Source organism: Acidovorax radicis N35, assembly GCF_000204195.1.
Lineage (GTDB): Bacteria > Pseudomonadota > Gammaproteobacteria > Burkholderiales > Burkholderiaceae_C > Acidovorax > Acidovorax radicis.
Genome location: NZ_AFBG01000015.1, coordinates 112,630 through 165,409, shown reverse-complemented (window position 1 = coordinate 165,409; position 52,780 = coordinate 112,630). Strand labels below are relative to the sequence as shown.

The following is a 52,780-nucleotide window of genomic DNA, read 5'->3' as shown; positions in this document are numbered from 1 at the left end:
TCTTGGCGGGAGCGGCCTTCTTTGCCGGTGCTGCTGCCTTCTTGGCAGGTGCGGCCTTCTTCGCTGCTACTGCCTTCTTGGCGGGAGCGGCCTTCTTTGCCGGTGCTGCTGCCTTCTTGGCAGGCGCGGCCTTCTTCGCTGCTACTGCCTTCTTGGCGGGAGCGGCCTTCTTTGCCGGTGCTGCTGCCTTCTTGGCAGGTGCAGCCTTCTTCGCTGCTACTGGTTTTGCAGGTGCAGCTTTTTTCGCTGGTGCAGCCTTCTTAGCGGCTGGTTTTTTCGCAGTTGCCATCATGTTCTCCTTGGGTCAATTTGCAAAGAGCACTTCCTGTCTGCAGTGGACAGAAAGCGATCCATGGAGATGGAGAAAAACTCCATCCCCATGAACACGGAAACGCCCCACACGGCGGCGCTCTGAGGCGCTGTCTGTGGTGGGCGTGGTGTAGATATCCATGGTGGTGTGATGCCTGCAAATAAAAGAGGCGCTAGTCCCAGGACAGCGCACCACCGGACTGGTATTCAATCACTCGGGTTTCGAAGAAATTGCGTTCTTTCTTCAAGTCGATCATTTCGCTCATCCACGGGAACGGGTTCTCCTCGTTGGGGAACAGCGTCTCGAGTCCAATCTGCGTGGCGCGGCGGTTGGCGATGTAGCGCAGGTAGCCCTTGAACATCGATGCGTTCATGCCCAGCACGCCACGCGGCATGGTGTCCTCGGCGTAGCGGTACTCGAGCTCCACGGCTTTCATGAATAACGCGTTGATCTCGGCCTTGAACTCGGCCGTCCAAAGGTGTGGATTCTCCAGCTTGAGCTGGTTGATCAGGTCGATGCCAAAGTTGCAATGCATCGACTCGTCACGCAGGATGTATTGGTACTGCTCTGCAGCGCCGGTCATCTTGTTCTGTCGACCCAGCGCAAGGATCTGTGTGAAGCCCACGTAGAAGAACAGGCCTTCCATCAGGCAGGCAAACACGATCAGCGACTTGAGCAGCGTCTGGTCGGTCTCGAAGGTGCCGGTGTGGAAGTTGGGGTCCATGATCGCTTCGATGAAGGGGATCAGGAACTGGTCCTTGTCGCGGATCGAGGGCACTTCCAGGTAGGCGTTGAAGATCTCGCCTTCGTCCAGACCGAGTGACTCCACGATGTACTGGTAGGCGTGTGTGTGGATTGCTTCCTCGAACGCCTGGCGCAGCAGGAACTGGCGGCACTCGGGTGCCGTGATGTGGCGGTAGGTGCCCAGCACGATGTTGTTGGCGGCCAGCGAGTCGGCGGTCACGAAGAAGCCGAGGTTGCGCTTGATGATGCGGCGCTCGTCTTCGGTCAGGCCGTTCGGGTCCTTCCACAACGCGATGTCGCGCGTCATGTTCACCTCTTGTGGCATCCAGTGGTTGGCGCAGGTGGCGAGGTACTTTTCCCACGCCCACTTGTACTTGAACGGGACCAGTTGATTGACGTCGGTCTGGCCGTTGATGATGCGCTTGTCGGCAGCGTTCACACGGCGTTGCGTGGCTGCGGCGGGCGCTGCTTGCGGTGCTGCGGAGGCCGTCATCGATGCGTGCACGGCCTGCGAGGAAGGGGTCTGGAAAGACAGGGGCGGCTGTCCCACCGAGTGGCTCTTGTTCAGTCCACCGTCCAGTTGATTTTGCGATGAGGGCTTGACTTCTTCGTCCCAGGACAACATAGATTTTCCAGTGTTCGGATTATGAAAGCAGTGCTGCAAAAAGAAAAGCACTGAAGCGTTGTGCAGCAACGATTTGTTGCTTCACAGCACACGCGCGACACCTCAAGAGAGTCCGAGGCGTCGCGCACGAAGTCCTTATTGGCAGGCTTCGCAACCGGGATCGTCGATGGCGCAGAACTTAACGTCGGTAGCAGGCACAGCTGCTGCTTGATGGGCGGCTGTAGCGGCCGCCGCCTCCAGCGCGCCGGGCTGGGCTTGAGCGGGCGCCGAAGCGGACGATGCGCCGCTGTCGTTGCCTGACGAAACCGCGTTGAGTTGGCGCGTGTTCACGGTGCTCATTTCGACGTGCGTGGCGCTCTGTGTGCGCAGGTAATACGTGGTCTTGAGGCCACGGATCCACGCCAGTTTGTAGGTGTCGTCGAGCTTCTTGCCCGATGCGCCTGCCATATAGATATTCAGGCTCTGTGCCTGATCGATCCACTTCTGGCGACGCGATGCCGCTTCGACCAGCCACTGGGCTTCGACTTCAAAGGCCGTCGAGTACAGGGCCTTGATATCCTGGGGCACGCGGTCGATGGGGTGCAAAGATCCCTTGAAGTGCTTGAGGTCCATGATCATCACGTCGTCCCACAGGCCCAGGCGCTTGAGGTCGCGTACCAGGCCGCCGTTGATCACGGTGAACTCACCCGACAGGTTGGACTTGACCGACAGGTTGCCGAACGAAGGCTCGATCGAGGCGTCCACGCCGATGATGTTGGAGATGGTGGCCGTGGGGGCGATGGCGACGCAGTTGGAGTTGCGCATGCCGTCCTGGGCGATCTTCTTGCGCAGGGCATCCCAGTCGAGCGTGGCAGAGCGGTCCACTTCCACGTAGCCGCCGCGTGCCGTGGCCAGCATGTCCAGCGTATCGAGGGGCAGGATGCCCTGGTCCCACAGTGAGCCCTTGTAGCTGGAATACTGGCCGCGTTCCTTGGCCAGCTCGGTCGAGGCCCAGTAGGCGTAGTAGCAGATGGCTTCCATCGACTTGTCGGCGAACTCCACGGCCGCCTGCGAGGCGTAGGGAATGCGCAACTCGTACAGACTGTCCTGGAATGCCATCACACCCAGACCTACCGGGCGGTGACGCAGGTTGGAGTCACGGGCTTTCGTGACTGCGTAGTAGTTGATGTCGATCACGTTGTCCAGCATGCGCATGGCAACGGTGATGGTCTTCTTGAGCTTGTCGTGGTCGAGTTGGCCGTCTTTAATATGCTGCAGCAGATTCACCGAGCCCAGGTTGCACACGGCGGTTTCAGTGTCGCTGGTGTTCAGCGTGATCTCGGTGCACAGATTCGACGAATGCACCACGCCGGCATGCTGCTGGGGCGAGCGCACGTTGCAGGCATCCTTGAAAGTGATCCAGGGATGGCCGGTCTCGAACAGCATGGTCAGCATCTTGCGCCACATGTCGGTGGCTTGCACCGTCTTGGAGGGCTTGATCTCGCCGCGCGCAGCCTTCTGTTCGTAGGCCACGTAGGCCTTCTCGAACGCGGTGCCGAACAGGTCGTGTAGGTCGGGCACGTCGGAGGGCGAGAACAGGGTCCATGTGCCCTTTTCCATCACCCGGCGCATGAACAGGTCGGGGATCCAGTTGGCGGTGTTCATGTCGTGCGTGCGGCGGCGGTCATCGCCGGTGTTCTTGCGCAGCTCCAGGAACTCCTCGATATCCAGGTGCCAGGTTTCCAGGTAGGTGCAGACGGCGCCTTTGCGCTTGCCGCCCTGGTTCACGGCCACGGCCGTGTCATTCACCACTTTGAGGAAGGGAACCACGCCCTGCGATTCGCCGTTCGTGCCCTTGATGTGCGAGCCCAGGGCCCGCACGCGGGTCCAGTCGTTGCCCAGGCCGCCGGCAAACTTGGACAGCAGCGCGTTCTCCTTGATGGAGTCGTAGATGCCTTCGAGGTGGTCGGGCACGGTGGTCAGGTAGCACGAGGACAGCTGCGAGCGCAGCGTGCCGCTGTTGAACAGCGTGGGCGTGCTGGACATGAAGTCGAAGCTCGAGAGGATCTCGTAGAACTCGATGGCACGGGCTTCACGGTCGGCTTCGTTGAGCGACAGGCCCATGGCCACGCGCATGAAGAAGCACTGGGGCAGCTCGATGCGGGTCTTGCGCACGTGCAGGAAGTAGCGGTCGTACAGGGTCTGCAGGCCCAGGTAGTCGAACTGCAGGTCGCGGTCGGCCTTGAGGGCGGCGCCCAGGCGGGCCAGGTCGAACGTCAGCAGGCGCGGGTCCAGCAGTTCGTTGTCCACCCCCTTCTTGATGAACTGAGGGAAGTACTCGATGTACGCTTGGCCCATTGCATCCTGAGTGACTTCGCGGCCCAGTACTTCACGCACGATGGTGTGCAGCAGCAGGCGGGCGGTGGCGTAGGTGTAGTCGGGGTCTTTTTCGATGAGCGTACGTGCCGCCAGGATGGACGCCTTGTAGACCTCGTCCATGGGGACGCCGTCGTACAGGTTGCGCATGGTCTCGGCCACGATAGGGTCGGCCTTCACGTCGGCGCCCAGGTTCACGCAGGCAGACTCAATCAATGCTTGCAACCGCCTGGGGTCGAGCGCGATGCGCTCGCCACCGTCGATGACCTGCAGCAGCGGGGTAGACACCACCGGAGCTTGCTGCTCGGTCTGGCGAGCGCGCTCCTGGGTGCGGCGCTCGCGGTACAGCACATAGGCGCGGGCGATTTCATGGTGGCCGCCACGCATCAGGCCCAGTTCCACCTGGTCCTGTACGTCTTCAATATGGAAGGTGCCGCCGCCGGGGCGCGAGCGCACCAGGGCCCGGGTGACGTTGTGGGTCAGGGTGTCCACGACCTCGCGCACGCTGGCGGACGCTGCGCCTTGTGTGCCATGCACTGCCAGGAAGGCCTTCATCATTGCCACTGCAATTTTCTGTGGCTCGAACGGCACGACCGCTCCATTGCGGCGAATGATCTGATAGTGCGCCAGCGAGTTGCCAGCCGCAGTTTGTGCGGGCTGGGAGGCCGAGGTCTCGGCAGAGATCGCTTGGGGCGTGGAAGGCGTGTTCAAAGCAGCTTGCATGGGGGTCCTCTTCTGTGGGCTGTCTGGGGTGTGGTGCGCGGCCTGGATGCCGTCGCAGCGTGCGATTGATGCGGCGGACTACTGTCTGGCGCACACTATATATGGTGTGTCATATGCATTCAAGACACTACCGGTAGTGTACTGCCCTAAACCATCGGGAAAAGCGAAACAGCATGTCAGCGCTGCCAGAAGCCCTTGGGATGACCCCGCTGGAATCCCTTGCCACTGCGAAAAAGTAGAAAGAAACCCGCGCAAAAACAAGCGTTTCGAGCGGGTTTTCTCCCCGAAGCCGCACGGTGTCTGGGTATGCACTTATGTGCAGTTGCACAAAGAAAAAAGTCGCTTGACGTGGCGCTGCCACCATGCATTCAGCTGGCGGCTTGTATGGCGGGCCGGGTGGGCAGTGGAAAGCGCAGCAGTGGCCAGTGCAGTGCTTTTTGCACCCGCACCCAGTCGAACCCCGGCCCCGGGTCCTGCTTGCGTCCGGGTGCGATGTGTTCATGCCCGGCGATGTGTTCGATGGGGTAGCGCTGCTCGATGTCCCGGCAGAGCATGGCCAGTGTCTGGTACTGCGCGGACTCGAACGCCAGCCCCTCAAGGCCCTCCAGTTCAATGCCGATCGAATCGTCATTGCACTGGCCGCGCCCGCGATAGGCCGACTGGCCAGCGTGCCAAGCCCGGCGGTCGCAGTCCACAAACTGCCAAAGGGCGCCAGCGCGGTCAATGAAGAAATGCGACGACACCGCCAAGCCTCGGATGCTTTGGTAGTACGGATGCGCGTCCCAGTCCAGCGTGTTGGTGAACAGCTGTTGTACTGCGTTCCCTCCGTATTCGCCTGGCGGCAAGCTGATGGAGTGCACCACGATCAGGTCGATGAAGGACGCTGCTGCGGTGGGACGCAAGCCGTGGTTGGGGGATTCCAGTCTTGTGGCTGCGCGGTGCCACCCCCCATCCCAAGGCGGGAGTCCGTCTGGCTCCGCTTCAGCCGATTTCGTCATGCGGGTCCTGGTCATTGGGAACGGCGATGTTCAGCCGGGCGATGCGGTAGCGTATTTGGCGCAGGCTGATGCCCAGCCGGGCTGCAGTTGCTGTCCGGTTGAAGCCCGCCTCGCGCAGGGCGCGGATCAGTATGTCCCGCTCCTGCTGGTCCAGCCAGGCCTGAAGGTCATTGGGCAGAGCTACCGAGCCGCCCACATTGGTGGCGGGCGCTGGCGGTGAGTAGGGGACCTGCGCCTCGGCGTGGTTGTGAAGGGCGGGCGCTGTAATCGGGCGCGCCTTCAGCGGGTCTGGGGTGCCAGAGGGCCAATCCACATTCAGTTCGTCCCCGTCACTGAGCGCCACGGCCCGGTGCAGCAGGTTTTCCAGTTCCCGGACGTTGCCGGTCAGGGGGTGCGCCGCAATGGCCTGGAGCGCGTGCTCCGTGAGGGAGGGCACCGGCATGCCGGACTCCTGGGCAATGCGCGCCAGCAGCGCGGAGCACAGCACAGGCAGATCTTCGCGCCGTTCGCGCAACGGGGGGATCACTATCTCGATCACATTGAGCCGGTAGTAGAGATCCTGCCGGAAGCGGCCCGATTGCACGTCTGCGGCCAGGTCGCGGTGCGTGGCACTGACGATGCGCACATCCACCGTCTCTTCCTGGGTGGAGCCCAGCGGTCGCACGCTGCGTTCCTGGATGGCGCGCAGCAATTTGGACTGCATGGCCAGGGGTAGGTCACCGATTTCGTCCAGAAAAAGTGTGCCGCCACGGGCGGCCTGAAAGTAGCCATCCCGGTCCTGGTTGGCGCCGGTGTAGGAGCCTTTTCGGGCCCCAAAAAATTCCGCCTCCAGCAGGTTCTCGGGGATGGCGCCACAGTTCACGGCCACCAGCGGCCCGTCTGCACGCTGGCTGCTGGCATGCAGCGCCTGCGCCACCAATTCCTTGCCCGTGCCAGATTCACCATGAATCAGCACGGGCGCCATGCCGCGCGCCACCTTGGCCACCCGCTGCTTGACGTTGCGGATGGCCTCAGAGGCCCCCACCATCCGGTCCAGCGCGGAGCCCGCTGCTAAGGGATCTGCGCTGAAAGTGCCCTGCCGACCTTGTACGCCCCCCGTACGTGTTGCCCGGGGCGCAGGGACGCCCCCCGTACCCTGCACGGCCGATGCGACCACCGAACGGAACTGCTTCAGGTCCACGGGCTTGGTCAGGTAGTCAAACGCACCGGAGCGCAGGGCTTCCACGGCGTTCTCGGCCGACCCATATGCCGTCATGACCACGCAGCGCTCACGGCGCTGCTGGTCGCGCAGGTCCTGCAGCAGTTCCATGCCGAAGCCGTCGGGCAGGCGCATGTCGGTGATGACGGCATCGAAACGTTGGGCTTTGAGCTGATCGCGAGCCTCCTGGACGCTGGATGCGGTTTCCACACGGTAGCCTTCGCGCAGCAAGGTCAGCTCGTACAAGGTGCGCAGGTCGGGTTCGTCGTCCACGACGAGGATGGAAGCAGTAGGGGCGTTCATGGCAAGGCGTTTCAGACCACGATGGTGTCAAACAGCGTGGCGGCTTCGGCAGGGCGTGTGGTGCGGCGAAAGCCGATGGTGAAGGCGTTGCCTCCCACCTCGCCCCGCAGGGTGGTGCGGGTAAGCCGCTGATAGCTGATGGACGCCCCATGGCGCTGGCACAGCTCGCGGCAAATATAAAGGCCGAGACCGCTGGAGCGGCTTTCGGACGAAAAAAATGGTTCGAACAGATGGCGCTCTACGGATTTGTCCATGGGAGCACCGTCGCTCCAGACTTGCAGGCTGGTCTGGCCAGAGGGCAAGGTGCGGGTGGTCACCGTGAGGGAGTCCGGCTCCTGGCCCACGTAGCGCAGTGCATTGTCCAGCAGGTTCACGAGCACGCGGCGCAGGTGTTCGGTGTCGAATTCCACCTGCGTATTGCCAGCTTCCAGCATCACCACCGCCCGGCGCTGCACGGGGTCCTGTGCCTGCCAGTCATTCCATACCTGCGATACCGTTTCGTCCAGCGGCAACGTGGACGCTGGCGCGTGGCTGATCTGGTGCTGCACACGGGCAATGTCCAGCACTTCCTCGGCAATGCGCGCAAGGCGGTCGGCATTCTGCTGCACCATGTGGGCCAGGCGCTTTTGTGCCGGGTCGTGCAGATCTTCTTCGAGCAAGGCGTTGGCCTGCACGATCGCGGCCAGCGGGTTGCGGATTTCATGCGCCACAGCGGCCGACATGCGACCCATGGCGGCGAGTTTTTCCGTGCGCAGGCGGGCTTCCATCTCGCGCAGGTCGTGCAGGAACATCACGCACAGCCGCTCGGTCTGTGTCTGGCGCGCGGCCTCGCGCGTCGAAGTCAACCAGGTGCGTACATGCAGTCCGGTGGGACTTTGCCCCGGATGCAGCAGATCCACGTCCGCGGTCTGGGACTGCTCCTGGCGGAAGGTGCGCCGCGCCAGGATAACGAGCGGATTCCAGGGGGCTTCGGATGCCAGGATGAATGGCAGTTCGGGCAGGGACGCCCCACCAAGCAACTGGAGTCCTGCGGGGTTTGCGATGCGCACGACATCACTTTCGTCCACCACCAGTACCCCGTCGGTCAGGTTCTGGATGACGAGTGCACTGACCTGTGTCTGCACCCGGGCGGTGACCTGGCTCTGCTGCGCCACCTCCTGCTCGCGCGCCAGGCGTGTCGCGAGCTGGTGAACCAGGTAGCTCACGATGAAATAACCTGTTCCGGTCAGCGCGCTTTGCAAGTAGCGTGGTGCGTCGTCGCCTGCGGTGCCCGAACCCAGCCACCAGGCCCAGCCCAGCAGCAGCAGCGTGACGCCCGCCGTGGTGCCAAGTGCCAGGGTCAGCGTCCCGAGCACGGCCGCCATCAGAATGGGCAGGCCGAACAGGGGGGTGTAGTTCATGGTGCCTGCATTCAGCAGTTGCAGCGCGGTAATTGCGGCAAGGTCCAACCCGATGGATGGCAGCCATTGGGGGCCGACCCCGGGCGAGGGTGGACTGTGCCTGGCCAGCACACGCAGCATGATGGCGGCCACCAGATAGGCCGCGCACACCGCCAGCACGGCCGGCTCGGTGGCTTGGTTGATAACCTGCCCAGCCCCTTGCAGCACCAACAGGGCCAGCGCCACCATGACACGGCCCGTCAGAAAGCCGCGCCACAGGCGCACAAACGGCGCATCGATGACGGATGTCAAGGAGCCAGGGGGCAGCGTGCGCATGGTCGGATTCAGGCGGGGCCCAGGTGCCGGTGTTCTGCGCAGCAGTAGGCGTTGCTGCCGACCATCAAGGCTTCGGCCTGCGGAATGTGGATGCCGCAGTGGGCGCAGGCCAGCATGTTCTGGGGGAGCGCCAGTGGTGGCGCAGGCGGTTTGGAAGGGGTTGCATCCGGCACGCGGCGGCTGCGCCAGATACCGATGGCGACGGCCAGGACCACCAGCAAGACCAGGTATTTCATACGCTGCGGCCCAGAACGACTTCCATGACAAAGCGGGAGCCCACATAGGCCAGCAAAAGCAGTGCCGCGCCTGCATAAAGCACGCGCACCGCGTTGCGGCCCCGCCATCCGAAGCGGGCTCGTCCCACAAGCAGGGTTGCAAACGTGAGCCAGGACAGCAGCGAGAACACAGCCTTGTGGTCCCATCGCCAAGCCCTGCCGTACAGCGTGTCGCCAAACAGCCAGCCCGCCAGCAGGGTGGCGGTCAGCAGGATGAAGCCTGCCGTCACAAAGCGGAAGGTCAGGCGCTCCAGTGTGAGCAAGGGGATGCCGCTGTGGGGGTCTTCGGCCTGGCGGATGCGCTGCTCTGCGCGTGTCATGAGCCAGGCATGCACCACGGCGGCGGCAAACAAACCGTAACAGGCAATGCCCAATGCCAGGTGCAGCGGCAGCCAGGCGGAAGCCGCCACGTGCAGCGGCTGGCCGGGAAAGAGCACTGCCAGCACGATGGCCACGGCGCCCAGTGCCGCCAGAACCCAGCGCGACTGCATCTGCGGAAAGAGCTGTCGCTCCACCGCATACACCGTCAACACCAGCCAGGCGGTCATCGACAAGGCGGGCGCAAAACCAAATCGGGGGGCGTCGCCCCACAAGCCCCATACCAGTACCGCGCCGTGCAGTACCCAGGCCACCAGCAGCGCATTGCGTGCCGCTGTGGCCCCCAGCCGTGAGGGCGCGGCGGCGGGCACGGCGTATGCCACGGCAGCGGCCAGGGCCAGCAGCCAGCTGGCGGGGGAAGCACTGGGTAAAATCATGGATCGCAGTTTAGCCTTTCGCCCCACCGCCAGCACCCTGACGCGCAGGCAATACCGGACATCTTCCCTATGGCCTCCGCCCTTACCGACAAACTCACACGCCTCGTCAAGGAGATGCGTGGCCAGGCCCGCATCACCGAATCCAACGTGCAGGACATGCTGCGCGAAGTGCGCATGGCGCTGCTGGAGGCCGACGTAGCCTTGCCGGTGGTGCGCGACTTCATTGCCCGGGTCAAGGACAAGGCCCTGGGTCAGGAAGTGTTGGGTTCACTCAAGCCTGGGCAGACACTGGTCAGTATCGTCAACCGGGAACTCGCCGCCACCATGGGTGAAGGGGTGGCCGATATCAATCTGGCCGCCCAGCCACCGGCCGTGATCCTGATGGCCGGCCTGCAGGGCGCGGGCAAGACCACCACCACGGCCAAGCTGGCCAAGCATTTGATCGAAAAGCGCAAGAAGAAGGTGCTCACCGTCTCGGGCGACGTGTACCGCCCTGCGGCCATCGAGCAGCTCAAGACGGTCACCAAACAGGCCGGTGCGGAGTGGTTCCCGAGCACGCCTGACCAGAAGCCGCTCGATATCGGCCTGGCCGCGCTCGACTATGCCAAGAAGCATTACTTCGACGTGCTGCTGGTCGACACCGCTGGTCGCTTGGCTATCGACGAAGTCCTGATGAAGGAAATCAAAGACCTGCACGCAGCGCTGAACCCGGTGGAAACGCTGTTCGTGGTCGATGCCATGCAGGGGCAGGATGCGATCAACACCGCGAAGGCCTTCAAGGAGGCGTTGCCGCTCACCGGGATCGTGTTGACCAAGCTCGATGGCGATTCGCGTGGTGGTGCCGCGCTTTCGGTGCGACAGATCACGGGGGCCCCCATCAAGTTCGCCGGGGTGTCCGAAAAGCTCGATGGCCTGGAAGTGTTCGATGCCGAGCGCCACGCGGGCCGCATTCTGGGCATGGGCGACATCGTGGCGCTGGTGGAGCAGGTCACCGCCGGTGTGGACATGGAGGCGGCGCAAAAGCTGGCGGCCAAGGTCAAGAGCGGTGACGGATTCGATCTGAACGACTTCCTCTCCCAGATTCAGCAGATGAAACAGATGGGTGGGCTTTCCAGTCTGATGGACAAGCTGCCGTCGCACCTCACCGCCAAGGCCGGTGCCGTGGACATGGACAAGGCCGAGAAGGACATCAAGCGCAAGGAAGGCATCATCCAGAGCATGACGCCGCTGGAGCGCCGCAAGCCCGACCTCATCAAGGCCACACGCAAGAAGCGCATCGCGGGTGGCGCGGGCGTGCATGTGCAGGAAGTCAACCGCCTGCTCAAGGAGTTTGAGCAGATGCAGGGCATGATGAAAAAGATGAAGGGCGGCGGCCTGATGAAGATGATGAAGAAGATGGGCGGCATGAAGGGCATGGGCGGGGGCGGCATGCCCAAGATGCCTTTCTGAGCACCGCGGGCACTGGCATGAAAAAACCCTGAAGAGGCGCTGCTTCTTCAGGGTTTTTGCATGCTTGGAAGCGGCCGTGCCTACGGCTCTTGCAGCCAGTTCTTGAGGGGCTGGTCTGCCCAGGCCTTGGCCTTGTCTCCGACAAAGAGGCGTGGCTGGGACGGTGAGACCTTGCGGCGCTTTTCCTGTGCTGCGATTGCCTTTTGCGCTTCTCCCATCCAATCGGCCATCGAACGGTTTTCTGCACCTGACTGGCTAAACAGCGCTTCGGCAAATGGCGTGTTGTTGCCGTTGTATTGGCAATTGAAGGTGGTGCGGCCCACGTCCGTGGCCGCGAGCACCACCCGGTTCGGAGCCTTCAGGGGCTCGACGAACGCACCGCTGTAGCAGGCGGAAAGCACCACCAGCGTGGGCACCTTGTTCAGCGGCGCCAGCGCATCGCTGAGGGCTTTGGTGGTGATGGGCGGTACGTGTTTGCCGCCCACGCTGATATTTAGCAGGCCGGGGTTGCTGTGGGTCGATATGAGCAGCAAAACGCGGTCTTGCGGGCGCGCCACTTCAGCCATTTTTGACATCACCAGCGAAAAATTCTCTGGGGTGGCCTGTGGCCAATCGGTGGGCTGGTCGCGTGCTGGATTGGCCAGCTTGAGCATCAGCGCGTTTGGATCGATGGCTTTGACCAGCTTTTCGGCAAGCAGCACGTCGTTGCGGAAGGCTTTGGACTGCGAATGCATCGCAAATCCCGCAAAAATGACGCGCCCTGGGGGCTCGGGGGGAGGAGGAGGTGCTGGTGCGGCGACCGGGGCAGATGCTGTGACAGGCGCTTGCGCGGGGGGCATGGCGCAGCCTGTGAGTGCTACAGCCAGGGTGAGTGTGCTTGCGCGGAACAGCCGCCAGTGGGCGACAGGTGAAAACAGAGACGAGGGCATTGATAGCGGGGCCGCGCACTGCCTAAAACCGCAATAAGCGGTTTTAGGTATAGGGGCTGGGTGGAAAGGATACGCATCGTAACGGGCGCAAGACCGAGGTTCAGAGCGTATTGATGCTCCATGTTTATGCTATTTTTAGGTCCTAGCGCTTGATGGTAAACATTTTATTGCTATTGATATGGTAGCGATATCAAAAAAGCCGGTGCATGCACCGGCTTGTGGTTTGTGTGAAATTTCTCACACTTTCACAGCGTTGCCAGCGGCGCTGGTCGTGCCAGTCGGCTTGCGTGCAACCATGCACGGCGCAGCACGGGGGGCGACCAGGATTCCTCGGGGATGAGCAGAAGGCGTTGCGCGCGCATGGCCTTGCCCAGAGCGATCTGGCTCGTCAATACAGCCAGCGGAATCGCCAAGGCCAGCGGCAGTCCGACGGGCATGAGCCACAACAAGGCGCTGCTGTCGATCAATGCCACGCCCACGGCCAGAAGACCAATCACCAGGCTCATCGGAGCCAGCTGGCGTGCGGCATGGCGCCACGGCACGGCGTGGGCTTCGCGCGGGGGCGACTTCCATTCCAGCTTCAGGCCTGTGAGTGCAATCAGTACAAACAGCGAATGCGCCAACATGCGGATAGGGGCCTGCAGGATGGCCAACACGCTCTCCAGCGCAGCGCTCTTGAGCAGGCTGACGGTGCCGCCGTACTCCTTTTGCTCGCGGCGCATGAACACGGCGGCCACGCCCAGGATGCGGGGCAGGAACAGCATACACAGCGTCCATGCCCACAGCGAGAGCAGTTCGGCCGGCAGAATGTGCCAGTCGGCCACGAGCTTGGCGCCCGAAAGCCACAGGGCCGTGCCCAGCGTGAGGAAGGCCAGCCACAACGGTGCCGACAGGTAGGCCATGGCCCCTGTGATGAACATCGAGCGGTGCACGGCGTGGATGCCAGGTTCGGCCATCAGGCGTGCGTTCTGCAGATTGCCCTGGCACCAGCGGCGGTCGCGCTGCAGTTCGGCCAGCAGGTCGGGGGGCTGCTGTTCATAGCTGCCGATCAGGTCCGATACCAGCCACACGTGGTAGCCGGCGCGGCGCATCAGCGCAGCTTCGACAAAGTCGTGCGACATGATGCCGCCCGCCAGGCCGCCTTTACCCTTGATGGGGGCCAGTGCACAGTGCTCCATGAAGGGAGCCACGCGGATGATGGCGTTGTGGCCCCAATAGTGGGATTCGCCCAGCTGCCAGTACTGCATGCCCAACGTGAACAGGCGGCCCGTGACACGCGATGCGAATTGCTGCGCGCGGGCGTGCAGCGTGACGTGGCCAATGGCCTGCGTCGCGGTCTGGATGATGCCAGCCGTGGGGTTGGCTTCCATGAGCTTGGCCATCGAGACGATGCAGTCACCGCTCATCACGCTGTCGGCGTCCAGCACCACCATGTAGCGGTAGTCCTTGCCCCAGCGGCGGCAGAAGTCCGCCACGTTGCCAGCCTTGCGGTGTGTGCGGCGGGCGCGCAGTCGGTAGTACACCTGCACTTGCGGTTGCTGGCTGTGCTGTGCCAGGGCGCTGCGCAGTTCTTCCCATGCGGCGCGCTCGGCCCGGGCGATGGCGGGGTCATAGCTGTCGGACAGCACATACACGTCGAAGGTGGCCCCGTGGCCGGTGGATGCCACCGACTCGCACGTTGCCCGCAGCCCTGCAAACACCGTGGCCACGTCCTCGTTGCAGATTGGCATGATGATGGCCGTGCGCGCGTCAGGCGCCAGCGCATGCTCCACAACGCTGCGTACGGACAGCGCATGTTTGTCGCCGCGTAGCATCACCCAAAAGCCCATCAGCCCCGTGAGGAAGCCTGTGACCACCCAGGCAGACAGCAGCGCGAACAGTGCGATCTGGCCGTAGCCCAACCAGGGGTTCTCATACTCGGGTTGCACCCCCGCAAACAGAAAACTTGCCAGGGCCGTGGTCAGCACGGTCAGCACGGCAAAGGTCCAACGGCGGCGCTGCGCGGCGCCTTCCCATGCCTGGGTTGGCCGGTTTTCGGGTGATGTGGGATGGCTGACCTTGGCGCGACCGGTCAGCTTGAGAAGCAGGGCTGTGCCCACGCTGTTCCAGAAGCCGCGCCAGGGGACGGGCGCCATGGAGCCTCGGTGGACCGGCGGTGCGGTGACGGCATTCGGGTGCCGTTCCTCGCGCAGTGCACTGCGCTGGGGGTGGTGGTGCACCGTGGGGCTTACTCGGGAAGAATGATGTGCGTCCATGTTTCACTCACAGCGTTGTTGTCGTGTTGAAGAAAAGCGCGCAGCTCGATCGGACGATCGGCTTTTTGGCGCTGTACGCGAACAGTCATGCGCCACTGGTCGGTGGCGGGATTGCGGTAGACGATGTTTTCCAGCACCTTGCCGTTGGCGTCGGTGCTCACCACCGCCTTGACGACAGCTTCGGCCGGCAGGGCCTTGAGTGCGGGGCCGTCGAAGTCGACGACAAACTGCGCCTGCTGGCGCAGGGCGGCAGCGGTCTCTTTGGTGTAGCCCATGCCGCGTCGCGATTGCGTGGCCCAGGCGCCGGGCGGCCGCTGCTGCCCATCGCCTTGCCAGCTCAGCTCATAGGCAAATTCCAGGGGCTGGCCGGATGCGGGCATCTGGGCAGGCACCCAATACGCCACGATGTTGTCGTGCGTCTCATCGGGGGTGTTGAGCTGCACCAGTTCCACGCGGCCTGCGCCCCAGTCGTGCAGGGGGCGCACCCAGGCGCTGGGGCGGCGCTCATACCGGGCTTCCACGTCCTCATAGTTCGCCCATTGGCGGTCACGCTGCATCAGGCCAAAACCCTTGGGGTTCTTTGTGGCGAACGACGTGACCAGGGTCTGCTTGGGGTTCTGCAGCGGGCGCCACAGCCACTCGCCCTCGCCGGTGGCGATCATCAGGCCGTCGGAGTCGTGTACCTCGGGCCGGAAGTCGTCCTTGCGGGGCTGGTTCTCGCCGAAGAAGAACATGCTGGTCAACGGCGCAATGCCCAGCGTGGCGATGGGCTTGTTGCCGGCGCCGGGCCGCACAAAGATGCGGCTGCGCACGGTAGCGGTGGTCTGCGTGCCCGGCTGGATGTCGAAGCGGTAGGCGCCAGTGGCGCGCGGCGAATCCAGCAGCGCATAAACCGTGACTTGCGTGGACAAGGGATCGGGCCGCACCAGCCAGAACTCGGTGAAGCGTGGGAACTCTTCGCCACTGCCACCCACGGTGTCGATGGCCAGTCCGCGCGCAGACAGGCCGTATTGCTGGCCCTTGCCCAGTGCGCGGAAGTAGCTGGCGCCCTGGAAGACCACCAGTTCATCCTTGTAGGCGCTGGAGTTGAGGTGGTTGTGCAGGCGAAAGCCCGCAAAGCCCAGGTCGCCCCAGGCCTCGGGCCGCACTTGGTTCTTGCCGTAGTCGAAGTCCGCACGGCTGTAGCCGATGTGGCGCGCGCCTTGGGGCGTCACTTCATTGATCAGCACCGGCTCCTTCTGGTACAGACCCAGGTGGAAGAACATGGCCTCGAACGGCAACTTTTCGGCGCGCCACAGGGCACGGTCGGGGCGCCAGCGGATGTCGCGCACCTGGTCGTAGTTGAGTTTGGCGAGGTCGGCGGGGAGCTTGTCGCTGGATGTGCGATACGGCTTCTCCGCCCGTTCCCGGGCCATGCGGGTGACGCTGTCGAAATCGAAGCTCTGTGCCTGTGCTGCGCCTGCCAACAGAGCGGTGGCCAGCGCCATTGCGGCCTGAGGGAGTCGACCGGTGAAGCGTAAACGGTGAGAAAAAACAGCTTGCATGCTGGAACTAGGGCAAACCCTGTGCCAGCTTGAAAAAGATGTTCTAAATCAACGGTTTAGGTGACTAACTGCATGTAAGCAGTTGTGCGGCCCGTGGATCGGCGTGTAAATCCGGAGTTTCTGTCGCCATGTGGCGACAGCGAGGCGAAGCGCTTGAGAAAAACTGAGGAAAATCAAAGGCTTAGTCGTGTCGCTCATCAGCGACGTCTTCATTGTCTGCTGCGTCGTTCTTGAAGTGCCCGGGGGTCAGTGCATGTTTTTGCAGCAGCCTGTAGAACTCCGTGCGGTTGCGCTGTGCCAGGCGCGCGGCGTCGGCCACATTGCCATCCGTCATCTTGAGCAGACCCACCAGGTACTCGCGCTCAAAGCGCTGGCGGGCCTCGGCAAAGCTCAGTACCTGGGTGGACGGCGTGCGCAATGCGCGCTGTACCAGCGTCAGGGGCACCAGTGGCGTGGTGGACAGGGCGCACACCTGTTCGACGACGTTGTAGAGCTGGCGCACATTGCCGGGCCAAGCGGCGAGGGTCAGGGCCTTGAGCGCCTCGGGCGCGAAGCCCGACAGGCGCTTGTCGTACTTGCGCACCAGCTTGTCGAGAAAGTGGTTGGCCAGCAACGCGATGTCCTCGCGACGGTCTGCGAGGGTGGGCAGCGCCAGTGTGACCACATTGAGCCGGTAGTACAGGTCTTCGCGGAACTGGGTCGTGGCCATGGCGGCCTCCAGATCGCGGTGTGTGGCTGAGATGATGCGCACGTCGATGGGAATCGACTGGCTGGCCCCCACGGGGCGTACCGCACGCTCTTGCAGCACCCGCAGCAGCTTGACCTGCAGGGCGGGCGGCATGTCTCCAATCTCGTCCAGCAGCAAGGTGCCGCCTTCCGCAGCCTGGAACAGCCCCTTGTGGTTGCTGACCGCATCGGTAAAGGCACCTTTGACGTGGCCAAACAGTTCGGATTCGAGCAGGGCTTCGGGGATGGCGCCGCAGTTGACGGCCACAAAGGGGTGGCGTGCCCGCGGACTGGCGCGGTGGATGGCCTGGGCCAGCAGCTCTTTGCCCGAGCCGCTATCGCCCAGCAGCAGCACGCTGGCGTCCGACTGGGCCACCATGTAGGCCTCGGCCAGCAGGTCGGTCATGCGGTTGGAGCGGCTCACGATCTCGGCGCGCCAGGCTTCGTTGGCATGGGCGTGCGTGACCGCAGGGGCGCTGAGGGCCAAGGCCTGGGCAATTTTTTCCAGCAGTTCTTTGCCGTCGTAGGGTTTGGTCAGGTAGGTGAACACCCCGCGTGACGTGGCTTCCACGGCATCGGGAATGGTGCCGTGCGCAGTGAGCAGGATGACCGGCAGCGAAGGGTGCCGCGCACGCACTTCGTCGAACAGCGCGAGGCCATCGCGCCCAGGCAGGCGCACATCGCTCAGCACGAGCTGCGGGCGCGCCATGTCCAGCTGGGCCAGCGCCGCCTCGGCCGAGCCCACGGCGACCACGTCATATCCTGCGGCCTGCAGGCGCAGCGACAGCAGTCGCAGCATGTCGGCATCGTCGTCCACCACGAGGACACGGGCGCGTGGCGTTGCGCGGGATGGGGTGGAGGTAGCTGCCATGGCGGGTTCTTTCGCACCTTCTGGAGAAGGTCAGGGCGCTGGGCGTTGGGGGCTGCTGCCCGGAAGAGAGGCCGGTGCCGCGGGAAGCGGGGCAGGGCGTGTGGTCAGGCTGCGTTCGATAGCGCGCACCGCCTCCAGCCGCTCATTGAGTTGATCATTGCGGCGCTGCGCTTCGCGCAGTTGTTGGGTTTGCCGCTCCAATTGGTCTTCCAGTCGGCGTTGCTGCAGAAGCCGCGATTCCATCAGTCGCGCCAAGGGGTGCAGGACTTGCGCCGCAGCCGCGGTGTTGCCCATCACGCGCTGCACCAGGCCCAGGGCGCGGGCCGTATCGACGGGTTGGCGCGTTTGCGCCAGCGCTGTGGCCAGAAGAAGCGAGGTCTCTACCGATGCATCTTCCGCCTCGCCCAGACGGGCAATCTCTTTGGCCAGTTCTGCGGGGGCCATGCGCAGGGTACGGTCCGTTTGCGCCAGCACCTGCAACACCGGGGCGGCATCCTGGGGGGCCTCCGTGGCGGAGATCTGGCGGGCGTTGGGAGATTCCGCCGCCACGGAGGGTGAGGGCGCAATGGCCGTGGCCGTGGGCTGTGCAGGCGCGGCCACTGCCTGGGGGGCGGTTGCATTGCAGCCTGCCATCGTGAGTGCCGCCACCAGCAACAAGACCCACGCCGGAAGGTTCAGAGGGCGTGGGTGGAGCGGGTGGGCGGAAAGACTGCTAGGCAGCATGCGGTAGTTCCATGCGAAAAAAGGAGTGGACGCCATCTTCCACCAGCCGCACGCTGCCGCCGTGGGCGACGACGTACTCCTGGACGATTGATAGCCCGATTCCGGTGCCTCGCACGGCGTCGTCGGGCTGGCGTATGCCCCGGTAAAAGGGCTCAAACACGCGGTCGCGGTCGGCTTTGGCCACGCCGGGTCCCTGGTCCGAGACATCCACGCGCACGCATTCCGCATGGCGGGAAAGAGCAAGCCGCACCGTTCCCCCCTTGGGTGAGAAACGAATGGCATTGGACAGCAGGTTGCTGACCGCCGAGGCGATTTTGTCGGCATCGATCTGCAACGAGACGGCGGAGCCCTCCACGAGTAACCTCAGGCCCCGGGCTTGCCACTGCAGGCGCTGGGCCTCCACTTGGGCTTCCAGCAGCGCGAGCAGGTCGGTATCGCGCCGCTGCAGCTGGCGCGCCTCAAAGGCCGCTGCATTGAAGCGCAGCAAGGCTTCGATCTCCCCCTGCAAGACCAGCGTATTGTGGTGAAGGATCTGTGTCACTTCGCGCTGACCGGCATTGAGTTCACCGGTCACTCCGTCCTGCAAAAGTGCCACACCCTCGCGCAGCGCTGCCAAGGGTGTCTTCAGTTCGTGTGAGACATGGCGCAGGAAGCGGGCCTTGTCGGAATCCAGTTCCAGCAGTCTGAGCCGCAGCCATTCCAGCTGTTGCCCCACGCGGCGCACGTCGTCGGGGCCGGAGATCACGACGGGCGCTTCGAGCTGGTTTTCGCCCAACCGCCGGATCGTGCCTTCCAGTCGCTTGAAAGGACGGGCGAGCCAGATGCCCAGCGCCAAGGCCAGTACCAGCGCCAGGACGATCACTCCCACCACCTGGTGCGTCACGTTGCTGCGGCTCGCCTCCACCTGGTCCTGCAGTGCACGGTTGCGTTGGGTATTGATGTCCTGGACCGATTGCACGATGTCAGTGTGCAGTGCCTCCAGTGCGACAAATTTTTCCGCGACCAGTTGCTCGTTCTCCAGCGACCGCCCCGGCGGGGCATCCAGCAGCGCCTTGACGGCGTCGAGATGCGCGCGCCATTGGCTGGTCTGGTCTTCGGGAAGGCCGCCCTGGTGCAACTGGTCGAGAATGGCCTGCGCTTCCACGGACATTTCGTTGAAGCTGCGGCGCAGCGGCGCATCCCGCAGCACCAGGGACTGGCGGGCCGCGCGTTCCAGCGCTTGCCCGCGCTGGTTCAGCGCCTGGGCGGCTGTGCTGAGGGCGATGGCCTCGGCGGCACCATGGCGGCTTTGAACCATGAGCTGTTCCAGCGTGTAGAGCGCGCGCAATGAACTCACCCCCAGCAATCCTGCTATCAGCAGAAACGCCAGCAGCAGCAGCTGTTGGAACGAGAGGCCGCGCAGCGGGCCGTCGGCCTTGTGCAGATCTGCGTGCGCCAGGTTGTCTGCAGGTTTTGCCACGGGTGTCGGGTGCGCGTCAGGCAGCGAGCGCCGCCTCGCTGATGCACACTTCTCCGCGCAGCGTGTAGGCCTTTGCTTCGGTGATCGTCACATCCACCATCTGGCCCACCAGGCGGGGCTGGCCCACAAAATTGACCACACGGTTGCATTCGGTGCGCCCCATCAGTTCGGTGGCGTCGCGTTTGGAGGCGCCTTCCACCAGGATGCGCTGCACCGATCCCACGCGGCTTTCGCTGATGGACTTGATGTTGGCGTTGATCACGCCCTGCAGGTGCTGCAGGCGGCGCAGCTTTACATCGTGTGGCGTGTCGTCGTGCAGGCCTGCGGCAGGCGTGCCGGGGCGCGGGCTGAAGATGAAGCTGAAGCTGTTGTCGAAGTGGATGTCGTCGATCAGCTTCATCATCTTGTTGAAGTCGTCTTCCGTCTCGCCCGGGAAGCCGACGATGAAGTCGCTGCTCATGGCCAGGTCGGGGCGGATGGCGCGAAGCTTGCGCACGGTGCTCTTGTACTCCATGGCGGTGTAGCCGCGCTTCATGGCCATCAGGATGCGGTCGCTGCCGTGCTGCACGGGCAGGTGCAGGTGGCTGGCAAGCTTGGGCAGTTTGGCGTACGCCTCGATCAGCCGGGGCGTGAATTCATTGGGGTGGCTGGTGGTGTAGCGGATGCGTTCGATGCCTGGGATGTCAGACACGTATTCGAGCAGCAGCGCGAAGTCGGCGATCTCTGCCGTGCCGCCCATCTTGCCCAGGTAGGCGTTCACGTTCTGGCCCAGCAGCGTGATCTCCTTGACGCCCTGGTCGGCCAGGCCCGCCACCTCCACGAGCACATCGTCGAACGGGCGACTCACCTCTTCGCCGCGCGTATAGGGCACCACACAGTAGCTGCAGTATTTGCTGCAGCCTTCCATGATGGAGACAAAGGCGCTCGCACCTTCGACCCGCGCCGGTGGCAGGTGGTCGAACTTCTCGATCTCGGGGAAGCTGATGTCCACCTGGGGCTTGTCCAGGCGATCGCGCTGGTTCAGCAGCTCAGGCAGGCGGTGCAGGGTCTGGGGGCCGAACACCACGTCCACATAGGGCGCGCGCTTGATGATCTCGGCGCCTTCCTGGCTGGCAACGCAGCCGCCCACGCCGATTTTCACACCGCGCGCTTTCAGGTGCTTGATGCGGCCCAGGTCACTGAATACCTTCTCTTGCGCCTTCTCGCGTACCGAGCAGGTGTTGAACAGAATGAGGTCGGCTTCGTCCACATTTTGCGTGGGCTCATAGCCCTGGGCGGCGTTGAGCACGTCGGCCATCTTGTCCGAGTCATACTCGTTCATCTGGCAGCCGAAGGTTTTGATAAAGACTTTTTTGGCCATGGAGGGCTCGCTATCGGAAAAAGGGCAGGGCGGAGCGCCACTGCGCACCGCAAGCATTGAATCGACTGCGCCGTGGCGTAGGGCGCAGTCGCTGTGTTATTTCTTGATGGGGTCGGATTCGGCGCGGTAGTTGCGCTCGACCGTGTCACTGCCCTTGCGGGGTTGTTCGGCTTCACCCTGGGTCAGGATCCACGCGGTGATCAGCATGCCTGTGCTGGTTTCGATGACGTAGTTCACCTTGTAGCTCTGGCCTAGCACAGTGTGGGCCATGACCAGCGTGTTCTGTGGGCTCAGCAGCCGCATGCCGGGCGCCATGCGGATGGTGCGGCCATTGAGCGTGGCCTCCGACACCGTGTTGAGGGTCAAGGTGCCGCGCAGAGCCGCATCGGGAAAGTTGCGCATGCCTCCGAGCCCCGGCTGGACCTGGGCAGCAGCAGGCAGCGCGGCATACAGCAAAGCACTGGCAAGCCCAGCGACTAGGTGCCGACTGAGATTCCGCATGGGAGAGGCGTGGGAGGTTGTGCAGCGATTCATGGTTTACATCCAGGGGCTGAAAGAAGAATTTTAGGGCGTGCCTGCCGTTTGAGGGGGCTCTTGAACCCGCAGGCCATCCGAGGCCGGTGACGCACGCCTGCGCGGGCATGCAGTGATGCCCGGCACATGCGCCAGCAGCACGGCACCAATGAAAAACCCACAGTGGGTTGCCGCACTGTGGGTTTGATTTGGTGGTCGTAGGTGGACTTGAACCACCGACATCAGCATTATGAATGCTGCGCTCTAACCAACTGAGCTATACGACCGAAGCCCCAAATTATAGAACAAAAATTATTGGTGTGTGAAGTTCGCGGCGCGTTTGTTCATGAAAGCGTCCATACCTTCCTTTTGGTCCTGGGTGGAGAACAGGGCGTGGAAGAGCCGGCGCTCGAACATCACGCCGTCCGACAGGCTGCCTTCAAAGGCACGGTTGACCGATTCCTTGGCTGCCATCACGGCGATTTGTGAGAAGCCTGCAATGATGATGGCGGCACCCAGCGCTTCGTCCATGAGCTTGTCATTGGGTACCACGCGGCTGACCAGACCGGCGCGCTCGGCTTCCACCGCGTCCATCATGCGCCCTGTCAAGGCCATGTCCATCGCCTTGGATTTGCCCACTGCACGCGGCAGGCGCTGCGTCCCGCCCGCGCCGGGGATCACGCCCAGCTTGATTTCTGGCTGGCCAAACTTGGCGTTTTCAGCGGCGATGATGAAATCGCACATCATGGCCAGCTCGCAGCCTCCCCCCAGGGCAAAGCCGCTGACAGCGGCAATGACGGGCTTGCGGATGGATCGGATGGCTTCCCAGTTGCGGGTGATGTAGTCCCCCTTGTAGGTGTCGGCAAAGCTGTATTTCGCCATGGCACCAATGTCAGCACCCGCCGCAAACGCCTTTTCGCTGCCAGTGACGACAATGCAGCCAATTCTTTCGTCCGCATCGAAAGCTTTCAGCGCCGTGCCCAGCTCGTTCATGAGTTGGTCATTCAGCGCATTGAGCTGCTTGGGCCGGTTGAGCGTGATGATGCCGACCTTGTCCGCTTCGACGCGGACCTCGATGGTTTCGTAGGACATGAAATCTCCAGGGTTTATAGGTGGTTATGACTGCACGGACGAATATACCCAAGCAGGCCCGAACCGCGCGCTGGTAGGTAAAACACCGTATCGCGCCAGACGCATGTCCCCTGTTCAGTTCAGCCAGCGCCCTACGGCGGCGGCGTTGGCAATCGACAGGCTGACCGTGTCTGGCACCGTCGTGGTCGGCGTGGTGCTGCGGGAGGCCTTCTTTGACAGAGGGGTCGGGCTGCGGGCTGGGAGATCGAGTTGCAGGCGCAGCAGACGCCCGTCCCGTGCCACCAGAGCGGTCAGCGATGTCTCGGTGCCAGCGTAGAACGCTACGTCTTCCAGTTTGCTAATGCGCCAACCCTGACCGTTCACGTCGATGCCTAGCCACTCGTCACCTGGCGCCATGCCTGCCTTTTCGGCAGGGCCGCCTCGTAGCACGGTCTTGATATGGATGCTGTGGTTTTCCCCCACCCGCAGTCCCAGCCGCTGCGCCCATTGGGGTGTCTCAGCCTTGAGTGACACACCGTTGGCTTCCAGAAGCTCTACCAGAGGGAGTTCCGTGGTGCTGTGCACCCACTGCGCCAGCTCCGTACCGAAAGATCGGCCAGACAGTTCTTTCAACACAGCAAGCACATCTTCCTGGGTCATCGGGCCACCCTGGCACTGCGTCCACAGCGTGCGCATGACCTCGTCCAGGTTCGTCTTTCCCTCACGGCGGAGGGCGAGGTCCAGGCACAGGGCCACCAGTGAGCCCTTGGTGTAGTAACTAACCGTCGCGTTGGGGGTGTTTTCGTCCTGGCGGTAGTACTTGACCCAAGCGTCAAAGCTGGACTGCGCCACGGTCTGTACGGTCCGACCCGGGGTCTGCAGTACCTGGTTGATGGTCTTGGTGACGAGCTTCAGATAGACCGCATCATCGATCAATCCGGCGCGGCGCAGCAGCAGGTCGTCGTAGTAGCTGGTGAAGCCCTCGAAGAACCACAGCAGTTCTGTGTAATTTTCCCGCGCGTAGTCGTATTCGGCAAACTCAGCGGGGCGCAGCCGCTTGACGTTCCAGGAGTGGAAGTACTCATGGCTGATCAGTCCCAACAGGGTGGTGTATCCATCGCCAGTTCGGGTCTCATCCATCCGTGGCAGGTCGCGCCGGCCGCAGATAAGTGCGGTGGAGTTGCGGTGCTCCAACCCCCCGTAGCCGTCGCCCACGGCGTTGAGCATGAACAGGTAGCTCTTGAAAGGAGCCTTGCCCTCGCCATGCCAGAAGCGGATCGCGGTCTCACAGATCTTCTGGGTGTCTCCCAGCAGGCGTTTGCCGTCAAAAGAGGGAGCCGCTCCGGCCACCACAAAGCGGTGCGGAACACCGCAGGCTGTGAAACGGCCGGTCCAGAACAGGCCCATCTCTACCGGGCAATCGACCAGCTCGTCGTAGTTTGTCGCCACGTAGAGGCCAAAACCCTTCTTGTCTATCTTGAGGGGAGAGAGTCCGGTGGCCGCCGACCAGGCGGCTGTGGCAGATGTGCTTGCAATATCGAGCGTGTGGCGTTGCTTCTCCTGCCCGTGCACGCGCAGGCACAGACTGGTGCCATTGAAAAAACCGCGCGATGCGTCAAGCCAGGCTGTGCGCACCGAGGTGTCGTAGGCGCAGACGACATATGTCAGGACCAGTGGCTTGTGCGCGCTGCAGTCTGCTTGCCACCGGTGCTTGTCCAGTTGCGTGAGCTTCACCTCCTGCTTGCCCTGGCGGGCTTTCAGTTCTTGCAGGTTTTTGGAGAACTCCCGCACCAGATAGCTCCCTGGAATCCAGGTTGGCAGCGAGACCTCTTGCAGCGCCTTCGGATGGGTGATCGTCAGTGCTATGCGAAATAGATGAGCGTGCAGGTCCCACGGCTCAATACGGTAGTGGATGGCGGCGGGTTCCGGCTTGGGGGGTGAGGGCATGGGCAGCTGCTGGTGTTCGGACTTCGCGGAGGGGTGGCGCAATCCAGGAGGGCAAGGGGCTGCGCGAATGCGAAACGCGTGTCAGTTGGCTGAGGGCGTTTCGCTGCTGGCTTCGGCCAAGCGTTTTTCCACCTCTTTGGCACCGATGGCGCCTGGCACGCGGGCACCGTTGGCAAAAATCAGTGTAGGTGTCCCAGTGATCTTGTGCTTGCGGCCAAACGCCAGGTTGCGCTGCAGAGCGCTGGTATCGCAGCTTGCTGCGGGCGCGGGTTTGTCCCGCACCATGAGATCCTGCCAGGCCGTCACCTGGTCCTTGGCGCACCAGATATTGCGCGACTTTTCGGCGGAGTCTGGGCTGAGGATGGGGTATAGGAACAGATATACCGTGACGTTATCCACGTTCTGAAGGTCGCGCTCAAAACGTTTGCAGTAGCCGCAATTGGGGTCTTCAAACACCGCCACCTTGCGTTTCCCGTCTCCCCGCACGATGGTGAAGGCGTCTTTGATTGGCAAGGCAGAAAACTCGACGGCCGTGAGCTTGGCAATGCGGTCTTCCGTCAGATTCCTGCGCACCTTCGTATCGATCAATTCGCCCTGGATCACGTAGTTGCCCTTGGCGTCGGTGTAGAACAGGTCCGTCCCGATGCGTACCTCGTAGAGGCCCTTCATGGGCGTGGAGCGCACTTCGTCGATCTTGTCCATTTGGGGAATGCGTTCGGCGAGTGCCTTGCGGATGTCCGCTTCCTGCGCGGTGGCAGCGAGACTTGAGGCCAGCGCAGCGGCTGCGAGCAAGGTGGGAATCAGTTTCATGGTGTTCTCGTTCAAGCGATCTGGCGGTCTGCCGATGGCGGCTACCGGTTTGGTCAATAGTTTCCCATGGCCTGGCGGGCCACGAAGTTCTTCAAGGGGCCGCTCAGTTCAAAGCCCTTCATTCCCCAATTGCGCAGCGCTTGCAGTGGCCCCTCCTGACGAGAGAAAAGCTGCTGCAGGCCGTCTGTCGCCAATCCCATTGGCAACAGGGCTGCCTTGCGCTTGCGCTCATAACTCCGCAGCAGCCGCAGATCAGCCACGCTGCGCCAATAGTCGCGCCCGTGCAGAATGTCTGCGAGGGTCTGGGCATCCGCCAAGCCCAGGTTCAGCCCCTGGCCTGCGAGCGGATGCACGTTGTGCGCTGCGTCACCAGCCAACACCCAGCTTCGCGGGCTCTTGTCATTGGTGGGCACGGTGCCACACCAACGGTCTGCCGTTGCAAGCTGCAAGGGCCAGGTTGCGCGGTCCGCACTCAGCGCCAGCGTACCCAAGGTTTCCTGGCTGACCACCTGGAGCTTCTGTGCGAATTCTTCGGGGGACAATGTCATCAGCGGCGCTACCTGCTCCTGCAAGACGGACCATACAACCGCCACGGAGTTCCCCAGCGGACCCCCCAAAGGCAAAAAAGCCAGGATGCCGTCGGGCAAGAACCATTGTCGCGCCACCTGTTCATGGCCCCGTTCGCATTGCAATCGGGTGGCGATGGCGTGCTGCCCATACGGCGTCACCCGAAAATCCACACCAAACTCTTCGCGCGTACGGCTGGCACGGCCCTCGCAAACCACTGTCAGTGCCGCCGGCACTGGAGAATCGACCATTTCCACCTGTGGCTGGTAGCGCACGGCTTCGGCAAGGCGTGCCTCCAGGGCGGGCACGTCCACGATCCAGGCCAGGGCCTCAACCCCCTGGGCGGCTGCATCAAAATGCACGGCGCCATCCTGGTCGCCCTTTACCCGCATAGACCTGACCGCCGTAGCGTGCTCCGCATCGGGCCAGCTACGAAGCGATTCGAGCAGGTGGCGCGAGACCGTGTTCAGCGCGTAGGCCCGCACATCGGCCGCTGCGGAGACTCCGGTGCCGGGGGCGGGTAACAAGGCCACTTTCAGCCGTTCGCGGGCCAGTAGCAGCGCCAGAGTCTTGCCCACAATGCCGGTGCCGCGAATACAGATATCAAAGGTTTGGGCCATGGCGGCATTGTAGGAGGGGGCTTGTGCCACCGGGTACGGTGCAAAATCGGGCTCCCATTCCCCTGGTCTTTTTTTGAGGAGCACTTCCGCGTGAGTTTCTACCCTGATTCCGACCTGTCCGGCACCATCGCGCGCCTCTTCGTTTATCCCGTCAAGTCGTGCGCGGGCATCGAGGTGCAGGAGGCGCAGCTCACTGAAACAGGGCTGGATCTGGACCGTGCATGGATGGTGGTGGATGCTGAGGGCATGTTCCTGACCCAGCGCGCGCTGCCGCGCATGGCCTTGATCCGGCCGCAGCTCAAGAGCGACGAGATGGTGCTGCGCGCCCCCGGTATGCTGGCCTTGCATGTGGCCATCGATGCCGTTGAGGGGCCCGCCACGGTGACCGTATGGCGAGACACGGTGCCCGCCTGGGACATGGGCGCCGTGGCGGCACAGTGGTTCACTGATTTCCTGGGTCAGCCCTGTCGTCTTGTCCGTTTTGACCCCGAATACCGGCGCTTGTCCAGCATGGAGTGGACGGACGGTGTCGAGGCTCCGAATCAGTTCGCCGATGGCTTCCCTATGCTGGTGGCCAGCGAAGCGTCCATGGACGAGCTGAATGTGCGCCTTCAGGCTGCAGGCCATGCCGCCGTGGGCATCGAGCGGTTTCGCCCGAATGTGGTGCTGGCCGGGGTGGATGCACACGACGAAGACCGGGTGGACCTGGTGCGGGTGGACGCTGCCGAGGGTGAAATCCACCTGCAGCCCGTGAAGCCGTGCTCGCGTTGCCCTATTCCCGACATTGACCCCACTACGGCCCAAAGTACCCCTGTGGTGGGTGACATGCTGCGGACCTACCGGCAGGACAAGCGTCTCGATGGCGCCATCACGTTCGGAATGAACGCCATAGTGGGCCGGGGGGCGGGCCAAGTGCTGCGTGTGGGGCAGCGGGTGGCGGCCAATCTGCGCTTTGATTGAGGGTGTGAACAGGCAGTAGAAATGCGATTGCTGGCAGGCCCGTAAAATCGGCGGTTTGTCTCCGAATTCCAGAAAGCCCTGCCATGAGCCTCCAATGCGGCATCGTGGGCCTGCCCAACGTCGGCAAGTCCACCCTTTTCAACGCGCTGACCAAGGCCGGCATCGCCGCCGAAAACTACCCCTTCTGCACCATTGAGCCCAATGTGGGCGTGGTGGAAGTGCCAGACCCCCGTCTGCAGCAACTCGCCGAGATCATTTCGCCCGAACGCATTGTTCCGGCCATCGTCGAGTTCGTGGACATCGCCGGCCTGGTGGCAGGTGCCAGCCAGGGCGAAGGCCTGGGCAACCAGTTCTTGGCCCATATCCGTGAAACCGATGCCATCGTGAACGTGGTGCGTTGTTTTGAAGACGACAACGTGATCCACGTGGCCGGCCGTGTGGACCCGATCTCTGACATCGAAGTCATCCAGACGGAACTGTGCCTGGCCGACATGGGCACTGTGGAAAAGGCGCTCAACCGCTACACCAAGGCTGCCAAGTCGGGCAACGACAAGGACGCAGCCAAGCTGGTGGCGCTGCTCACGCGCATCCAGGCCGCACTCAACGAAGGCAAGCCTGCGCGCTCGGTCGAGATCACCAAAGAAGAGCAGCCTCTGCTCAAGTCCCTGTGCCTGATCACGGCCAAGCCTGCCATGTTTGTGGGCAACGTGAGCGAAGACGGCTTTGAGAACAACCCATTCCTTGACCGCCTCAAGGAATACGCCGCCAGCCAGAACGCCCCTGTGGTGGCCATCTGCGCCAAGATGGAAGCCGAGATGGCGGAAATGAGCGACGAAGACCGCGACATGTTTCTCGCCGAAATGGGCCAGACCGAGCCCGGCCTGGCCCGCCTGATCCGCGGCGCCTTCAAGCTCCTCGGTCTGCAGACCTACTTCACGGCAGGCGTGAAGGAAGTGCGTGCCTGGACCATCCACATCGGCGATACGGCGCCCCAGGCGGCCGGGGTGATCCACGGCGACTTCGAGCGTGGCTTCATCCGCGCACAGACCATCGCCTTTGAGGACTTCATCGCGCTCAAGGGTGAGCAGGGTGCCAAGGATGCAGGCAAGATGCGTGCTGAAGGCAAGGAATACGTGGTCAAGGACGGCGACGTGCTGAACTTCCTGTTCAACGTCTAACGCTGAAAGCTGCATCGGGCCACAGGCCCGATGGCCCCGCATCCCTGCAAGGCCCCTGGCGTGCAGGGTTTTTTTACGACCATTGATGAGGTGGTGGCCATCGCCAGCACGCATTGCCGTTTTCTATGAACACTGGAATCCTCTACGCCGCCCTGGCCTACACCGCCTGGGGCCTCTTTCCCCTGTATTTCAAACAGGTGGCAGATGTGCCCTCGCTGGAGGTGGTGATGCACCGCACGCTGTGGTCGCTGGTGTTTGTTTTTTGCGTGTTGATGGTGCGCAGGCAATGGTCCTGGATGGGGACTGTGCTGCGCCAGCCCAAAGTGCTGGCGGCATTTGCCTTGTCAGCGATGCTGTTGTCGGGTAACTGGCTTACCTATGTGTGGGCGGTGCAGAACGAGCATGTGGTGGACGCCAGCCTGGGCTATTTCATTCTTCCGTTGGTGAATGTTGCGCTGGGCTTTGTCTTCCTGCACGAGCGGCCTCGCCCAGGCCAGTGGCTTGCAGTGGCAGTGGCCGCTGCCGGGGTCCTGTGGTTAGCCGTGCAGGCTGGGCGCTTGCCCTGGATTGCACTGGTGCTGGCCCTGAGTTTTGGCTTCTATGGCTTGTTGCGCAAGGTCGCCGTGCTGGGTGCTCTGGAAGGTCTGGCGCTCGAAACCCTGGTGCTTGCGCCGGTGGCCGCCATCGTGCTGGGCTGGTGGGTGTGGCAGGGAGAAGGTGCGCTGGTGCAGGGCCCTCCCACCACCATCGGATGGCTGTTTCTCGCAGGCCCTATGACAGCGGTTCCGTTGCTGCTGTTTGCGGCGGGCGCCCGCCTTATTCCGATGTCCACCTTGGGCATTCTGCAGTACATCTCGCCCAGCCTGCAGTTCGCGCTGGGCGTGTGGCTTTTCCATGAACCGTTCCAGCCTACGCGCTTGGTAGGTTTTGTCTTGATCTGGGCTGCGCTACTGGTCTACACCCTGGAGGGCTGGTGGACGCGTCGCCAGGTTATCGCGGCCTGACGGCGTCGGTCTCCAGGCGCGCGAGTGAAGATCGGGAAGCTTGACCCACGGTGAAAATCACCTTTGTGCGGGCTTGTCTGCACGGCCTGAGCTACTGGAAAACACGGAGCGCGACCGTGTCAGTTCTGCGTAAGATGCGCGGGCCTGCCTGCCGGGTGTCGGTTCCTGCAGCTAGCGCATTTCGGTGAGCTGTCACCCGAACGAACCTGGGCCCAGGCCTGCCTCCACATGTTTTTTGGTCGCAAGAATCCGTTTTCGACGACGGACGCCTTCCCCCTGTCCGACGCTGTCATGGAGTTCGATGACTCGTCTTCGGCCTCGGTGCGCCCTGCACGTCGCGCGCTGGATGGCGTGGGGCCGCGAAACGGACGCAGCGCGGGTGAGAAATGGCTGATGGCGTTGGGGCTGATGGGCCTGTACGGGCTGGCGGTGGCGGCGTTTTGCACACTGGGCGTGGTGGACCTGCTGGTGCTCGCCGTGTTCGGTGTGCTGGTCGCTGTGGTTTGTACGGCCTTTTGGGGTATTTTTCGCTCGGGCCTCTACCAGAAGGTTCGCCATCGCCACCTGAAGTTGGCCATGGTGGCCACAGCGCTGATGTGCATGCTCGGGCTGTTTTATCTGGCCCCTGTCACGCAGATCCTGCTGGCGCCGTTCACTTTTGTGGCTGTGGCTTATGGCATTTTCACCGTTCCGCGATCCACCCTGCTCGCCCTGTCTGCTTGTATGTTGTGCCTGTATGCCGTGGTGATGGGGCTGCACTACCTGGAGCAGCAAAACGAAGCGCTGCTGCGCCTGGAGGCGTTGCATTGGCTGGCGTTGGCGGTTTCTTTGCCTGCCTTCATTGCGCTCATGGGCCGGGTACAGCGCCTGTACCGCAGCCTGTACCACGCCAGCCGCAAGATCAAGAATATCCAGGAAGACGCCCAGCGCGACCCGCTGGTGGGATGCTTCAACCGGCGCTATGTGTTGGCCGCGCTGGAAGAACAAAAGCAGTTGGCTGACGAAAGTGGCATCCCGCTGTGCCTGGCCGTGCTGGATATTGACCATTTCAAGCGCATCAACGACGAGCTGGGACATTTGGGGGGCGACGAGGTGTTGCGCACCTTTGCCCGCATTGCACAGCAGGGCGTTCGCGGAGGCGATGTGTTTGGCCGCTATGGGGGTGAAGAGTTTCTGCTCATCTTCCCTGGCACGTCGTTGCTGCCTGCGCTCAATACCTGCGAGCGCATTCGTGCCCAGGTAGAAACCCATGCCTGGAGCGGTTTGCTCAAGGGCCGGGTGACGGTTTCCATTGGCGTCACGCAGTATATTTTGGGCGAGTCGGTGCTGGAGTTCTTCTCACGCGCCGATACCGCCATGTACATGGCCAAGGAAGGCGGGCGCAACCAGGTGGTGGTCGAAGAGCCGGTTGCCAGGGGGCATTCGTTGCTGCCCGCATCCAGCGCCCACTCTTTTCTATGAGGTGCAGGGCTACTCCTGCGGGTACATCTCAAAGCGAATTGACCCATGCTTGCGCAGCCGGGTTTCCGCGCGGATCAGTCGATGCTTTCGCAATAGTGGTCATCTAAACCGTGCGTTCCCTGGGGATGCATTCGTCAAGGTCGACCCGCCGCGAGCACGACCGCCTCGATGACGCGGCCAACCTCCCCATCAGTCATGCCTGGAAAGATGGGAAGTGCAAGCGCCTGCTGCGCGTGGGCCTCGGCATGGGGGAGGTGCACCTCGGGAAAGCACTTCAGATACGCCGGTTGCCTGTGGATCGGATCGCTGTAGTAGATCCGGGTTTGCACACCTTCTTGTGCCAGCATTGCGCGCAGCCTGTCGCGCTGTGCGCACCGCAGGACAAAGTAGTTCCAGGCGTGTCCATCGTGATGGTGAGGCAGTGCAATGCCGGGAAGCCTGCCCATGCCCGCCAGGTAACGCCCCGCGATGCTTTTCCGTTGGCTCAGCCAGGTGTCTAGCTGGCTCAGGCCTTGCGCCAGCGCCGCAGCCTGAAATTCATCCATGCGGCTGTTGTAGCCAACCTCGGAATGGCATCCTGCGTGCAGCCCGTGATTGCGCAGCGACATCGCACGGTCAACGAAATGCGCATGGCGGCTGGTCAGCGCACCGGCGTCGCCCGGCGCGCCCAGGGTTTTTGTGGGGTAGAAACTGAGCGTTCCAAGGTCGCCCAGGGTGCCGGCCTGCAGCAACCCCTGACCTTCAACATGCACCTGGGCACCCAGCGCCTGTGCGGCATCCTCTATCAGCGGCACCCCCATCGCGCGGCAACTCTGTGCGATGGCTGGAATCGCACTGGCATCGCCAAACAACGGAACCGCCATCACTGCGCGGGTGCGAGGTGTGATGCAGGCAATCACTTCCGGTTCGCCACAGACGAAGTCGTGGGCCTGGGAGTCGCACAGCACCGGCACGGCCCCTGTGCGGACCACTGCTTCAAAGCAGGCAAAGAATGTGTAGGAGGGGAGAACGACTTCATCACCAGGTTCCAGGTTGAGCAACCGGAGCGCGAGCACCAGGGCATCGGTTCCCGAATTCAATGCAACCACTGGGGTTTCCAGTCTGGCGGAGAGGGCTTGTTCAAAGCTGCGCACATGCTGCCCCAGGATGTACTGGCCACTTTCCAGAATTTCTGCAAACGCAGCACCGAGGCCAGTGGCATTCGCAGGCACCTGCCAGGGGCTGCGAAAAAAGGGCACCGTCATAGCCTTGCCGCGATCGCGAGGGCGCGGCGGGCAGCGGTTGCGCCCTCCATCGCACTGGCCAAATGCGAAGGCTGTCCTTTGAGCATGCTGTGAAAGGCCGTGTATTGGCGTGTGAGTGCGTCCGGTTGGGTCGGCTCTGCGCGGTGCGACAGGGGCAGTTCGCAGACGGCCGTGGCTTTGTGCCAGCGGATGGTCGCACTGGAAGAGTCCGCGCCATGGAGTGCGTGGAAATTCACGACGGTCGACCCCATCGCCACCTGTGCGGAGACGCCGTCGCCGTGCTCCTGGACGGAAAGGATGTGAAACGAGTCCGGTGTGTGGCAGCGCAGCAGGTGGGCGGCCAGATCCAGGTCGTGGACCATCAGGTCCAACACCACCGAATGGCTGCACCCTGGAAGGCGCGACTGCCGTGAAAACACGATGCTCCCCGGCGTTGTGTCCCACGGAGCGGACATCAGCGCCTGATTGAAGCGCTCGATATGTCCCGTGAAGAGCCGGCGATGGGTCGCCTGGGCCGCATCGAGCATGGTGTCGATCTCCGCCTCTGAGCTCGCCATGGGTTTCTCTACCAGCACATCGATCCCCCGGTGCATCAACGCGATCGCAATCTCGGCGTGGGTATCTGCGGGGGTCACCACCGAGGCCGCCTCCACGCCACGGGGGAGGTCATTCAGGGACGCGATGGCGTTGAAGCCGTCGGCTTGCGCCGCATTTCGGGCACCGCGTTGGGGGTCGACCACACACAGCACTTCGAACGCAGGGTGTGCCTGGGCACGCAGGGCATGCACGCGCCCAAAGCGGCCATAGCCAATCACTGCGATGCGGGTGCGGTTCGCCATGGGGTCCACTTCAGCGCTGGGGTGCGAAGGACTGCACCAATTGCCTCAGGTGCTGGGCCTGGATGACGTGCTTGTAAATACCTGCCAGAAGTCGCTCTTCGCCAATGCGCTCGAAACTGGGCATCGCGTCGGGGACCTTGCCGTCCTCATAGGGGGTGCGGCGCGCTGTGTACAGGCACTCTGTGGCGAACGCTTGCTGCCCATAGCTATCCAGCATGGTCTGGAGCTCTTGCTCGAGCACTGGACTGCAACGCCGGGCGTAGTCCTGCATCTTGGCGAGTTTCTGGGCCAACTCTGGCGCTGACAGGGTGATCTTGACCTCGGCCTGTTCCTCATGGGCGGGGTCACAGGGGTGGCCGACCAGTGGAATCTCCAGGTTGCGGACCTGCCGTCCGGCCTGCCCCATCTGCTGCACCAGACAATTTGCCAGTACCCGGCACAGGTCGTGCGTTGGGTTGTAGCCCTCTGCCTGGTCGGACACCAGCACATCGATGCCCTCTTGCAGGGCGGCCTGGGTGAGCTGGGTCAGCCAACCGGCAAACGGGGATGGTGCGGTGCCGAGCAAGGCTTGGTACACCGCAGCGTCTGACACCGGCTCCAGCCAGTCGCGGCGCACGCGAACGCCGATGTCGGCCAGCAGATCCTGGGTGTCGCTCAGGCGTGCCTGCCCGATGGAGCCGTCACCGTTCGTCAGGATCACCACATGGGGCTTCACTCGGCGCACCCACTCAAAAATGCGCAGTTCGTGGCCCGGGTGGGCTACCAAAAGAAGAGGCTTCATGGTCGTTGGGGTTTAGTGCTTCGGTGCGCCCCGAACCAGCGCAAGGGCGCGGTCAATCGCCAGGACCAGCTGGCGCGCAATGCGCCAATTTGCCCCTCCAGATCGGCCGCAAGGGCCTTCGTGGCAGCCAGTTCCAGCGCCTGTGGATCGGAGTGGGGATGGGGGGCGGGCGCTGGCGGGTCGGCGATGGGCGAGGTCGGGCTGTGCCGTGCCTTCTGCGATTCGACCCGTTCGAGCAGGATGCCGGTTTGCACCGCCACCTGTGCAACGCCAAACGGCATGAGATTGTCTGCAACATGCTGGGCGAACTCGCGGAGTTCTTCCTGAGGGCTGACCGGGCGGCGGGTGGCTTCGGCATGGACGATGCGTTGTGCCAGGCGCTCCACGGCGTCCGCAGTGGCGGCCAGTGAGACATGCTCGCGTACGTAGGCGCTCACGGCCTGCGCATCTGGCGCACAGTAGCGTTGTATCTCCTGCTCGATGGCATCGCGGTGAATGCGCTGTTGCATCAGCCGGCGTCCAAAGTTCCAGCGATGCCATTCCTTGACGTTGCCTGGCGTGACCATGCCTGCCAGGCCCGTGCCTTCGTTGAGCAGGATGACAGCACACCCCACCGCCATCGCCTCCATGGCACAGCGGGCCTTTGCAAACACCAGGTCAAACTGCGCCAGGACTTTTTCTGGAGAAGCCTCCTGCCGCCCGACGCCTTTTCCAATGACCTCCAGCGATATGCCAAGCGCCGCGCAGGCTGATCGGATGGCTGCGGTTTCTTCGCTCTCTGTGGAGTAATTGCTGAATATCGCCGCGCGCAGCGGTTTGGCGGGCAACGGTGGGCGAGGGCGAAATCTTTCCAGGTCGACGCCATTGGAAATGATTTCTAAAGACGATCGCGGAATGCCATTTTCGAGATACAGGCGTTCCGCACAATTCTCATCTACCGCCACATGTTGCCGAATGCGGGTCAAGCGCGGCGGTTTTCCGTGCAAAGCTGTGCGGTCGTGGCAAATGGATATGGCCGGGGTGGACAAAAAATGCGCCATGCAGGCCACCGTATCGTCGCGCATATTTCCGATAATGATGTCCGGCGGTTCGGACATACAAGACAACTCGGCAATACAAGCAATACAGCGCGAGCGCAGTTCGTCCGCCAGATCACCCATGATGGGGGCATACACCACGATGGAATGGCCACGCTGGTGGAGGGCGAGTGCAAGATCGCGAACAAAAAGCTCTGCACCGCTGCGATATTGCATGCCGCACACTGCAATAAGGATTTGCACAGGGGACCTTTGAACTCAGGGATGTCTGAAGGCGAAGCTGTAGCGGGCGCTTGCCAGTAAAGGAAATGATACGCGATGGGCCTCCAGCATTACTGGCAGCGGCTTTGCAAAGGCCGAGCGGTGCAAGCACCCTTGCCAGCCCTTCCCCCCATGCCGATCATCGTCGGCTCACCCCGATCGGGGACCACCCTTTTGCGGCTGATGCTGGATGCACACCCCGCGCTCGCCATTCCGCCAGAGACAGGGTTTCTCGCCATGCCCCTGGACGGTTTTGGCACACCCGATCCGCGCACCTGGTTTTGCAACGCCGTCACGGGTTTTCCTCCCCACGCGCCGGGATGGGCGGACTTTGGCATCGACCGGGCTGCTTTTTCACAGGCTCTGGAATGCGTCGATCCCTTCAGTCTCCCCGACGGTTTCCGGGTGTTCTATCGGATGTATGCCGCCAGGTTCCACAAGACGCGGTGGGGCGACAAGACGCCGCTGTATGGCCTGCACATGCCCTATCTGCAGCAACTGCTGCCGGAAGCGCATTTCATCCACATCGTTCGCGATGGGCGGGCATGCGCTGCCTCGCTGCGGGATCAGTGGTTTTCACCCGGGAGATCCATGGCTGTCCAGGCGCGGCACTGGCGGGACAACGTCACCACCACAAGAAGCAACGGCGTGCTGTGCCAGAACTACCTGGAACTCCGCTACGAAAACCTCATTGCCAATACCGAAGCAGAACTGCGAAGGGTGTGCGATTTCATCCGGCTCGATTTTGATACCGCCATGCTGGGTTACCACACCCGAAGCGGAGAACGGCTCCAGGAGCACAAAGGCCGTGTCACCGCAGATGGTGCGGTCATCGTGTCCGAAGAGCGGCGGCGAGCGCAGCAGGCCAGAACCCTGCAGGCACCAGACCCGCAATTGCTGGATGCCTGGCGCAGCATCTTGTCAGCGGATGAGATCCTCGAATTTGACGCGGTTGCACATAACTTGCTCAGGGAGCTGGGCTACATCGCCTGAGGCGGCGGCCTGCGCCTGCACACATCGCCGGCACTGTCACGGCACGATGTGCCCGGGCATGAAGTACAGCAGCACGCTGGTCATGACCAAATAACGGAAAAACTTGCCCACTGCCATGTACGCCAGGCAGGGCCAGAACGGTAGCTTCAACCACCCCGCCACAGCGCACAGCGGGTCGCCCACCACGGGCAGCCAGCTCATCAGGCAAGCGCGCGCGCCAAAACGCTGGAGCCAGTGGAGGGCGCGCACGTCGGTGGCGTTGCCACGGGCCTTGTCCACCGCCTTGTGGGCGCCCAGGCCCATCCACCAGCTCACACCACCGCCCAGCGTGTTGCCGGCCGTAGCCACCAGGATGGCGGGCCAGAAGAGTTCGGGGTTGATCTTGATCAGGCCGAACACTGCAGGCTCCGAGCCCAGCGGCAGCAGCGTGGCAGAAATGAACGCCACCACAAAAACCGTGCTCAGGCCGAACTGCGGCAGCGCAAGCCATTCCAGCAGCTGGTGCATCCAGATTTCCATAAGCGGCAAGTGTAGGGCGGTGCAGCCGGTGCTTTCTTGCCAGGGGGCGCCGTCCTACGCCGGTCCGCGCCATCTGCGCATGGCCTGTAGATGGCGTCTTTCATATCGTGATACCCACACCGTCCCTCAAAAAATCCACACGGAGGAGGCCCCATGCACAGTTTTCAACCCCATGTCGTTACTGGCAGCCCGGCCCAGGCGGGCCTGCCAGCAGGTCCGCGCTGGGCACCGTTGGTCTTGGCACTCCTGCTGGCCGCATGTGCACACAGCCCACGGGCTGCGGTGCCCGAACTGCCCGCTGCCGAGGTGTCGACCGCCGCCATCACCACCTGCACCGAAACACCGTCGGCGCGCGCGGCCTTGCAGCGTGTTGGCCAGGAGCTGCAGGCGCAAGGCATGGTGCTGCAAGCCACCTGCCCGGCGGCTGGCGGTGGCTGGGTGGTGAAGGTGCGGGTGGTGGACGGAATGAAGGCCAGCAAGGTGGTGCGTGGGCCGCTGGCAGATGGGCATGACGTGGACATGGGCACGCCCGCAGGTGTGGAGTTGGCAGGCGCGGCAGCGGCTGCGCAGGGCTTTTCGCCCGATGTGCGGCACAACCGCGATTGGCTGCGCGCGATGATGGCCCGCCATCAGTTCGAAAACACCCCGGATGCCTGGTGGCGCTTTGCGCAGCGCGGCACTGCACCTGTGCGCACCGCAGACGCCGATCTCGCTGCACGATGAGCTTGCCCAGCCGGGACAGCGCTTGATGGACGCGGGGTCCCACGGTGCCACTCTCGCCCAAATTTTCAGGGGGCAAAACATTTCATTTGCTGAAATTTTCAGCAGGTACAATCCTGCCTCCTTTTTCAGCATCTGCTGCTGCCTCCATCTCACCCCTCGTCCATGCACATCGGCCACATTCCTCTGGCGAACCGGTTGTTCGTCGCCCCGATGGCGGGCGTCACCGACCGGCCGTTTCGCCAGTTGTGCAAGGCTCTGGGGGCTGGGTATGCGGTGAGCGAGATGGTGACCTCGCGCAAGGACTTGTGGAACAGCCTCAAGACCTCGCGCCGGGCCAATCATGAAGGGGAACCGGGGCCCATTGCCGTGCAGATCGCCGGCACCGATGCGCCGATGATGGCCGAGGCCGCGGTCTACAACGTGGAGCGTGGCGCGCAGATCATCGATATCAACATGGGTTGCCCGGCCAAGAAGGTGTGTAACAAGTGGGCGGGCTCCGCGCTGATGCAGAACGAGGCCCTGGCGGTGGAAATTGCCGAGGCCGTGGTGCAGGCCTGCGCGCCCTTCAACGTGCCCGTCACGCTGAAGATGCGCACCGGCTGGTGCCAGGAGCACAAGAACGCGGTGCAACTCGCGCGGCAGTTCGAGGCCGTGGGTATCCAGATGCTCACCGTGCACGGCCGTACGCGCGAGCAGGGTTACAAGGGCCATGCGGAGTACGACACCATCGCGGCCGTCAAGGCGGCGGTGAAGGTGCCTGTGGTGGCCAATGGCGACATCACCTCGCCCGAGAAGGCGCGTGATGTGCTGGCTGCCACCGGCGCTGACGCGATCATGATTGGCCGCGCCGCCCAGGGCCGCCCGTGGATCTTCCGCGAGATCGGCCACTTTCTGGCCACGGGCGAACACCTGGCGCCACCGCTGGTGGCCGAGGTGCGGCGCCTGCTGCTGGACCACCTGCAGGACCACTACAGCCTGTACGGCGAGCTGACCGGGGTGCGCAGTGCACGCAAGCACATTGCGTGGTACCTGCGCGCGCTGCCGGGCGGCGAGGCCTTCAGGCAACACATCAACACGATCGAAGACTGCACCACGCAGTGGCAGGCCGTGGCCGACCACCTGGATGCCCTCGCGCAACAGATGGACCGGCTACCCGCCGCCACGGGCGTGGATGCAGAACCAGAAGAACAAGAGGGATTGGCTGCATGAGCAAGAAACACATAGAAGAATGCGTGCGCGAGAGCCTGCAGGGCTACTTTCGCGACCTGGGCGGTGAGACACCCGATGGCATGTACGAGATGCTGGTGCGTGTGGTCGAAAAGCCACTGCTGGAAGTGGTGATGACGCACGCCGACAACAACCAGTCCCGCGCGGCCGAATGGCTGGGCCTGAACCGCAACACGCTGCGCAAAAAGCTCGTCGAGCACAAGCTGCTCTGACGCCATTGTGTCATTTGCTATTCAATTTATAGCTGCTAGCGCTTGATGGATAAGCGCTGGAGCCTGTTTTTATTCAAACCCTCCCCACCCACACCATGAACGCACTCCTCTCCGTCTCCGACAAGACCGGCATCGTCGAATTCGCGCAAGCCCTGCATGCACTGGGCATCAAGCTGCTGTCCACCGGCGGCACCGCCAAGCTGCTCGCCGACAAGGGCCTGCCCGTGACCGAAGTGGCCGAGGTCACGCAGTTTCCTGAAATGCTGGACGGCCGCGTGAAGACGCTGCACCCCAAGGTGCACGGCGGCCTGCTGGCGCGCCGCGAGCTGCCCGAACACATGGCGGCTTTGAAGGAACACGGCATCGACACCATCGACCTGCTGGTGGTCAACCTCTACCCCTTTGAAGCCACCGTGGCCAAGGCCGGTTGCACGCTGGCCGACGCCATCGAGAACATCGACATCGGCGGCCCCGCCATGGTGCGCAGCGCCGCCAAGAACTGGAACGACGTGGGCGTGATCACCTCGGCCGACCAGTACGACGCCGTGTTGGCCGAGCTGAAAGCGGGCGGCAAGCTCTCCAACAAGCTGCGCTTCGCGCTGTCGGTGGCCGCGTTCAACCGCATCGCCCAGTACGACGGCGCCATCAGCGACTACCTCTCGTCCGTCACGTTTGAAGAAGAAAAGCTGTCGGAAACCTATGTGCCCACACGCGCCCAGTTCTCCGGCCAGAGCAACGGCATCTTCACCAAGGTGCAGGACCTGCGCTACGGTGAAAACAGCCACCAGCAGGCCGCGCTGTACCGCGACCTGCATCCCGCGCCCGGCGCGCTCGTCACGGGCGTGCAGCTGCAGGGCAAGGAGCTGAGCTACAACAACATCGCCGATGCCGACGCTGCCTGGGAATGTGTGAAGAGCTTTGAGGCCCCGGCCTGCGTGATCGTCAAGCACGCCAACCCCTGCGGCGTGGCCGTGGGCCTGGATGCGCTGGACAGCTACAGCAAGGCCTTCCAGACCGATCCGACCAGCGCCTTCGGCGGCATCATCGCCTTCAACCGCACGGTGGACGGCAACGCCGCGCAGCAGATCTCCAAGCAGTTTGTCGAAGTGCTGATGGCCCCCGACTTCACGGCCGAAGCGCTGGAAGTGTTCAAGGCCAAGGCCAATGTGCGCCTGCTCAAGATCGCACTGCCCGCACACGGTGGCAAGACCGACTGGGCGCGCGGCCGCAATGCCATGGACGCCAAGCGCATCGGCTCGGGCCTGCTACTGCAGACGGCCGACAACCACGAGCTCTCGCTCATCGACCTCAAGGTTGTGACCCAGAAGCAGCCCACGCTGGAACAGATGGAAGATCTGCTGTTCGCCTGGAAGGTGGCCAAGTACGTCAAGAGCAACGCCATCGTGTTCTGCAAGGGCGGCATGACCATGGGTGTGGGCGCCGGCCAGATGAGCCGCCTGGACTCGGCCCGCATCGCCAGCATCAAGGCCGGGCACGCCAACCTGTCGCTGCAGGGCACCGTGGTGGCCAGCGACGCCTTCTTCCCCTTCCGCGACGGCCTCGATGTGGTGGTCGATGCAGGCGCCACCTGCGTGATCCAGCCCGGTGGTTCCATGCGCGACAACGAAGTCATCGACGCTGCCAACGAGCGCGGTGTGGCGATGGTGTTCAGCGGCGTTCGCCATTTCCGCCACTGACCCTCAGCGAGCAGCCCAACTGTGAGACTTACGCAGGAGAAGCGATGACGCTGGAAGACGACTCGCCTGAACTACCAATTCCACAGGAAGCTCTGAACGACCCAGGCGCCTTTGAAATCATGCGACTGTGGGCTGGTGGTGGCCAATTGCACGTGATGATCAACAGTGGCTTGCAAGGTGGGGCGGAAGATTTCGGGGAGCTGTTGGCCGATCTGTACGAGCACGCCGCACGTCTATATGCCCAACGCGATGAGCAAACCGTCGCTGAATGCCGTGTCCTCATCCTTGAGGACTTTCTTCGCAGAACGAGAGAGCCGAATGTCAGTGTCGAAGGCGAGATACCAAAAGACCATTGACCCATGCTCAAAATTTAAGTGTTTTGACCTGACAGCGCTTGCCAAGCAAGCGCTGGCTGCGATCAATATCGTTACGCTGCCGTTTCGAACCGTGTCTGCACCGCAAAGTCCAGCGGCAGGCCAACATAGTTCTCGGCCAGCGACGTGGAGGCCGCGCGGGAGTTGACCAGGTAATCCAGCTCCGCCTCCTGCATCTTCTGCCCGAACTCGCCCGTGTCCGGAAAGCGGTGCATCAGCGAGGTGAACCACCACGAGAAGCGCTCGGCGCGCCAGACGCGGCGCAGGCAGCGGTCGGAATACGTGTCGATGCCCGCGCTGGATTGGTCGCGGTAGTAATCCGACAACGCATTCCACAGGTACCCCACGTCACTCGCCGCCAGGTTCAGACCTTTGGCGCCGGTGGGTGGCACGATGTGGGCGGCGTCGCCCGCCAAAAACAGGCGGCCAAAGCGCATGGGCTCGGCCACGAAGCTGCGCAGCGGGGCGATGCTCATCTCCAGCGCCGGGCCGGTGACCAGGTGCGCGCGCGCCTCGGGGTCCAGGCGGTTGCCCAGCTCGGCCCAGAACTGCTCGATGCTCCACTGCTCCACCTTGTCGGTCGAAGGCACCTGCAGGTAGTAGCGGCTGCGCGTGTTGCTGCGCATGCTGCACAGCGCAAAGCCGCGCTCGGTGTTGGCGTAGATCAGCTCGTGCGACACGGGCTTCACGTCGGCCAGCACGCCCAGCCAGCCGAAGGGGTAGACGCGCTCGTAGGTGCGCAGCGCGCCCTCGGGCACGCTGGCACGGCACACGCCGTGGTAGCCGTCGCAGCCTGCGATGAAGTCGCACAGCACCTCGTGGGTCTGGCCGTCCTTCTCATACGTCACGCGCGGCTGCTGGCCGTCGAAGTCGTGCACGCTCACGTTCTGGGCGTCGTACACGGTGGCGAGGCCTTCGGCGGCGCGGGCGTCCATCAGGTCGCGCGTCACTTCGGTTTGGCCGTACACCGTCACGCGGCTGCCGCCGGTCAGCGCGTGCAGGTCGATGCGGTGCCGTGCACCCTTGAACAGCAGCTCGATGCCGTCGTGCGGCAGGCCTTCGGCATGGGCACGGGCGCCGACGCCGGCCTGGTCCAGCAGGTCCATGCTGACCTGCTCCAGCACCCCAGCGCGGATGCGGCCCAGCACGTAGTCGGGGCTGCGCTGTTCGATGATGACGGCGTCGATGCCGGACTTGTAGAGCAACTGGCCGAGCAGCAGACCGGCGGGGCCTGCGCCGATGATGGCAACCTGGGTACGCATGGTGGACAACCTCACAAAGGCGTTGGAGAGCGGTAGATGAACAGGGTCAAGCGTAGGTTGATCCAGGTCAATCCGGGGTCCGGCCACGGCGCTATCGGGCGATAGATAGATGCAATGTGCGATCATCGCGCAATCTTCCGTGCCAAGGGACCTCGGTACGCCAACCGCTGGTTCGCCCGTTGAGTCGCATCGCGTCTCAGGCCACCCATCGGCCGACTGACCCACCCACTCTGGAACCCGAATGACCACCGTTCCCATCGCCAAAGCAGACTTCATCGAAGGCATGGCCAAGGGCATGGCGGTGCTGGAGAGCTTCGACACCGAGCGCCAGCGCCTGAATGCCACGCTGGCAGCCCAGCGCACCGGCCTCACGCGCGCGGCGGCGCGGCGGCACCTGCTGACCCTGGCGCACCTGGGGTATCTGGAGACGGACGGCAGCTACTTCTGGCTGGCGCCCAAGGTGCTGCAGTTTTCGGGCAGCTACCTGGCCTCGGCGCGGCTGCCGCGTGTGCTGCAGCCCACGCTCAACCGGCTGGCGGCGCAGACGCAGCAGTCGTTTTCGGCGGTGGTGCTGGATGGCAGCGAGGTCGTGATCGTGGCGCGCAGCGGGGTGTATGGTGCGCCGTCGCGTGTGCTGGCCTATGGACTGCACCTGGGGGCGCGGCTGCCAGCACACCCCACGTCCACGGGGCGGGTTCTGCTGGCGGCGTTGCCGCCGGCGGGGCTGACGGCGTGGTTCAAGGCCTGTTCGTTGCACCGCCTCACACCCCACACCATCACCCAGGTCGGCCCGCTGCGGCAAGTGATTGCCAAGGTGCGGCGTGACGACTACTGTCTGGCGGTGGAAGAGCACGAGCTGGGCGTGCACGCGCTGGCCGTGCCCCTGCGCAACCTGCAGGGCGACACGGTGGCGGCGCTCAATGTGGTGGCGTCGCCCAAGCAGATCGATGAGGGCAGCCTGCAGCGCGACATGCTGCCACTGCTGCAGGAGGCCGCCCGCGAGTTGCGGGGGCTGTTGTGAAAGCTAAAGCGGGTAGGTAAGCAGGAATATCAGTAAAAATGGCCTCTGGCGCTTGATGGTAAAGCGCCAGTAGCTATTATTTTGATAGTTCTTTGAACACTTCGTGGGCGGCTGCCACGGTGGCGGCAATGTCGTCGGCCGTATGGGCCGAGCTCACGAAACCCGCCTCGTACAGCGCCGGCGCAATGTAGATACCGCGGTCCAGCAGGCCGTGGAAAAACTGGTTGAAACGCGCGCTGTCGGTCTTGAGCACCTGGGCGTAGTTCTGGGGCAGCTCGGGCATCAGGAAGAAGCCGAACATGCCGCCTTCGCTGTCGGTGCTGAAGGGCACGCCCTCGGCCGCCGCCGCAGCGGCCAGCCCATCGACCAGCGAGCGTGTGGTGGCCGAGAGGGCGTCGAAGAAGCCAGGTTTTTTGATCTCGCGCAGCGTGGCCAGCCCGCAGGCCGTGGCCACCGGGTTGCCCGACAGCGTGCCCGCCTGGTACACGGCACCCAGCGGGGCCAGGTGTTCCATGATGGCGCGCGGGCCCCCAAAGGCGGCCAGCGGCATACCGCCACCGATCACCTTGCCGAGCACCGTGATGTCGGGCTTGAAGCCGGGGATGCTCTTGGCGTACACGCTCTGCGCGCTGCCCAGGGCCACGCGAAAGCCGGTCATCACCTCGTCGAGCACCAGCAGCGCGCCGTGTTCGGTGCACAGCTCGCGGCAGCGCTTCATGAACGGCACGCTGGCGCGCACCAGGTTCATGTTGCCCGCGATGGGCTCGATCATCACGCAGGCCAGTTCCTTGCCATGCAGGGCGAAGGCTTCTTCGAGCTGGGCGACGTTGTTGTATTCCAGCACCAGAGTGTGCTGCACCACTTCGGGCGGTACGCCCGCGCTGGTGGCATTGCCAAACGTGGCCAGGCCCGAGCCGGCCTTGACCAGCAGCGAATCGGCATGGCCGTGGTAGCAGCCCTCAAACTTGATGAATTTGCTGCGGCCCGTGGCACCGCGCGCCAGGCGGATAGCGCTCATGCCGGCTTCGGTGCCCGAGCTGACCAGGCGGATCATCTCCATCGAGGGGGCGAGGCTCAGGATTTCCTCGGCCAGCTCCACCTCGCGCTCGGTCGGCGCACCAAAGCTGAAGCCTTCAAGCGCGGCGCTCTGCACAGCTTCGAGCACGGCGGGGTGGCCGTGGCCCAGGATCATCGGGCCCCAGGAGCCGATGTAGTCGATGAAACGCTGGTCGTTGGCGTCCCAGAAGTAGGCGCCCTTGGCACGTTTCACGAAACGGGGCGTGCCGCCGACGGCCTTGAAGGCCCGCACGGGCGAGTTCACGCCGCCGGGGATCAGCGCCTTGGCGCGTTCGAACAGGGGGATGTTGAGATCAGTGCTTGGTGTCATGGGGGGGCATCACAAAGCCTTCGAGGGCTTGCGCTTCGTCAATCAGGGGTTCTTCTTCGTCGCCGTCGGCCTCGTCATCGTCGGGCTGGGCCCAGAACATGCGATCGGGCACGATGTGCCCCATTCCGGGGCGAAAGCCGGCGTCCAGGCAGCGGTCGAGGTAGCCCAGGGCTTCACTGGTGGCTTCGCCCAGGTCGTTGCCGCTGGCCACCAGGGCCGTGAGGGCGGCGGACAAGGTGTCGCCCGCGCCGGAGAAGGTGGCGTCGAACAGTTCGAACTTGCCACTGCCCAGCACGGTCTGGGGGGATGCGAGCACGTTCTCGACAAACTGCTCGGGCAGCGGAATGCCGGTGACCAGGGTGTAAGGCACGCCCATCTCGGAGGCGGCCCGGGCAATGTCGCGGGCAGTGGGACTGCGGTCGCTGGTCCAGTCGGGCAGCAGCCAGCGCCACAAGGTGCTGTGGTTTCCAACCAACACCGAAGTCTGCGGTAACAACAATTCGCGGAAGGCATCCAGGTACTCGTCGATCAGCTCGTCGCGCCACCAGGACAGGTTGGGCATGTAGGCGATCACGGGGACTTCGTCGTAGTCGGTCGTGATCTCGGCAATGGTGCTGATGTTCTCCGGGCTGCCCACGAAACCGACCTTGATGGCCTGTACCGGCAGGTCCTCCAGCACGGCCCGGGCCTGCTCGGCCACAGCCTCGTCGTCAAAGCTGAAGTGGTCAAAAATCTCTGCGGTGTCGCGGGCATAGGCGCCTGTGACCACGGCAATCGGATGCCCGCCCACGGAGGCAATGGTGGTGATGTCGGCTGTCAGCCCACCGGCACCGCTGGGGTCGCTGGCATTGAAGACGAGCACACACGCAGGGCTTGCGTCCTCGGAACCGTCATCTTCAATGTCTATGCTTTCGGGGGGGGAGGGGATGCTTTGGTGGTCATGGACCAGATCCTGCTTGAGGGGTGGCACCGAAGCCGCAGCCCACGGAGATGACTAGATACAATCGTTGCATTCTATGTGAAGGCCCTTTAAGCTGTGATCGACTCTAAAACTTGGATGTGTTTGATTTGCGGTTGGATTTATGACGAAGCAGAGGGTTCACCTGAGCACGGCATTGCACCCAATACACCCTGGGATCAGGTTCCGATGAACTGGACCTGCCCCGAGTGTGGGGCCCGCAAGGAAGACTTCGAGATGGTTCAGATTTGAGGCGCACCAGCATCATGTGCTGCTGCGTTGTTTTTTTCTCCATCAGGAGCAGTAACAATTGACTACAACAGGCGCATCTTTCAAAGTGCTCGTGGTGGATGACAGCAACACCATCCGTCGAAGCGCCGAGATTTTTCTCAAGCAGGGGGGGCACGAAGTCTTGTTGGCCGACGACGGCTTTGATGCTTTGGCCAAAGTCAATGATTACCAGCCTCAGCTGATTTTCTGCGACATCCTCATGCCCAAGCTCGACGGGTACCAGACCTGCGCCATCATCAAGCGCAATGCCCGTTTTGCAGATACTCCGGTGGTGATGCTGTCCTCCAAGGATGGCGTATTCGACAAAGCGCGCGGGCGCATGGTCGGCTGCCAGGAATATCTCACCAAACCGTTTACCAAAGACCAGCTGTTGCAGGCAGTGCAGCAGTTTGGCAATTCCCAACAAGGAGCGATGTAATGCCCATCCAGAAAGTATTGGTCGTCGACGACTCGAAGACCGAGTTGATGTTTTTGACGGACCTGCTTCAGAAAAAAGGCATGCAGGTCCGCACCGCAGAAAATGCCGACGAGGCTTTCCGCCGTCTGGCGGAAGAAAAGCCCGACCTGATCCTCATGGACGTCGTGATGCCCGGGCAGAACGGCTTCCAGCTTACACGCGCCATCACCCGCGACCCGCTGTATGCCGATGTGCCCATCATCATGTGCACGAGCAAGAACCAGGAAACGGATCGCGTCTGGGGGATGCGGCAGGGTGCACGGGGCTACATCACCAAGCCCGTGGATCCCGCTGAACTGCAGGCCAAAATCGACGCTCTGAACTAAGGCAGCGGCGCGTTCATGGCCAACCGCGAAGCCCTGCGAGAGCTCCAGACCCGACTTGCCAGCCGCCTTCAGGCTGCAAGAACTGAAGGGGCCTCTGTTTCATCCTGGCTGGCTGTCGAGTCCGCTGGGAGTTTTTACTTGCTGCCACTGGGACAGTCGGGGGAAATCTTTCCCTGGGTCTCGATTCAGGCGGTGCCCTATACCCAGAACTGGTTTCTGGGGGTTGCCAACCTGCGCGGTGGCTTGGTTGGTGTGGTGGATTTGGCCGGCCTTTTGGGTTCTGCAGCGCCCCGCACAGAGCAAGCACTGTCGGAAACCAGCCTGCTGGCCTTCAACGCTGCCCTGGAGGTGAACGCCGCGCTGTTGGTGGATCGCCTTGCGGGACTGCGTGGAACCGATGCATTTGTGTCGTCCGAGCCCCCCGCCGAAGATTCGCCCGCGTTCTTTGGCACCACCTATATCGATTCCAGCGGCACACGCTGGCAGGAGCTGAACTTGCAGATCCTGTCCCAACATCCCGCTTTCCTGAGCATCAGTGCTTGAGTTTTTCTGTAAGGCTGCACCATGTCCGTCGTCAATCAATTTGGAAAACTGTTCAACCGGAAACCTGCCACGCCGGATACCGGCGCGACTGCCGGCACCGCCGATGACGGGCAGGATCTCCTTGCTGCGGGCTCGCTGGACGGCGGGCAGCTGCGCGACACCTACCAGGCTGAAGCGATGAACAGCGTTCAAGGCGATCCAGATGGTTATGTGCCGGAATTGACGGCCCCCGATGCGGAGGAGGATCTCATTGCCCTGCCGCTGCTTGGTCGTTCCACGGCTGCGGCCCACCAGCGGCGACTGCTCGGGCTTTTGGCTATTGGTGTGATCGTCCTGGCGTTGATCGCCGCCTGGGTGTTGCGCCAAGCCGACCGCTCTGCGCAGCAACTTGCAGCTACCGGTCAATCCCTGATGCAGTCGCAGCGGCTGGCCAAGTCGGTATCGCAGGCACTGGTGGGCAGCCCGCAGGCCTTCCCGGACGTGGTGGAAAGCTCCGGCGTGTTGGCGCGCAATGTGCGCGCCCTCAATGCGGGCGATGGAGAGCTGGGCGTCGAATCCCTGGGTGAGCCCTATAAGCCTGACCTGGACGCTGTGAATCCGCTCATGGAGCGTGCCGAACGCAATGCCAGTGTCGTGATGGGCCAGCAGAAGATCCTGACGCAGGTGGGCGATGCTCTGCGCACCATCAATCGCCAGTCCTCGGATCTGCTTGAAATCGCAGAAACCGTGTCGTCCCTGAAGCTGCAGCAGAACGCTCCTGCTGCTGAGATTTCCGCCGCTGGTCAGCTCGTGATGTTGACCCAGCGTATCGGCAAATCCGCCAATGAATTCCAGACCATGGAAGGCGTGAGCCCTGAGGCCGTGTTCCTGCTGGGCAAGGACTTGAACTCGTTCAAGGAAATCGCCCAGGGCCTGCTGGATGGAAGCCCTGAACTGCGCTTGGCTGCGACGAAGGATGCCCAGACCCGCGAACAGCTGGAAGCCTTGGTGAAGCTCTATGAGCAGACCCGCACCCAAGCCAGTGCCATTCTGGGCAATCTGCAAGGCTTGGTGTCTGCCCGGGAAGCACAATCCGCCATCATTGCCGACAGTGAGCCGCTGCGTCGCCAGCTCGAAGGCCTGCAAACCAAGCTGTCGGCCCAGACGGGTGTGGGTGGTGGTCAGCTGGCAGCTCTCGCGCTCGCCGGTTTGTTTGTGATCTTTTGCGGTGTGGGAATTTCCCGCGTCCAACTGCTGGACAGCCGGGGACGCCAGGCTGCAGCTGAAATGCAGCAAAAAGACGCCAAGCGCCAGGAGCAGGAAGCCAAGCGTGTCAATGACGCCAACCAGGCCGCCATTTTGCGTTTGATGAACGAACTGCAATCGGTCGCTGAAGGTGACTTGACCCAGGAAGCCACCGTGACGGAAGACATCACGGGCGCCATCGCCGACTCGGTGAACTACACGGTGGAAGAGTTGCGCCAACTGGTGGGCAGCGTGCAGAACACGGCCACCCGCGTGGCCCAGACGACCGCCCAGGTGGACAACACATCCACGGAACTGCTGGCCGCTTCGACCGAGCAACTGCGCGAAATTCGCGAAACCGGCCGCTCCGTTCTGGACATGGCGACCCGAATCAATGAAGTGTCTACACAGGCCCAAGAGTCGGCCACAGTGGCCCGCCAGTCGCTGCAAGCTGCTGACTCGGGTCTCCAGGCCGTGCAGAACGCCATCGGCGGTATGAACTCCATCCGCGACCAGATCCAGGACACCTCCAAGCGGATCAAGCGCCTGGGCGAATCGTCGCAGGAGATCGGTGAAATCACCGAGCTGATTTCCGACATTACCGAACAGACGAACGTGCTGGCCCTGAATGCCGCCATTCAGGCTGCGTCCGCCGGTGAGGCCGGCCGAGGCTTCTCAGTGGTGGCCGAAGAAGTGCAGCGACTGGCTGAACGTTCTGCAGATGCAACGCGCCAGATCTCTGCGCTGGTGAAGGCGATTCAGACCGACACCCAGGATGCCGTGGCCGCTATGGAACGCTCCACGCAGGGTGTGGTGGAAGGGGCTCGTCTGTCTGACAGCGCAGGTACTGCACTGACCGAGATTGACCGTGTGTCACGTCGCCTTGCCGAGCTGATTGAGCAGATTTCGTCGTCAACATCGCGGGAAGCTGTTCTGGCCAACGAAGTGGCCGACAACATCCAGCACATTTTTGCGGTGACCGAGCAGACGGGTGAGGGCACCCGCACCACAGCGCAGCAGGTGCGCGAGCTCTCGCACATGGCTGAGGAACTGCGCCAATCGGTGGCACGGTTCAAGATCGCCTGACGCTTAGTCATCAACCAGCTGGCTCATAGCAGCCGGGGACGAATCCATGTCATCTATTGATGTCAACAATGCACCGGCCGCGGATGGGACCCAGGGGGATCAGGACCTGGGTCCTTTGGCTTGGGTGCTTGACGAACTGCGCAAATCCCTTGATGGAGCTGTCAAGGCGATGCGGCGCTTTGTGCGCGATGCAGAAGCTGCCCGCGAATCAGATCTTGCGGCATTGGACGCAGGCCCACTGCGCATCGCCCGCCAGCAGCTGCACCAAGCGTGCGGCGCGCTGGAAATGGTGGGCATGGGCCCTCCGGCGCTGGTCCTGCGGGCCATGGAGTCGGCGGTCCAGAAGTTCGTGCAACGTCCGGAAACCTGCAGCGACGATGCTGCAGCGGTGATCGAGCGTGCGAGCTTTGCGCTGATTGAGTACCTGGAAACCGTTCTGGCTGGCAAAGCGGCTTCGCCTGTTGCGCTGTTCCCTCAGTACCGCGATGCCCAGGCATTGGCGGGCGCGGACCGTGTCCATCCTGCCGATCTGTGGCCGGTGGAGCGCCGGTTTCGCGAGCCCGAGGGTGCTGTTTCTGTCACGCCGCTGCCCTATGGGCCCGAAGCGCGTGCCCGGCTGGATGCTGCGGTTCTGAGAATCGTGAAATCCGGGGATCTTCGTGCCTCATTGAGTCTGCGGGATACCTGCCTGGGATTCGTGGCGGCACAGCATGATCGCCAGTCCCGCGCATTCTGGAAAATATGTGCAGGCTTTTTTGAAGCCTTCGGTTCAGGCCTTTTGCCTGCTGACGTCTATGTCAAACGCGTGGCATCCCGCGTTCTGATGCAGTACGCCACGCTCGCCAAGGGTGATACAACGATTGCGGACCGCCTGGTTCAGGATTTGCTGTTTTTCTGCTCACAGGCCAAGCCAGCCGATTCGGCGGGTATCGCAGCGCCGTCTCTGCAGGCGGTGCGTCAGGCTTTTGCGCTGGACCGGTTCAAGCCCGTGGACTACGAGGCTGCGCGTTTTGGCCGGTTTGACCCTGCCATGCTGGCCCAGGCACGCAAGCGGATTGCCGCTGCCACGGAAACCTGGTCCGCGCTGGCGGGGGGGGATCGTAACAAGCTCAAGCCCGCGGCAGATCAATTCAGCCTAGTCTGCGACTCGCTGCGCAAGTTGCATCCTGGCAGTGAAAGCCTCGCCCAGGCGCTGACCCGCGTGCTGGAGTCCACCACGCGTTCCGGTGAGCCTCCTTCGGCCGCGTTGGCCATGGAGGTGGCAACCTCAGTCCTGTATCTGCAAGCAGCTTTTGAAGAGTTGGATGCGGACGACGATCAGATGGAAATCCGCGCCGCCCGGCTGGCAGAGCGCCTGGATGCGGTGGGCGCTGGCGCGGAGCCAGAGCCCCTTGAACAATGGATGGAAGAGCTGTACCGCAGGGTCAGCGACAACCAGACCATGGGCAGTGTGGTCGACGAACTGCGCTCTACGCTCGGCGAAGCAGAGAAGGCGCTTGACCAATTCTTCCGCAGTCCTCAGGACACCGCTGTCCTGGCAACTGTTCCGGGACACCTCGCTCAAATGCGCGGTGTGTTGTCGGTGCTGGGCCTTGATCAGGCTTCGCTCGCAGTGGTCCGCATGCGCGACATGGTGGAGCGCTTGCTCATCAACGAAGTCCCAGAGGCAGATCGTCAAGGAGTGTTCGAGAAGCTGGGCAACAGCCTGGGCGCCTTGGGGTTCCTGATCGACATGCTGAGCTACCAGCGCACGATGGCGCGCAAGCTGTTCGTGTATGACGAAGAACTGGGCGAATTGCGCATCCTCATGGGCAAAACCCGGCCGCGCGCTTCAGACGCCGTGGAAGAGGCCCCTGCCAAGCTGGAGGAGCGGTCGGCTATTCCCATGCCCGATGTGGTGCCGCGTTTTCCTGTGCAGGAACCCCTCAGCGAGCCCACCGATTTTGGTTCGTTGCCTTCCTTGCCGGACATTCCCGGCGTTGCAGCCAACGCGCCCCTTGCTTCGGTCGATCCTGATTCACTCGCCCCCGATATTTCGTTCGATCTGCCCGCCGTGGCAGAAAGTGGCGAGACACCGCTGCCGCAGGCTGCGGCAACGCCTGCGTCTGCCCCTGTATCGGTGCCTGAAATCGAAGATGAATTGCTCGAGGTTTTCCTGGAAGAAGCCCGTGAGGTGGTGGTCAATGGCTTGGCCGCGATCGACGTTCTCAGGGATGAGCCGGGCAATCTCAGCGAACAGACCACGCTGCGCCGTGCCTTCCATACCCTCAAGGGCAGCTCGCGGATGGTGGGGCTGAACGATTTTGGCGAGGCCGCGTGGTCGATGGAGCAATTGCTCAACGCCTGGTTGGCCGAGCAAAAACCGATGCAACCAAGTTTGTTGGATCTGTCTTCCGATGCGTTGCGTGCCTTTAGCCGTTGGGCTGACGACATCGCAGCGGGCCGTGCCTCTGGCTGGCAGCAGGACGCATTCCGCCAGTCGGCGGATGCCATGCGCCTGGACGGAACCCTGTTGCCGCTTGTGGTGCCCTCCGCCGGGGCAGAGAGCCCTGTTCTGGCCGTCATTGCGCCTGAGCCCGAGGTCGCAGCGCTGGAGGATCTGCCCCTTGAGCCGCCTGAAGAGGCGATTGCAGAGGTGCCCCTGGCTGTGGAAGAAGAGCTGGTGGTACCAGACTTTGAAGCTACCGAGATTTTCGACCATGCGCCAGAACCGCCGGCAGACTTGGCTACTTCGGCCCCCGAAGTAGCCGAGGAGATCGATTTCTCCGTGTTTGCTGCCGCGCTCAACGAAGCGCCTGCCGTCCCTGGGGTTCTCGATCCCTCCAGCATCGATTTCGTACTGGATCTCGAACTGCCGGACTTGGAGCCAG

Annotated in this window: 46 protein-coding genes and 1 tRNA gene (1 of these 47 cut by a window edge); 18 read left to right on the top strand and 29 right to left on the bottom strand. The window is 63.0% G+C overall.

Annotated features, from left to right (window positions below; translation table 11 throughout):
• The 8 genes from ARADN35_RS27190 to ARADN35_RS0104815 all read right to left on the bottom strand — a co-directional run.
• Positions 1-289, bottom strand: a 289-nt coding sequence (locus ARADN35_RS27190; RefSeq protein ID WP_208856813.1) for a hypothetical protein, incomplete at its 3' end; no start/stop codon positions are given.
• Positions 290-482: 193 nt separating this feature from the next.
• Entirely contained in the window at positions 483-1,679 is a 1,197-nt protein-coding gene (locus ARADN35_RS0104845) for a ribonucleotide-diphosphate reductase subunit beta (RefSeq protein WP_010459609.1), read from the bottom strand.
• A gap of 135 nt (positions 1,680-1,814) precedes the next feature.
• Positions 1,815-4,757: a ribonucleoside-diphosphate reductase subunit alpha gene (locus ARADN35_RS0104840; RefSeq protein ID WP_010459607.1), complete on the bottom strand. Its 2,943-nt coding sequence runs from the start codon at positions 4,755-4,757 to the stop codon at positions 1,815-1,817.
• A gap of 368 nt (positions 4,758-5,125) precedes the next feature.
• On the bottom strand, positions 5,126-5,755 hold the full coding sequence (ampD, locus tag ARADN35_RS0104835) for a 1,6-anhydro-N-acetylmuramyl-L-alanine amidase AmpD (RefSeq protein ID WP_029413315.1): 630 nt from the start codon (positions 5,753-5,755) through the stop codon (positions 5,126-5,128).
• Complete coding sequence (locus ARADN35_RS0104830) at positions 5,739-7,256, bottom strand: sigma-54-dependent transcriptional regulator (protein ID WP_010459603.1); 1,518 nt, start codon at positions 7,254-7,256, stop codon at positions 5,739-5,741. Before ARADN35_RS0104830 ends, ampD begins: the two co-directional genes overlap by 17 nt.
• Positions 7,257-7,267: 11 nt before the next feature.
• Positions 7,268-8,971 carry an ATP-binding protein gene (locus ARADN35_RS0104825; RefSeq protein ID WP_010459601.1) on the bottom strand — a complete coding sequence of 568 codons (1,704 nt, stop codon included), beginning with the start codon at positions 8,969-8,971 and terminating at the stop codon, positions 7,268-7,270.
• An 8-nt stretch (positions 8,972-8,979) separates the two neighbouring features.
• Complete coding sequence (locus ARADN35_RS0104820; RefSeq protein WP_010459599.1) at positions 8,980-9,207, bottom strand: PP0621 family protein; 228 nt, start codon at positions 9,205-9,207, stop codon at positions 8,980-8,982.
• The gene (locus tag ARADN35_RS0104815) at positions 9,204-10,001 is read right to left on the bottom strand and encodes a cytochrome C assembly family protein (protein ID WP_010459597.1); all 798 of its coding nucleotides are present in this window, start codon (positions 9,999-10,001) and stop codon (positions 9,204-9,206) included. Before ARADN35_RS0104815 ends, ARADN35_RS0104820 begins: the two co-directional genes overlap by 4 nt.
• 69 nt (positions 10,002-10,070) lie before the next feature.
• Here ARADN35_RS0104815 and ffh point away from each other — a divergent pair, with 69 nt between their 5' ends.
• On the top strand, positions 10,071-11,450 hold the full coding sequence (gene ffh, locus ARADN35_RS0104810; RefSeq protein ID WP_010459595.1) for a signal recognition particle protein: 1,380 nt from the start codon (positions 10,071-10,073) through the stop codon (positions 11,448-11,450).
• An 80-nt stretch (positions 11,451-11,530) separates the two neighbouring features.
• Here ffh and ARADN35_RS25895 read toward each other — a convergent pair whose 3' ends face one another.
• The 13 genes from ARADN35_RS25895 to ARADN35_RS0104745 all read right to left on the bottom strand — a co-directional run bounded on the left by ARADN35_RS25895 (position 11,531) and on the right by ARADN35_RS0104745 (position 26,845).
• Positions 11,531-12,184: a C13 family peptidase gene (locus ARADN35_RS25895; protein ID WP_010459594.1), complete on the bottom strand. Its 654-nt coding sequence runs from the start codon at positions 12,182-12,184 to the stop codon at positions 11,531-11,533.
• A gap of 440 nt (positions 12,185-12,624) precedes the next feature.
• Positions 12,625-14,634 (bottom strand): glucans biosynthesis glucosyltransferase MdoH, encoded by a 2,010-nt coding sequence (gene mdoH / locus ARADN35_RS0104800; protein ID WP_029413312.1) that lies wholly within the window; start codon positions 14,632-14,634, stop codon positions 12,625-12,627.
• Positions 14,607-16,121, bottom strand: coding sequence for a glucan biosynthesis protein G (locus ARADN35_RS0104795; protein WP_010459590.1), 1,515 nt, complete (start codon positions 16,119-16,121; stop codon positions 14,607-14,609). The genes mdoH and ARADN35_RS0104795 overlap by 28 nt, the downstream gene beginning before the upstream one ends.
• A gap of 238 nt (positions 16,122-16,359) precedes the next feature.
• On the bottom strand, positions 16,360-17,775 hold the full coding sequence (locus ARADN35_RS0104790; protein WP_010459588.1) for a sigma 54-interacting transcriptional regulator: 1,416 nt from the start codon (positions 17,773-17,775) through the stop codon (positions 16,360-16,362).
• Positions 17,776-17,805: 30 nt separating this feature from the next.
• Positions 17,806-18,432, bottom strand: coding sequence for a hypothetical protein (locus ARADN35_RS0104785; RefSeq protein WP_010459586.1), 627 nt, complete (start codon positions 18,430-18,432; stop codon positions 17,806-17,808).
• A gap of 55 nt (positions 18,433-18,487) precedes the next feature.
• The gene (locus ARADN35_RS0104780) at positions 18,488-19,957 is read right to left on the bottom strand and encodes a sensor histidine kinase (protein WP_010459584.1); all 1,470 of its coding nucleotides are present in this window, start codon (positions 19,955-19,957) and stop codon (positions 18,488-18,490) included.
• 16 nt (positions 19,958-19,973) lie between these two features.
• A complete protein-coding gene (miaB, locus tag ARADN35_RS0104775; protein WP_010459582.1) occupies positions 19,974-21,317 on the bottom strand; it encodes a tRNA (N6-isopentenyl adenosine(37)-C2)-methylthiotransferase MiaB in 1,344 nt (447 codons plus the stop codon).
• 96 nt (positions 21,318-21,413) lie between these two features.
• Positions 21,414-21,818: a hypothetical protein gene (locus ARADN35_RS0104770; RefSeq protein WP_085940302.1), complete on the bottom strand. Its 405-nt coding sequence runs from the start codon at positions 21,816-21,818 to the stop codon at positions 21,414-21,416.
• Between the two features lie 222 nt (positions 21,819-22,040).
• Positions 22,041-22,117: transfer RNA gene (locus ARADN35_RS0104765), tRNA-Met, on the bottom strand.
• 25 nt (positions 22,118-22,142) lie between these two features.
• Positions 22,143-22,922, bottom strand: a complete 780-nt coding sequence (locus ARADN35_RS0104760) for an enoyl-CoA hydratase (protein ID WP_010459578.1) — start codon at positions 22,920-22,922, stop codon at positions 22,143-22,145.
• A 114-nt stretch (positions 22,923-23,036) separates the two neighbouring features.
• Positions 23,037-24,848, bottom strand: coding sequence for a M61 family metallopeptidase (locus tag ARADN35_RS0104755; RefSeq protein ID WP_010459576.1), 1,812 nt, complete (start codon positions 24,846-24,848; stop codon positions 23,037-23,039).
• A gap of 81 nt (positions 24,849-24,929) precedes the next feature.
• Entirely contained in the window at positions 24,930-25,658 is a 729-nt protein-coding gene (locus ARADN35_RS0104750) for a DsbC family protein (RefSeq protein ID WP_010459574.1), read from the bottom strand.
• 53 nt (positions 25,659-25,711) lie between these two features.
• Positions 25,712-26,845 (bottom strand): FAD-dependent monooxygenase, encoded by a 1,134-nt coding sequence (locus ARADN35_RS0104745; RefSeq protein ID WP_010459572.1) that lies wholly within the window; start codon positions 26,843-26,845, stop codon positions 25,712-25,714.
• A 90-nt stretch (positions 26,846-26,935) separates the two neighbouring features.
• Here ARADN35_RS0104745 and ARADN35_RS0104740 point away from each other — a divergent pair, with 90 nt between their 5' ends.
• The 4 genes from ARADN35_RS0104740 (at position 26,936) to ARADN35_RS0104725 (ending at position 31,448) form a co-directional block, all read left to right on the top strand.
• Complete coding sequence (locus ARADN35_RS0104740; protein WP_010459570.1) at positions 26,936-27,805, top strand: MOSC domain-containing protein; 870 nt, start codon at positions 26,936-26,938, stop codon at positions 27,803-27,805.
• An 83-nt stretch (positions 27,806-27,888) separates the two neighbouring features.
• Entirely contained in the window at positions 27,889-28,983 is a 1,095-nt protein-coding gene (gene ychF / locus ARADN35_RS0104735; protein WP_010459569.1) for a redox-regulated ATPase YchF, read from the top strand.
• A gap of 125 nt (positions 28,984-29,108) precedes the next feature.
• Positions 29,109-29,987 carry an EamA family transporter RarD gene (rarD, locus tag ARADN35_RS0104730; RefSeq protein ID WP_010459567.1) on the top strand — a complete coding sequence of 293 codons (879 nt, stop codon included), beginning with the start codon at positions 29,109-29,111 and terminating at the stop codon, positions 29,985-29,987.
• Positions 29,988-30,215: 228 nt separating this feature from the next.
• Positions 30,216-31,448: a GGDEF domain-containing protein gene (locus tag ARADN35_RS0104725; RefSeq protein WP_010459565.1), complete on the top strand. Its 1,233-nt coding sequence runs from the start codon at positions 30,216-30,218 to the stop codon at positions 31,446-31,448.
• 134 nt (positions 31,449-31,582) lie between these two features.
• Here the strand turns inward: ARADN35_RS0104725 and ARADN35_RS0104720 are convergent, their stop codons facing one another.
• The 4 genes from ARADN35_RS0104720 to ARADN35_RS0104705 are packed head-to-tail and all read right to left on the bottom strand — an operon-like array spanning position 31,583 to position 35,592.
• Positions 31,583-32,692, bottom strand: a complete 1,110-nt coding sequence (locus ARADN35_RS0104720) for a DegT/DnrJ/EryC1/StrS family aminotransferase (protein WP_010459563.1) — start codon at positions 32,690-32,692, stop codon at positions 31,583-31,585.
• Positions 32,689-33,531 (bottom strand): Gfo/Idh/MocA family protein, encoded by an 843-nt coding sequence (locus ARADN35_RS26890; RefSeq protein ID WP_010459561.1) that lies wholly within the window; start codon positions 33,529-33,531, stop codon positions 32,689-32,691. Before ARADN35_RS26890 ends, ARADN35_RS0104720 begins: the two co-directional genes overlap by 4 nt.
• A gap of 10 nt (positions 33,532-33,541) precedes the next feature.
• Positions 33,542-34,312, bottom strand: coding sequence for a hypothetical protein (locus ARADN35_RS0104710; protein WP_029413300.1), 771 nt, complete (start codon positions 34,310-34,312; stop codon positions 33,542-33,544).
• Entirely contained in the window at positions 34,309-35,592 is a 1,284-nt protein-coding gene (locus ARADN35_RS0104705; protein ID WP_139019163.1) for a glycosyltransferase, read from the bottom strand. The genes ARADN35_RS0104710 and ARADN35_RS0104705 overlap by 4 nt, the downstream gene beginning before the upstream one ends.
• A 150-nt stretch (positions 35,593-35,742) precedes the next feature.
• Between ARADN35_RS0104705 and ARADN35_RS25885 the strand changes: the two genes are divergently transcribed.
• Positions 35,743-36,603, top strand: coding sequence for a sulfotransferase family protein (locus ARADN35_RS25885; protein WP_010459554.1), 861 nt, complete (start codon positions 35,743-35,745; stop codon positions 36,601-36,603).
• Positions 36,604-36,639: 36 nt separating this feature from the next.
• Here the strand turns inward: ARADN35_RS25885 and ARADN35_RS0104695 are convergent, their stop codons facing one another.
• A complete protein-coding gene (locus tag ARADN35_RS0104695; RefSeq protein WP_029413298.1) occupies positions 36,640-37,122 on the bottom strand; it encodes a YqaA family protein in 483 nt (160 codons plus the stop codon).
• Positions 37,123-37,275: 153 nt separating this feature from the next.
• On the opposite strand from ARADN35_RS0104695, the gene ARADN35_RS0104690 reads away from it, so the two are divergent.
• The 5 genes from ARADN35_RS0104690 to ARADN35_RS27185 all read left to right on the top strand — a co-directional run bounded on the left by ARADN35_RS0104690 (position 37,276) and on the right by ARADN35_RS27185 (position 41,337).
• Positions 37,276-37,845, top strand: a complete 570-nt coding sequence (locus ARADN35_RS0104690) for a M15 family metallopeptidase domain-containing protein (protein WP_010459550.1) — start codon at positions 37,276-37,278, stop codon at positions 37,843-37,845.
• Between the two features lie 162 nt (positions 37,846-38,007).
• Positions 38,008-39,054, top strand: coding sequence for a tRNA dihydrouridine synthase DusB (gene dusB, locus ARADN35_RS0104685; RefSeq protein ID WP_029413295.1), 1,047 nt, complete (start codon positions 38,008-38,010; stop codon positions 39,052-39,054).
• A complete protein-coding gene (locus ARADN35_RS0104680) occupies positions 39,051-39,284 on the top strand; it encodes a Fis family transcriptional regulator (protein WP_010459546.1) in 234 nt (77 codons plus the stop codon). Before dusB ends, ARADN35_RS0104680 begins: the two co-directional genes overlap by 4 nt.
• 95 nt (positions 39,285-39,379) lie before the next feature.
• Positions 39,380-40,981 (top strand): bifunctional phosphoribosylaminoimidazolecarboxamide formyltransferase/IMP cyclohydrolase, encoded by a 1,602-nt coding sequence (gene purH / locus ARADN35_RS0104675; RefSeq protein ID WP_010459544.1) that lies wholly within the window; start codon positions 39,380-39,382, stop codon positions 40,979-40,981.
• Between the two features lie 44 nt (positions 40,982-41,025).
• Positions 41,026-41,337, top strand: coding sequence for a DUF5076 domain-containing protein (locus ARADN35_RS27185; protein ID WP_010459542.1), 312 nt, complete (start codon positions 41,026-41,028; stop codon positions 41,335-41,337).
• Between the two features lie 71 nt (positions 41,338-41,408).
• Here ARADN35_RS27185 and pobA read toward each other — a convergent pair whose 3' ends face one another.
• A complete protein-coding gene (pobA, locus tag ARADN35_RS0104660) occupies positions 41,409-42,617 on the bottom strand; it encodes a 4-hydroxybenzoate 3-monooxygenase (protein ID WP_010459540.1) in 1,209 nt (402 codons plus the stop codon).
• A 241-nt stretch (positions 42,618-42,858) separates the two neighbouring features.
• On the opposite strand from pobA, the gene ARADN35_RS0104655 reads away from it, so the two are divergent.
• Positions 42,859-43,638: an IclR family transcriptional regulator domain-containing protein gene (locus tag ARADN35_RS0104655; protein ID WP_010459538.1), complete on the top strand. Its 780-nt coding sequence runs from the start codon at positions 42,859-42,861 to the stop codon at positions 43,636-43,638.
• A 76-nt stretch (positions 43,639-43,714) separates the two neighbouring features.
• Here the strand turns inward: ARADN35_RS0104655 and hemL are convergent, their stop codons facing one another.
• Together hemL and thiD are read right to left on the bottom strand one after the other, a co-directional pair.
• Positions 43,715-45,025 (bottom strand): glutamate-1-semialdehyde 2,1-aminomutase, encoded by a 1,311-nt coding sequence (hemL, locus tag ARADN35_RS0104650; protein WP_010459536.1) that lies wholly within the window; start codon positions 45,023-45,025, stop codon positions 43,715-43,717.
• Entirely contained in the window at positions 45,009-45,953 is a 945-nt protein-coding gene (thiD, locus tag ARADN35_RS0104645; protein WP_029413291.1) for a bifunctional hydroxymethylpyrimidine kinase/phosphomethylpyrimidine kinase, read from the bottom strand. Before thiD ends, hemL begins: the two co-directional genes overlap by 17 nt.
• 108 nt (positions 45,954-46,061) lie before the next feature.
• On the opposite strand from thiD, the gene ARADN35_RS27180 reads away from it, so the two are divergent.
• The 6 genes in view from ARADN35_RS27180 to ARADN35_RS0104620 are tightly spaced (at most 58 nt apart) and all read left to right on the top strand, a layout consistent with a single transcriptional unit that may run on beyond the window.
• Positions 46,062-46,235 (top strand): rubredoxin, encoded by a 174-nt coding sequence (locus ARADN35_RS27180; protein ID WP_008903269.1) that lies wholly within the window; start codon positions 46,062-46,064, stop codon positions 46,233-46,235.
• 58 nt (positions 46,236-46,293) lie between these two features.
• On the top strand, positions 46,294-46,692 hold the full coding sequence (locus tag ARADN35_RS0104640) for a response regulator (protein WP_005796099.1): 399 nt from the start codon (positions 46,294-46,296) through the stop codon (positions 46,690-46,692).
• Positions 46,692-47,057, top strand: coding sequence for a response regulator (locus ARADN35_RS0104635; RefSeq protein ID WP_010459520.1), 366 nt, complete (start codon positions 46,692-46,694; stop codon positions 47,055-47,057). The genes ARADN35_RS0104640 and ARADN35_RS0104635 overlap by 1 nt, the downstream gene beginning before the upstream one ends.
• A gap of 15 nt (positions 47,058-47,072) precedes the next feature.
• Positions 47,073-47,600, top strand: a complete 528-nt coding sequence (locus ARADN35_RS0104630; protein ID WP_029413284.1) for a chemotaxis protein CheW — start codon at positions 47,073-47,075, stop codon at positions 47,598-47,600.
• Between the two features lie 21 nt (positions 47,601-47,621).
• Entirely contained in the window at positions 47,622-49,910 is a 2,289-nt protein-coding gene (locus ARADN35_RS0104625) for a methyl-accepting chemotaxis protein (protein ID WP_010459516.1), read from the top strand.
• A 46-nt stretch (positions 49,911-49,956) separates the two neighbouring features.
• A protein-coding gene (locus ARADN35_RS0104620) for a hybrid sensor histidine kinase/response regulator (RefSeq protein ID WP_029413282.1) crosses the window boundary here: on the top strand, positions 49,957-52,780 show its beginning. It continues 3,353 nt past the right edge of the window; the window shows 2,824 of its 6,177 coding nt (coding positions 1-2,824); its start codon is at positions 49,957-49,959; the stop codon falls past the right edge of the window.

Excerpts from the sequence above, each read along its gene's own strand:
- ARADN35_RS0104770 (WP_085940302.1), bottom strand. The coding sequence starts at position 21,818 with ATGCGGAATCTCAGTCGGCACCTAGTCGCTGGGCTTGCCAGTGCTTTG.
- ARADN35_RS0104725 (WP_010459565.1), top strand. The coding sequence starts at position 30,216 with ATGTTTTTTGGTCGCAAGAATCCGTTTTCGACGACGGACGCCTTCCCC.
- miaB (WP_010459582.1), bottom strand. The coding sequence starts at position 21,317 with ATGGCCAAAAAAGTCTTTATCAAAACCTTCGGCTGCCAGATGAACGAG.
- ARADN35_RS0104690 (WP_010459550.1), top strand. The coding sequence starts at position 37,276 with ATGCACAGTTTTCAACCCCATGTCGTTACTGGCAGCCCGGCCCAGGCG.
- ARADN35_RS0104720 (WP_010459563.1), bottom strand. The coding sequence starts at position 32,692 with ATGACGGTGCCCTTTTTTCGCAGCCCCTGGCAGGTGCCTGCGAATGCC.
- dusB (WP_029413295.1), top strand. The coding sequence starts at position 38,008 with ATGCACATCGGCCACATTCCTCTGGCGAACCGGTTGTTCGTCGCCCCG.
- ARADN35_RS0104815 (WP_010459597.1), bottom strand. The coding sequence starts at position 10,001 with ATGATTTTACCCAGTGCTTCCCCCGCCAGCTGGCTGCTGGCCCTGGCC.
- ARADN35_RS0104755 (WP_010459576.1), bottom strand. The coding sequence starts at position 24,848 with ATGCCCTCACCCCCCAAGCCGGAACCCGCCGCCATCCACTACCGTATT.
- purH (WP_010459544.1), top strand. The coding sequence starts at position 39,380 with ATGAACGCACTCCTCTCCGTCTCCGACAAGACCGGCATCGTCGAATTC.
- ARADN35_RS0104760 (WP_010459578.1), bottom strand. The coding sequence starts at position 22,922 with ATGTCCTACGAAACCATCGAGGTCCGCGTCGAAGCGGACAAGGTCGGC.
- ARADN35_RS25885 (WP_010459554.1), top strand. The coding sequence starts at position 35,743 with ATGCCGATCATCGTCGGCTCACCCCGATCGGGGACCACCCTTTTGCGG.
- ARADN35_RS0104710 (WP_029413300.1), bottom strand. The coding sequence starts at position 34,312 with ATGAAGCCTCTTCTTTTGGTAGCCCACCCGGGCCACGAACTGCGCATT.
- ARADN35_RS25895 (WP_010459594.1), bottom strand. The coding sequence starts at position 12,184 with ATGCATTCGCAGTCCAAAGCCTTCCGCAACGACGTGCTGCTTGCCGAA.
- ARADN35_RS0104680 (WP_010459546.1), top strand. The coding sequence starts at position 39,051 with ATGAGCAAGAAACACATAGAAGAATGCGTGCGCGAGAGCCTGCAGGGC.
- ARADN35_RS0104625 (WP_010459516.1), top strand. The coding sequence starts at position 47,622 with ATGTCCGTCGTCAATCAATTTGGAAAACTGTTCAACCGGAAACCTGCC.
- ARADN35_RS0104795 (WP_010459590.1), bottom strand. The coding sequence starts at position 16,121 with ATGGCGCTGGCCACCGCTCTGTTGGCAGGCGCAGCACAGGCACAGAGC.
- ARADN35_RS0104845 (WP_010459609.1), bottom strand. The coding sequence starts at position 1,679 with ATGTTGTCCTGGGACGAAGAAGTCAAGCCCTCATCGCAAAATCAACTG.
- ampD (WP_029413315.1), bottom strand. The coding sequence starts at position 5,755 with ATGACGAAATCGGCTGAAGCGGAGCCAGACGGACTCCCGCCTTGGGAT.
- pobA (WP_010459540.1), bottom strand. The coding sequence starts at position 42,617 with ATGCGTACCCAGGTTGCCATCATCGGCGCAGGCCCCGCCGGTCTGCTG.
- ARADN35_RS0104745 (WP_010459572.1), bottom strand. The coding sequence starts at position 26,845 with ATGGCCCAAACCTTTGATATCTGTATTCGCGGCACCGGCATTGTGGGC.
- ARADN35_RS0104655 (WP_010459538.1), top strand. The coding sequence starts at position 42,859 with ATGACCACCGTTCCCATCGCCAAAGCAGACTTCATCGAAGGCATGGCC.
- ARADN35_RS0104695 (WP_029413298.1), bottom strand. The coding sequence starts at position 37,122 with ATGGAAATCTGGATGCACCAGCTGCTGGAATGGCTTGCGCTGCCGCAG.
- mdoH (WP_029413312.1), bottom strand. The coding sequence starts at position 14,634 with ATGGACGCACATCATTCTTCCCGAGTAAGCCCCACGGTGCACCACCAC.
- rarD (WP_010459567.1), top strand. The coding sequence starts at position 29,109 with ATGAACACTGGAATCCTCTACGCCGCCCTGGCCTACACCGCCTGGGGC.
- ARADN35_RS26890 (WP_010459561.1), bottom strand. The coding sequence starts at position 33,531 with ATGGCGAACCGCACCCGCATCGCAGTGATTGGCTATGGCCGCTTTGGG.
- ychF (WP_010459569.1), top strand. The coding sequence starts at position 27,889 with ATGAGCCTCCAATGCGGCATCGTGGGCCTGCCCAACGTCGGCAAGTCC.
- ARADN35_RS0104825 (WP_010459601.1), bottom strand. The coding sequence starts at position 8,971 with ATGCGCACGCTGCCCCCTGGCTCCTTGACATCCGTCATCGATGCGCCG.
- ARADN35_RS0104790 (WP_010459588.1), bottom strand. The coding sequence starts at position 17,775 with ATGGCAGCTACCTCCACCCCATCCCGCGCAACGCCACGCGCCCGTGTC.
- ARADN35_RS27185 (WP_010459542.1), top strand. The coding sequence starts at position 41,026 with ATGACGCTGGAAGACGACTCGCCTGAACTACCAATTCCACAGGAAGCT.
- ARADN35_RS0104820 (WP_010459599.1), bottom strand. The coding sequence starts at position 9,207 with ATGAAATACCTGGTCTTGCTGGTGGTCCTGGCCGTCGCCATCGGTATC.
- hemL (WP_010459536.1), bottom strand. The coding sequence starts at position 45,025 with ATGACACCAAGCACTGATCTCAACATCCCCCTGTTCGAACGCGCCAAG.
- ARADN35_RS0104635 (WP_010459520.1), top strand. The coding sequence starts at position 46,692 with ATGCCCATCCAGAAAGTATTGGTCGTCGACGACTCGAAGACCGAGTTG.
- ARADN35_RS0104630 (WP_029413284.1), top strand. The coding sequence starts at position 47,073 with ATGGCCAACCGCGAAGCCCTGCGAGAGCTCCAGACCCGACTTGCCAGC.
- ffh (WP_010459595.1), top strand. The coding sequence starts at position 10,071 with ATGGCCTCCGCCCTTACCGACAAACTCACACGCCTCGTCAAGGAGATG.
- ARADN35_RS0104750 (WP_010459574.1), bottom strand. The coding sequence starts at position 25,658 with ATGAAACTGATTCCCACCTTGCTCGCAGCCGCTGCGCTGGCCTCAAGT.
- ARADN35_RS0104840 (WP_010459607.1), bottom strand. The coding sequence starts at position 4,757 with ATGCAAGCTGCTTTGAACACGCCTTCCACGCCCCAAGCGATCTCTGCC.
- ARADN35_RS0104830 (WP_010459603.1), bottom strand. The coding sequence starts at position 7,256 with ATGAACGCCCCTACTGCTTCCATCCTCGTCGTGGACGACGAACCCGAC.